General features: G+C 68.5%; 43 protein-coding genes and 2 pseudogenes. 24 read left to right on the forward strand and 21 right to left on the reverse strand.

Features of this window, described 5'->3' with window-relative positions; genetic code table 11:
- A pseudogene (locus A5745_RS24845) lies at window positions 1–338 on the forward strand (hypothetical protein); the annotation flags it as partial.
- An 83-nt stretch (window positions 339–421) separates the two neighbouring features.
- Here A5745_RS24845 and A5745_RS22620 read toward each other — a convergent pair.
- Both A5745_RS22620 and A5745_RS22625 read right to left on the reverse strand, forming a co-directional pair.
- Window positions 422–907, reverse strand: a complete 486-nt coding sequence (locus tag A5745_RS22620) for a hypothetical protein (protein ID WP_076119069.1) — start codon at window positions 905–907, stop codon at window positions 422–424.
- Complete coding sequence (locus A5745_RS22625; protein WP_076061962.1) at window positions 907–1,476, reverse strand: class I SAM-dependent methyltransferase; 570 nt, start codon at window positions 1,474–1,476, stop codon at window positions 907–909. Before A5745_RS22625 ends, A5745_RS22620 begins: the two co-directional genes overlap by 1 nt.
- Window positions 1,477–1,533: 57 nt before the next feature.
- On the opposite strand from A5745_RS22625, the gene A5745_RS22630 reads away from it, so the two are divergent.
- Entirely contained in the window at window positions 1,534–2,931 is a 1,398-nt protein-coding gene (locus A5745_RS22630; RefSeq protein WP_175879870.1) for a DNA polymerase IV, read from the forward strand.
- On the opposite strand, the gene A5745_RS22635 is transcribed toward A5745_RS22630, so the two are convergent.
- Window positions 2,896–3,840, reverse strand: a complete 945-nt coding sequence (locus tag A5745_RS22635) for an asparaginase (protein WP_139329753.1) — start codon at window positions 3,838–3,840, stop codon at window positions 2,896–2,898. The two genes, A5745_RS22630 and A5745_RS22635, sit on opposite strands and share 36 nt — an antisense overlap.
- Window positions 3,841–3,870: 30 nt before the next feature.
- Between A5745_RS22635 and lspA the strand changes: the two genes are divergently transcribed.
- Entirely contained in the window at window positions 3,871–4,464 is a 594-nt protein-coding gene (lspA, locus tag A5745_RS22640) for a signal peptidase II (protein ID WP_139329754.1), read from the forward strand.
- Entirely contained in the window at window positions 4,464–5,393 is a 930-nt protein-coding gene (locus tag A5745_RS22645; RefSeq protein WP_139329755.1) for an RluA family pseudouridine synthase, read from the forward strand. Before lspA ends, A5745_RS22645 begins: the two co-directional genes overlap by 1 nt.
- Before the next feature lie 113 nt (window positions 5,394–5,506).
- Here the strand turns inward: A5745_RS22645 and A5745_RS22650 are convergent, their stop codons facing one another.
- Window positions 5,507–6,265: a class I SAM-dependent methyltransferase gene (locus A5745_RS22650; RefSeq protein ID WP_076119073.1), complete on the reverse strand. Its 759-nt coding sequence runs from the start codon at window positions 6,263–6,265 to the stop codon at window positions 5,507–5,509.
- Window positions 6,266–6,352: 87 nt separating this feature from the next.
- Between A5745_RS22650 and A5745_RS24525 the strand changes: the two genes are divergently transcribed.
- Entirely contained in the window at window positions 6,353–6,994 is a 642-nt protein-coding gene (locus A5745_RS24525; RefSeq protein ID WP_139329756.1) for a hypothetical protein, read from the forward strand.
- A gap of 88 nt (window positions 6,995–7,082) precedes the next feature.
- Here the strand turns inward: A5745_RS24525 and A5745_RS22655 are convergent, their stop codons facing one another.
- The gene (locus A5745_RS22655; RefSeq protein WP_076061956.1) at window positions 7,083–7,493 is read right to left on the reverse strand and encodes a group 1 truncated hemoglobin; all 411 of its coding nucleotides are present in this window, start codon (window positions 7,491–7,493) and stop codon (window positions 7,083–7,085) included.
- 175 nt (window positions 7,494–7,668) lie between these two features.
- Here A5745_RS22655 and A5745_RS22660 point away from each other — a divergent pair, with 175 nt between their 5' ends.
- The 4 genes from A5745_RS22660 (at window position 7,669) to dnaE (ending at window position 13,756) form a co-directional block, all read left to right on the forward strand.
- On the forward strand, window positions 7,669–8,694 hold the full coding sequence (locus A5745_RS22660) for an SDR family NAD(P)-dependent oxidoreductase (RefSeq protein ID WP_076119075.1): 1,026 nt from the start codon (window positions 7,669–7,671) through the stop codon (window positions 8,692–8,694).
- Window positions 8,695–8,698: 4 nt separating this feature from the next.
- The gene (locus A5745_RS22665; RefSeq protein ID WP_076061953.1) at window positions 8,699–9,502 is read left to right on the forward strand and encodes an SDR family oxidoreductase; all 804 of its coding nucleotides are present in this window, start codon (window positions 8,699–8,701) and stop codon (window positions 9,500–9,502) included.
- A 131-nt stretch (window positions 9,503–9,633) separates the two neighbouring features.
- On the forward strand, window positions 9,634–10,065 hold the full coding sequence (locus tag A5745_RS22670) for an SRPBCC family protein (protein ID WP_076061952.1): 432 nt from the start codon (window positions 9,634–9,636) through the stop codon (window positions 10,063–10,065).
- A 145-nt stretch (window positions 10,066–10,210) separates the two neighbouring features.
- Window positions 10,211–13,756: a DNA polymerase III subunit alpha gene (gene dnaE / locus A5745_RS22675; RefSeq protein ID WP_076119077.1), complete on the forward strand. Its 3,546-nt coding sequence runs from the start codon at window positions 10,211–10,213 to the stop codon at window positions 13,754–13,756.
- Window positions 13,757–13,778: 22 nt separating this feature from the next.
- On the opposite strand, the gene A5745_RS22680 is transcribed toward dnaE, so the two are convergent.
- Together A5745_RS22680 and A5745_RS22685 are read right to left on the reverse strand one after the other, a co-directional pair.
- On the reverse strand, window positions 13,779–14,723 hold the full coding sequence (locus tag A5745_RS22680; RefSeq protein ID WP_076119079.1) for an MBL fold metallo-hydrolase: 945 nt from the start codon (window positions 14,721–14,723) through the stop codon (window positions 13,779–13,781).
- Window positions 14,720–15,163, reverse strand: coding sequence for a PPOX class F420-dependent oxidoreductase (locus A5745_RS22685; RefSeq protein ID WP_076119081.1), 444 nt, complete (start codon window positions 15,161–15,163; stop codon window positions 14,720–14,722). Before A5745_RS22685 ends, A5745_RS22680 begins: the two co-directional genes overlap by 4 nt.
- A 60-nt stretch (window positions 15,164–15,223) precedes the next feature.
- Here A5745_RS22685 and A5745_RS22690 point away from each other — a divergent pair, with 60 nt between their 5' ends.
- Window positions 15,224–15,622, forward strand: coding sequence for a MerR family transcriptional regulator (locus tag A5745_RS22690; RefSeq protein ID WP_076119082.1), 399 nt, complete (start codon window positions 15,224–15,226; stop codon window positions 15,620–15,622).
- Here the strand turns inward: A5745_RS22690 and A5745_RS22695 are convergent.
- Entirely contained in the window at window positions 15,610–16,473 is an 864-nt protein-coding gene (locus A5745_RS22695; protein WP_076119085.1) for a class I SAM-dependent methyltransferase, read from the reverse strand. The two genes, A5745_RS22690 and A5745_RS22695, sit on opposite strands and share 13 nt — an antisense overlap.
- 131 nt (window positions 16,474–16,604) lie before the next feature.
- Between A5745_RS22695 and fadD11 the strand changes: the two genes are divergently transcribed.
- From fadD11 to ilvA, 5 genes are read left to right on the forward strand one after another with little or no spacing between them, the layout of a single operon-like run.
- Window positions 16,605–18,440, forward strand: a complete 1,836-nt coding sequence (gene fadD11 / locus A5745_RS22700) for a fatty acid--CoA ligase FadD11 (protein WP_076119087.1) — start codon at window positions 16,605–16,607, stop codon at window positions 18,438–18,440.
- A gap of 11 nt (window positions 18,441–18,451) precedes the next feature.
- Entirely contained in the window at window positions 18,452–20,332 is a 1,881-nt protein-coding gene (locus tag A5745_RS22705) for a lysophospholipid acyltransferase (protein ID WP_139329759.1), read from the forward strand.
- Between the two features lie 41 nt (window positions 20,333–20,373).
- Complete coding sequence (locus tag A5745_RS22710; protein WP_076119091.1) at window positions 20,374–21,153, forward strand: DUF6065 family protein; 780 nt, start codon at window positions 20,374–20,376, stop codon at window positions 21,151–21,153.
- Window positions 21,154–21,176: 23 nt separating this feature from the next.
- The gene (locus tag A5745_RS22715) at window positions 21,177–21,614 is read left to right on the forward strand and encodes a nitroreductase family deazaflavin-dependent oxidoreductase (protein ID WP_076119093.1); all 438 of its coding nucleotides are present in this window, start codon (window positions 21,177–21,179) and stop codon (window positions 21,612–21,614) included.
- 43 nt (window positions 21,615–21,657) lie between these two features.
- Window positions 21,658–22,950, forward strand: a complete 1,293-nt coding sequence (gene ilvA, locus A5745_RS22720; RefSeq protein WP_076119095.1) for a threonine ammonia-lyase — start codon at window positions 21,658–21,660, stop codon at window positions 22,948–22,950.
- A gap of 8 nt (window positions 22,951–22,958) precedes the next feature.
- Here the strand turns inward: ilvA and A5745_RS22725 are convergent, their stop codons facing one another.
- The gene (locus tag A5745_RS22725; protein WP_076119097.1) at window positions 22,959–23,651 is read right to left on the reverse strand and encodes a pyridoxamine 5'-phosphate oxidase family protein; all 693 of its coding nucleotides are present in this window, start codon (window positions 23,649–23,651) and stop codon (window positions 22,959–22,961) included.
- A gap of 10 nt (window positions 23,652–23,661) precedes the next feature.
- Here A5745_RS22725 and A5745_RS22730 point away from each other — a divergent pair, with 10 nt between their 5' ends.
- Together A5745_RS22730 and A5745_RS22735 are read left to right on the forward strand one after the other, a co-directional pair.
- Window positions 23,662–24,978 carry an aminotransferase class I/II-fold pyridoxal phosphate-dependent enzyme gene (locus A5745_RS22730; RefSeq protein WP_076119099.1) on the forward strand — a complete coding sequence of 439 codons (1,317 nt, stop codon included), beginning with the start codon at window positions 23,662–23,664 and terminating at the stop codon, window positions 24,976–24,978.
- 74 nt (window positions 24,979–25,052) lie between these two features.
- Window positions 25,053–26,417 (forward strand): HNH endonuclease signature motif containing protein, encoded by a 1,365-nt coding sequence (locus A5745_RS22735; RefSeq protein ID WP_083663028.1) that lies wholly within the window; start codon window positions 25,053–25,055, stop codon window positions 26,415–26,417.
- A 3-nt stretch (window positions 26,418–26,420) separates the two neighbouring features.
- Here A5745_RS22735 and treZ read toward each other — a convergent pair whose 3' ends face one another.
- From treZ to A5745_RS22765, 6 genes and pseudogenes are all read right to left on the reverse strand, one after another.
- Window positions 26,421–28,175 carry a malto-oligosyltrehalose trehalohydrolase gene (gene treZ / locus A5745_RS22740; RefSeq protein ID WP_076119103.1) on the reverse strand — a complete coding sequence of 585 codons (1,755 nt, stop codon included), beginning with the start codon at window positions 28,173–28,175 and terminating at the stop codon, window positions 26,421–26,423.
- On the reverse strand, window positions 28,168–30,465 hold the full coding sequence (gene treY, locus A5745_RS22745) for a malto-oligosyltrehalose synthase (protein ID WP_076119105.1): 2,298 nt from the start codon (window positions 30,463–30,465) through the stop codon (window positions 28,168–28,170). The genes treZ and treY overlap by 8 nt, the downstream gene beginning before the upstream one ends.
- A gap of 3 nt (window positions 30,466–30,468) precedes the next feature.
- Window positions 30,469–32,673 (reverse strand): glycogen debranching protein GlgX, encoded by a 2,205-nt coding sequence (gene glgX, locus A5745_RS22750; protein WP_076119107.1) that lies wholly within the window; start codon window positions 32,671–32,673, stop codon window positions 30,469–30,471.
- 37 nt (window positions 32,674–32,710) lie between these two features.
- The gene (locus A5745_RS22755) at window positions 32,711–34,882 is read right to left on the reverse strand and encodes an acyltransferase family protein (protein WP_076119109.1); all 2,172 of its coding nucleotides are present in this window, start codon (window positions 34,880–34,882) and stop codon (window positions 32,711–32,713) included.
- Window positions 34,883–35,125: 243 nt separating this feature from the next.
- Window positions 35,126–35,785: pseudogene (ripD, locus tag A5745_RS22760) on the reverse strand (NlpC/P60 family peptidoglycan-binding protein RipD); the annotation flags it as partial.
- A 304-nt stretch (window positions 35,786–36,089) separates the two neighbouring features.
- Window positions 36,090–36,596, reverse strand: coding sequence for a hypothetical protein (locus tag A5745_RS22765; protein ID WP_254848643.1), 507 nt, complete (start codon window positions 36,594–36,596; stop codon window positions 36,090–36,092).
- Between the two features lie 62 nt (window positions 36,597–36,658).
- Between A5745_RS22765 and A5745_RS22770 the strand changes: the two genes are divergently transcribed.
- Window positions 36,659–37,963 (forward strand): adenosylmethionine--8-amino-7-oxononanoate transaminase, encoded by a 1,305-nt coding sequence (locus A5745_RS22770; protein WP_076061925.1) that lies wholly within the window; start codon window positions 36,659–36,661, stop codon window positions 37,961–37,963.
- Window positions 37,964–37,972: 9 nt separating this feature from the next.
- Here the strand turns inward: A5745_RS22770 and A5745_RS22775 are convergent, their stop codons facing one another.
- A complete protein-coding gene (locus A5745_RS22775; RefSeq protein WP_076119113.1) occupies window positions 37,973–38,404 on the reverse strand; it encodes a hypothetical protein in 432 nt (143 codons plus the stop codon).
- Window positions 38,405–38,567: 163 nt separating this feature from the next.
- On the opposite strand from A5745_RS22775, the gene A5745_RS22780 reads away from it, so the two are divergent.
- Genes A5745_RS22780 through A5745_RS22790 form a run of 3 tightly spaced genes read left to right on the forward strand, consistent with a single transcriptional unit; the run spans window position 38,568 to window position 40,914 of the window.
- Window positions 38,568–39,728, forward strand: coding sequence for an 8-amino-7-oxononanoate synthase (locus A5745_RS22780; protein ID WP_076119115.1), 1,161 nt, complete (start codon window positions 38,568–38,570; stop codon window positions 39,726–39,728).
- Window positions 39,725–40,405: a dethiobiotin synthase gene (bioD, locus tag A5745_RS22785; protein ID WP_076119117.1), complete on the forward strand. Its 681-nt coding sequence runs from the start codon at window positions 39,725–39,727 to the stop codon at window positions 40,403–40,405. Before A5745_RS22780 ends, bioD begins: the two co-directional genes overlap by 4 nt.
- A complete protein-coding gene (locus A5745_RS22790; RefSeq protein WP_076119119.1) occupies window positions 40,405–40,914 on the forward strand; it encodes a 2'-5' RNA ligase family protein in 510 nt (169 codons plus the stop codon). The genes bioD and A5745_RS22790 overlap by 1 nt, the downstream gene beginning before the upstream one ends.
- A gap of 5 nt (window positions 40,915–40,919) precedes the next feature.
- On the opposite strand, the gene A5745_RS22795 is transcribed toward A5745_RS22790, so the two are convergent.
- The 4 genes from A5745_RS22795 to A5745_RS22810 all read right to left on the reverse strand — a co-directional run bounded on the left by A5745_RS22795 (window position 40,920) and on the right by A5745_RS22810 (window position 44,788).
- Window positions 40,920–42,272 (reverse strand): hypothetical protein, encoded by a 1,353-nt coding sequence (locus tag A5745_RS22795; RefSeq protein WP_076119121.1) that lies wholly within the window; start codon window positions 42,270–42,272, stop codon window positions 40,920–40,922.
- Entirely contained in the window at window positions 42,269–42,646 is a 378-nt protein-coding gene (locus A5745_RS22800) for a hypothetical protein (protein WP_076119123.1), read from the reverse strand. The genes A5745_RS22795 and A5745_RS22800 overlap by 4 nt, the downstream gene beginning before the upstream one ends.
- Before the next feature lie 4 nt (window positions 42,647–42,650).
- On the reverse strand, window positions 42,651–44,489 hold the full coding sequence (locus A5745_RS22805) for a hypothetical protein (RefSeq protein ID WP_076119141.1): 1,839 nt from the start codon (window positions 44,487–44,489) through the stop codon (window positions 42,651–42,653).
- A gap of 113 nt (window positions 44,490–44,602) precedes the next feature.
- The gene (locus A5745_RS22810) at window positions 44,603–44,788 is read right to left on the reverse strand and encodes a hypothetical protein (RefSeq protein WP_076061913.1); all 186 of its coding nucleotides are present in this window, start codon (window positions 44,786–44,788) and stop codon (window positions 44,603–44,605) included.
- A 138-nt stretch (window positions 44,789–44,926) separates the two neighbouring features.
- Between A5745_RS22810 and bioB the strand changes: the two genes are divergently transcribed.
- Genes bioB through A5745_RS22825 form a run of 3 tightly spaced genes read left to right on the forward strand, consistent with a single transcriptional unit; the run spans window position 44,927 to window position 46,860 of the window.
- Window positions 44,927–45,964: a biotin synthase BioB gene (bioB, locus tag A5745_RS22815; protein WP_076119126.1), complete on the forward strand. Its 1,038-nt coding sequence runs from the start codon at window positions 44,927–44,929 to the stop codon at window positions 45,962–45,964.
- A 30-nt stretch (window positions 45,965–45,994) separates the two neighbouring features.
- Entirely contained in the window at window positions 45,995–46,222 is a 228-nt protein-coding gene (locus tag A5745_RS22820; protein WP_076119128.1) for a hypothetical protein, read from the forward strand.
- Entirely contained in the window at window positions 46,219–46,860 is a 642-nt protein-coding gene (locus tag A5745_RS22825; protein ID WP_076119130.1) for a DUF2567 domain-containing protein, read from the forward strand. Before A5745_RS22820 ends, A5745_RS22825 begins: the two co-directional genes overlap by 4 nt.
- Before the next feature lie 16 nt (window positions 46,861–46,876).
- On the opposite strand, the gene A5745_RS22830 is transcribed toward A5745_RS22825, so the two are convergent.
- On the reverse strand, window positions 46,877–47,112 hold a 236-nt coding region (locus tag A5745_RS22830; RefSeq protein ID WP_217695300.1), incomplete at its 5' end, for a lipase family protein.

The following is a 47,112-nucleotide window of genomic DNA, read 5'->3' on the forward strand; positions in this document are numbered from 1 at the left end:
CGCCCCCGGTGATCGTGCCCATTCCCATCCCGGTGCCGGTGTATCCGGATAACCCCAGCGGTGGCAACTCCGGCAGCGGGCAGTCCGGTAGTGGCCAGTCGGGCAGCGGTCAGTCGGGTAGCGGCTCGGGTGGCAAGCCCAGCGGTGGCAACTCGGGAAGTGGCCAGTCCGGCAGTGGCCAGTCAGGCAGCGGCCAGTCAGGCAGCGGCCAGTCGGGTAGTGGTAATTCCGGCGGCGGCAAGCCGACCGGCCCCAAGCCGGGTGCCGGCATTCCGGTGCAATCGGCGCCAACGCAGTGCCTGGCCTGCCACCAACTGCCCCCGCAGAACAAGAAGTAGTAGTAGCGGTGAAGGCCGGACGGTATGGTCCGGCCTTCACCGTGCTCTATCCGCCTTCGGGGTCGATCGGCCGCATCAACTGATCACGAGCGCGAGCGCAGCGCGCGATGGGCATGCGCCCAAAACGGCATGCCCGCTGCGACCGTCGCGCCGGTGGCGATGACGCCGATCGCGACATCGACGCTCTCACGCCCTTCGGTCGCCCAGTAGACGTCCTTGAGGTCCAGCAGCAGGGCCAGCTCGTCGACGATCAGTGCGTTGGCCGAGCCAAAAGCGACCGCAGCCGCCGGGTGGCGGCGTTGCTTTTCCGTTCCGCGCAGCCCGAGGGCCGCCACCGTCGCCAGTAGCGCGATGCCGATGTTGTAGTGATGAAAGTGCTTGCCGCCCACGCTGACACCGCCGCCTGCGGGACCGTGGCCCGCGCGGATCCAGTGGGTGAGCGCTCGCACCCCGACGAAGGTGAGGGTGAACGACAACCACGCGAGAATCGTCGCCTGCTCGCCGGGTTCCAGCCGCTCGTCCCACTGGTGCCGCAGCCGAGCCAGTCGCGATGATGGCGCATTTTCCATCAGGCGGCCTTGACCGCGCGCCAGCGCTGCCTGCCGGTGCCGACCTTGACGTCCACGTCGCGAAAACCGGCGGCGCGCAAGCGATCCGGCAGCGTTTCCGGCGGAATCGGATTGCAGGTGTCGCGGAAATGCAGGATCGAAAATACCAACGACGGCACGCCGTCGCTGCCCGCGAAGACGCCGCCGGGCCGAAGCACCCGGAACGCCTCGGCGAACAACCGGTCCTGCAATTCCGCGGTAGGGACGTGATGCAGCATCGTGAACGACACCACCGAGCTGAACTCGTTGTCCGGCAAGCCCGTATCGGTGCCGTCGCCGTTGATGATGTGGGCCCGATCGCCGTAGAGCCGCTGCAGCCGCTGCGCCATCGGGGCATCGATCTCCACCGCGGTGAGCTTCGGTGTCTTGTCGACCAGCACCCGCAGGAATGCGCCGTATCCGGGTCCGATCTCCAGCGTGCTGTCGCCCAGTTCCACGTCGGCGAGCACGGTCGGCAACACGTGGGTTTCCACTTCCTTCGCCCAGCGATTCGAGCCGCAGCACCACCGGTGGCAGAGGTTCATGGCCATGTCACCGACGGTAGACCAACAGCGCCAATAGCATCGAGGGTTGTGGAGTCGCGCTGGGTGCTGCACCTGGACATGGACGCGTTCTTCGCCTCCGTCGAGCAACTCACCCGACCGACCCTGCGCACGCGGCCGGTGTTGGTCGGCGGCTTGGGCGGGCGTGGCGTGGTGGCCGGCGCCAGCTATGAGGCGCGAGTGTTCGGCGCCAGGTCGGCCATGCCGATGCATCAGGCCCGCCGGCTGATCGGCGTGACCGCCGTGGTGTTGCCGCCGCGCGGCGTGGTGTACGGGGTGGCCAGCCGGCGGGTCTTCGACGCCGTGCGCAGCATGGTGCCCGTCGTCGAGCAGCTGTCCGTCGACGAGGCCTTCGGCGAGCCGCCGCAGCTCGCCGGGGCGTCCGCCGACGACGTCGAGGCGTTCTGTGAGGACTTGCGGCGGCGGATTCGCGACGAGACGGGCCTGATCGCCTCGGTTGGCGCCGGCTCGGGCAAGCAGATCGCCAAGATCGCGTCCGGCCTCGCCAAACCCGACGGCGTCCGGGTGGTGCGGCGCGCCGAAGAACAACCGCTGCTCGGCGGGTTGCCGGTGCGGAGGCTGTGGGGCATCGGCCCGGTCGCCGAGGAGAAGCTGAATCGGCTCGGCATCGAAACAATCGGGCAGCTCGCCGCGCTGACCGACGCCGAGGTGGCCAACATCCTGGGCGCGACGGTCGGCCCGGCCCTGCACCGGCTGGCCCGCGGGATCGACGACCGCCCGGTCGCGGAGCGCGCCGAAGCGAAGCAGATCAGCTCCGAGTCCACCTTCGCGGTCGACCTGACCAGCCTCGAGCAGTTGCGCGACGCCATCGACCCGATCGCCGAGCACGCGCATCAACGCCTGCTGCGCGACGGCCGCGGCGCCCGCACGGTCACAGTGAAGCTGAAGAAGTCGGACATGAGCACGCTGACCCGCTCGGCGACATTGCCCTATGCGACCACCGAGGCCGGCGCGCTGATCGCGGTGGCCCGGCGGCTACTGCTCGATCCGCGCGACATCGGGCCGATTCGCCTTGTCGGCGTGGGGTTTTCGGGACTGAGTGACGTGCGCCAGGAATCGTTGTTCCCGGACCTGGAGCTGTCGGCGGAGATGTCCGAGGAGCACGCCGCGGAAGTTCCAGAGACGGCGACCGAGGCCATGTTCGCGCCGCCCGTTGAGACCTCGCGCTGGCGCATCGGTGACGACGTCGCCCACCGCGAGCTCGGGCACGGCTGGGTGCAGGGCGCGGGCCACGGAGTGGTCACGGTGCGGTTCGAGACCCGTGGCTCCGGGCCGGGCCAGGCCCGCACGTTCCCCGCCGACACCGACGAGCTCACCGCCGCCAACCCGGTCGACTCGCTGGACTGGCCGGACTACGTCGGCGCGCTGCAGGCCGCCAATGAGGTGTCAGCCCCAGCGGTCGACGACGTCGGCGACGGGTAGCCCGGCTGCCAGCGCGGCCATCAGCAACACCCGGGCCTGGGCGGGGCGCAGCCGCGGCACCATCACCGCGCCGGCCGCCACCAGGTCGTGCCCCGGGCCGTACCCCGCGCCGACCCGCCCGCCGGCGACCCGCGTGGACACCGCGACGACGACGCCCTCGCGGCAATGGCGGCGCACCCCGTCGACCACGGCGGCACCGGCGTTGCCCGAACCCAGCGCCTCCAGCACGACGGCGCGCGCCCCGGCTTCGACAAACGCGTCCAGCGCCACCGAATCACTGCCCAGGTACGCCGCGGCGATGTCGACCCGCGGCGCGTTGGCGGCACTCAGATCGCCGAGATACGGGCGCACCTTGTCGCCCGTCAACCCGATGTCACCCGAGCTGGTGCCGAGCACCCGGCCGGCGAAGCCGCTGAGGTCGGGGGTCGCCACCTTGTGCAGGCCCAACGGCTGCAACACCCGGCCGGCGAACGACACCAGCACGCCCAGGCCACGGGCGGCCGGGCTGGCCGCCAGCGCCAGCGCGTCACGCAGATTGCCCGGGCCGTCCGGGTCGGGGGCGTCGGCGCTGCGCATTGCGCCGGTCATCACGACCGGAACGGTGCCGTCGTAAGTGAGGTCCAGCCACAGCGCGGTCTCCTCGAGCGTGTCGGTGCCGTGCGTGATGACCACGCCGTCGGCGCCGCCGTCGACCCCTGCCCGCACCGCGGCGCGAATCCGATCCCAATCGGGCAGTGTCAGCTCCGAGCTGTCGACCGCCATCAGGTCGACGACGTCGACGTCCAGGCCGGAGGTCAGCGCCGCCCCGCTGTGGCTGGGACGGCGCACGCCGTCGGCGCCGGTACTGGTCGATATCGTGCCCCCGGTGGCGACGACGGTGAGGCGGCCCATGGTGGGATCATCCCGCATGCGTTATCTGCCTTAGGGGATGATGGGGAAGTGTCCGACGAACCAACAGGCGACATTGACAACAGCGTGGAGCCCGCGGCTGGCGAGCAGCACAGCCCACCGCGCCGGCTGCGCCTGCTGCTGACGGTCGCGGCGGTGGTCTTGGCGCTGGACATCGTGACCAAGGTGCTTGCCGTCAAGCTGCTGCCGCCGGGGCAACCCGTGTCGATCATCGGCGACACGGTGACGTGGACGTTGGTGCGCAACTCGGGGGCAGCGTTCTCCATGGCAACCGGCTACACCTGGCTCCTCACGCTGATCGCGACCGGCGTCGTGGTCGGCATCTTTTGGATGGGCCGGCGGCTGGTGTCGCCCTGGTGGGCGGTGGGCCTGGGGATGATCCTCGGCGGCGCGATGGGCAACCTCGTCGACCGCTTCTTCCGAGCGCCCGGGCCGCTGCGCGGACACGTGGTGGACTTCCTGTCCGTCGGCTGGTGGCCGGTGTTCAACGTGGCCGACCCGTCGGTGGTCGGTGGCGCGATCCTGCTCGTCGCTCTGTCGATTTTCGGCTTCGACTTCGACACTGTGGGTCGCCGCAAGGCCGATGGGGAGACCGGTAGCCGGGCCAAGGCCGACCGGCGCTGATGGCATCCGAGCGGTCGATGCCCGTTCCAGAAGGGCTGGCGGGCATGCGCGTCGATGCCGGGTTGGCGCGGCTGCTGGGACTGTCCCGCACCGCCGCGGCGGCCCTCGCCGAGGACGGCGGTGTCGAATTGGACGGCGTGCCGGCCGGGAAGTCCGACCGTCTGGCACCCGGCGCCTGGCTGCACGTGCGCCTGCCGGAGGCGCCGGCGCCGCCGGAGAACACGCCGGTCGACATCGAAGGCATGACGATTCTGTATTCCGACGACGACATCGTCGCCGTCGACAAGCCGGCCGCGGTGGCCGCGCACGCGTCGGTGGGCTGGACCGGGCCCACGGTGCTCGGCGGCCTGGCCGCCGCGGGTTACCGCATCACGACGTCGGGCGTGCCCGAGCGGCAGGGCATCGTGCATCGACTCGACGTCGGCACCTCCGGGGTGATGGTGGTGGCCATCTCCGAGCGCGCCTACACCGTGCTCAAGCGTGCGTTCAAACAACGCACCGTCGACAAGCGCTATCACGCACTGGTGCAGGGCCATCCGGATCCGTCCAGCGGGACGATCGACGCGCCGATCGGCCGGCACCGCGGCGGCGAGTGGAAGTTCGCCGTGACCAAGGACGGCCGGCACAGCCTCACCCACTACGACACCGTCGAAGCGTTCGTCGCCGCCAGCCTGCTCGACGTGCACCTGGAAACCGGTCGCACCCATCAGATCCGGGTGCATTTCGCCGCGCTGCATCACCCGTGCTGCGGCGACCTCGTCTACGGCGCCGATCCAAAGCTCGCGAAAAGGCTTGGGCTGGAACGTCAATGGCTGCATGCGCGGTCGCTGGCCTTCGCCCACCCGGCCGACGGCCGGCGGATGGAGATCGTCAGCCCGTATCCGCCGGATTTGCAGCACGCCCTGGATGTGTTGCGCGACGAGGGCTGAGCACCGCTCAAACGCACAACGGAATTCGCCGAGCCTGTAATTTTGCAGGCCCTGTCTCGCACTTCTTCTGCAGAATTACAGGCTCGGCGGGAATCGGTTCGGATACCCGAGTATCACTGCGCCTTGCGGGCCTCGACCAGGACCCGGGTGGGGTGGGCGACGAAGGCGCCCTCGGTTTCGATGAGCTCGTGCAGTTCCCGTAGCCGCTCGCGATAGCGGTCCACGCTGAAATCCGGCACCGTCCAAATCACCTTGCGCAGGAAGTAGACAACGGCGCCGATGTCGAAGAACTCGGCGCGCAGCCGTTCCATGCGCACCTCGACGACCTCCAGGCCCCCGGCTTGGATCTGGGCGCTGACGGCATCCGGGTGAAACTCGGCCCATTTCTCCGGCTGCGGTCCGATGAAGTACTCGACCAGCTCGCCCATCGTGGCGGGTCCGATGTGCTGCGCGAAGTAGCTGCCGCCGGGCCGCAGCACCCGCGCGATCTCCGTCCACCACACCGAGACGGGATGACGGCTAGTCACCAGGTCGAACGCTTCGTCGGCGAACGGCAACGGCGGCTCGTCGCGCTTCGCCACGACCACCACGCCGAGCGGATGCAGCAGTTTGGTCGCCAGCGCGGCGTTCGGCGGCCACGTCTCGATGGCGGCCATCGTCGGCGGGAATGGCCTCGCGCCGGCCAGCACCTCCCCGCCGCCGGTGTGAATGTCCAGCGCGGCCGAGACGGTCGCCAAGCGGTGGCTCAGCAGACGTTGATAGCCCCAGGACGGTCGTTCCTCGGTCGCGCGGCCGTCGAGCCACGAGAAATCCCAACCGTCGACCGATACCGAATCGGCTTCGGCCACCAGGTCGTCGAATGTGCGAGACATGCAAGGAATTCTCGCCACAAACGGCCCGCCCCGTCGATAGTCGGTGAGATTGCCGCCAGGGTCGTGCCCCACGGCGCAATCACAGCCATGACGGCAATCTCGCTGTGCTCGAGCGTTGACCGCGATCGTTTTGCGGTGAAATTCGTGGTGCCATACTTCTTGCCGTACTCGAAGGACGCAGAAGGGCATGTGATGACGCAGCCGCCGGACCACTCCGAGACAAGCTCGGCACAGGAGATAACCCGGAAAGCTGGCAGAACAAGAAGCGAAGTTATACGGGGTGTTCCCACCCGCGTTCACATTTTCGGCATTCCCACTCGACGCCTGACAACTAAAGAACGGGTAGAGCAGCTGTTACTTTGCGAAGCCGAAAACGAGTACTTACAAACAGGGAACACAGCGTCCCTCGTGTCGCTCCGGGATACCCTAGGCGCAGGTCGGCCTATTACCAACCGGGGCTGGGGCCTATTCAGTACCTTCTCAGACATAGTGCCGGAAAATGCGACCGCCGACGATGTTGAACGCTTGTATGAAGTGCGACGGAAAGTTCAGGAGGCGCGCGGGCGCGGGTTCGTCATAGTGATCATTGTGGCGGCTCTGGTGGTCGCACCACTCGTCGGCATGCTGGTCCATCTGACGCCCGCCGATTTCTCCGCACTGATGGCACCGATTACCGGAATAGCGGGCACGGTCATCGGCTACTGGTTTGGCAACCGTGGTGGAGATTGATCGATAGCGGGGGCGTATCACGCCATTCCGCGCGTAACACGATGCGCCGAAGGGGACCAGGCGATCAACCCTGCCGTGGCGGCGGCCCCTAGACCTTGGCGGCGGTGCTCTCCCCGGACGCGATCTCGGGAGCCAACGGCGCGACGGCACCGAGTATCTCGGTCACCGTCGAAGAGGGCACTCCGGCGGCGGTCAGCGCGTCGGCCAGGTGGCCGGCCACCAGACCGAAGTGATACATGGTGATTCCACGGCCCCGGTGCACCTCTTTCATCGGTGCACCCGTGTAGGGCTCGGGCCCGCCGAGGGCGGCGGCGAAGAACTCGACCTGCTTGCCTTTGAGGCGGTTCATGTTCGATCCGGCGAAGAAGCCCGACAGTTGAGCATCGGCAAGCACCCGAACGTAGAAGTCCTCGACCACGACTTCGATCGCCTCGTGCCCGCCGATCCGGTCGTAGATGGTCGCCGGCTCGGGCTCGCGGAAGCGCGCCAGTAATCTCATGTCACTAGGGGATCATCGCGGCGTTGCCCGTCAGTTAGTGCGCGATCACACTCGGATTACTCGCTGTAACAAGCGGATTGCCCCTATCTCCGGTGCGCTTGCCCGCAATCTGCAGCCAATCGCCGAGCTATGTCCTAGGTTGGCTTTATGGCCTACGTCACAGGAGCGACGCCCGATGAATCTCGGTGACCTGACGAACCTGGTGGAAAAGCCGTTCGCGGCCGTCTCCAACATCATCAACACCCCCAACTCCGCCGGGCGATATCGGCCCTTCTATTTGCGCAATCTGCTCGACGCGGTGCAGGGCCGCACGCTCGAGGACGCCGTCGACGGCAAGACCATCCTCATCACCGGGGGATCGTCGGGCATCGGTGCGGCCGCCGCCAAGAAGATCGCGGAAGCGGGCGGGGTCGTCGCGCTGGTCGCCCGCACGATGGAAAACCTGGAGAAGGTGGCCGACGAGATCCGCGGCGACGGCGGAACCGCCCATGTGTACTCATGCGACCTGACCGACATGGACGCCATCGCCGGGATGGCCGACCGCGTGCTCGACGAGCTGGGCGGCGTCGACATCCTGATCAACAACGCGGGCCGCTCCATCCGGCGCTCGCTGGAACTGTCCTACGACCGCATCCACGACTACCAGCGGACCATGCAGCTCAACTACCTCGGCGCGGTCCAGCTCATCCTCAAGTTCATTCCCGGCATGCGCGAGCGCGGCTTCGGGCAGATCATCAACGTGTCCTCGGTCGGTGTGCAGACGCGGGCCCCGCGCTTCGGCGCCTACATCGCGAGCAAGGCGGCGCTGGACAGCCTGTGCGACGCGCTGCAGGCCGAGGTCGTCAACGACGACATCAAGTTCACGACCGTGCACATGGCGCTGGTGCGCACGCCGATGATCAGCCCCACCAAGATGTACGACAAGTTCCCCGCGCTAACACCGGATCAGGCCGCCGGCGTGATCACCGACGCCATCGTGCACCGGCCGCGGCGCGCCAGCTCACCCTTCGGGCAGTTCGCCGCCCTCGCCGACGCGGTGAACCCGGCCGTCATGGACCTGGTCCGCAACCGCGCCTTCGGCATGTTCGAAGACTCCGACGCCGCCAAGGGTAGCGAATCTGCAACCGACACAAAGGATTCGAAGCAACTCGACAAACGCAGCGAGACGTTCGTGCGGGCGACGCGCGGGATCCATTGGTGACACCATGAGCCTTCCGAAACCCGACACCGACACCACCGTCGTCATCACCGGCGCGTCCTCCGGCATCGGCGCCGAGCTGGCCCGCGGCCTGGCCCGCCGCGGCTTTCCGCTGTTGCTGGTCGCACGCCGCCGCGAGCGGCTCGACGAACTCGCCAACGAGGTGGGCGCGGAGTACTCGGTCGCCGTCGAGGTGCTGCCGCTGGACCTCAGCGATGCCAAAGCCCGCACCAAATTGGCGAACCGGCTGAGCAGCGAGCCGATCGCCGGCCTGTGCAACAGCGCCGGTTTCGGCACCAGCGGCGTCTTCTACACGTTGCCGCTCGAACGGGAGAGCGAGGAGGTCACGCTCAATTCGCTGGCGTTGATGGAGCTCACCCACGCCGTCCTGCCCGGCATGGTCGACCGCGGGGCCGGGGCGGTGCTGAACATCGCGTCGATCGCCGGGTTCCAGCCGATGCCCTACATGGCGGTGTATTCGGCCACCAAGGCGTTCGTGCAGACGTTCTCCGAAGCCATCCACGAGGAGCTGCACGGTTCGGGGGTGTCGGTCACGGTGCTGTGCCCCGGCCCCGTTCCCACCGAGTGGGCCGAGATCGCCAATGCCGAACGCTTCAGCCTTTCCATTGCGCAGGTCTCACCCCCCGACGTCGCCGAGGCCGCGATCGGCGGGATGCTCGCGGGCCGGCGCAGCGTAGTGCCCGGCGTGGTGCCCAAGGTGGTCAGCACCAGCGGCCGATTCGCGCCGCGCAGCCTGCTGCTGCCCGCGATCCGCATCGGCAACCGTTTTCGCGGGGGGCCCAGCCGCTGATGGCCGCTTCCTAGGCCACGAGTGTGCGTCCCGGGCGCCCGGTGCGCACACCGAAAGCCCTGAGCGCACACCGAAAGCCCTGAGCGCACACCGTCGCATCCGCGGGGCTCGGCTCGGGCTAGGTTTGCTTCATGGCCGCCGTTGACATGACCGCCGACATGCCGATGAGCCCGCAGGATATGTGGGATCACGTATCGGACCTCTCGGACTTGGGCGAGTGGCTCGTCATGCACGAGGGCTGGCGCAGCGAGCTGCCCGACGAGATCGCCGAGGGCACCCAGATCGTCGGCGTGGCGCGGGCCAAGGGCATGCGCAACCGGGTGACCTGGACGGTGACGAAATGGGACCCGCCCCACGAGGTCGCGATGTCCGGTGCGGGCAAGGGCGGGACGAAATACGGCGTCACCCTCACGGTGCGGCCCACCAAGGACGGTTCCACCCTGGGCTTGCGTCTTGAGCTGGGCGGACGTCCGCTCTTCGGTCCGGTGGGTTCGGCCGCGGCCCGCGCCGTCAAGGGCGACGTGCAGAAGTCGTTGCAGCTGTTCGTCGAGAAGTATGGGTGACGGCCGGCGCCGACACGCTAACCGCGCCGCTCCGGTACGAAATCACGCCGGCGAGGCATCCTGGACGGGTAGCCAGAAACCTCTTGAGACACACTTCCCCGACACGCCCGGATGCGTCGGTGCTCGGTCATAGACTGGCGTCCCTATGAGCGGTTCATCTTCGCGGTCCTTCGTGCACCTGCATAACCACACCGAGTACTCGATGCTGGACGGTGCCGCGAAGATCACGCCGATGCTGGCCGAGGCGGAACGGCTGGGAATGCCCGCGATCGGCATGACCGATCACGGAAACATGTTCGGCGCCAGCGAGTTCTACAACGCGGCGACGGCGGCCGGGATCAAGCCGATCATCGGCGTCGAGGCCTACATCGCGCCGGGTTCACGCTTCGACACCCGCCGGGTCACCTGGGGTGACCCCAGCCAAAAGTCCGACGACGTCTCCGGCAGCGGCTCGTATACGCACCTGACGATGGTGGCCGAGAACGCGACGGGCCTGCGCAACCTTTTCAAGCTGTCCTCGCTGGCCTCCTTCGAGGGCCAGCTGAGCAAGTGGTCGCGGATGGATGCCGAGCTGATCGCCGAGCACGCCGAGGGCATCATCATCACCACCGGCTGCCCGTCCGGGGAGGTGCAGACCCGGCTGCGGCTGGGGCAGGACCGCGAGGCGCTGGAGGCGGCCGCCCGGTGGCGCGAGATCGTCGGGCCCGACAACTACTTCCTCGAGCTGATGGACCACGGTCTGGAGATCGAGCGCCGGGTGCGCGACGGGTTGCTCGAAATCGGCCGCACACTGGGCATCCCGCCGCTGGCCACCAACGACTGCCACTACGTCACCCGCGACGCCGCGCACAACCACGAGGCGTTGCTGTGCGTGCAGACCGGCAAGACGCTGTCGGATCCCAACCGGTTCAAATTCGACGGCGACGGCTACTACCTGAAGTCGGCCGCCGAGATGCGCCAGATCTGGGACGACCAGGTGCCCGGCGCGTGTGACTCCACGCTGCTGATCGCCGAGCGGGTGCAGTCCTACGCCGACGTGTGGGCTCCGCGCGACCGGATGCCGGTCTTCCCGGTTCCCGAGGGACACGACCAAGCCTCCTGGCTGCGGCACGAGGTGGACGCCGGGCTGGCCCGTCGGTTTCCCTCGGGCGCTCCGGACGGTTACGAACAGCGGGCGGCCTACGAGATCGGCGTCATCTGCGACAAGGGTTTCCCGTCGTACTTCCTGATCGTCGCCGACCTGATCAACTACGCGCGGTCGGTGGGCATCCGCGTGGGCCCGGGCCGCGGCTCGGCCGCCGGATCGCTGGTCGCCTACGCCCTGGGCATCACCGACATCGACCCGATCCCGCACGGGCTGCTGTTCGAGCGGTTCCTCAACCCCGAACGCACGTCGATGCCCGACATCGACATCGACTTCGACGACCGTCGCCGCGGCGAGATGGTGCGCTACGCCGCCGACAAATGGGGCTCCGACCGCGTCGCCCAGGTCATCACGTTCGGCACCATCAAAACCAAAGCGGCGCTGAAGGATTCGGCGCGTATCCACTACGGCCAGCCCGGCTTCGCGATCGCCGACCGGATCACCAAGGCGCTGCCGCCGGCGATCATGGCCAAGGACATTCCGCTGTCGGGCATCACCGACCCCAACCACGAGCGGTACAAGGAGGCCGCCGAGGTCCGCGGGCTGATCGAAACCGACCCGGACGTGCGCACCATCTACCAGACCGCCCGCGGTCTGGAGGGCCTGATCCGCAACGCCGGCGTGCACGCCTGCGCGGTGATCATGAGCAGCGAGCCGCTGACCGATGCCATCCCGCTGTGGAAGCGGCCGCAGGACGGGGCCATCATCACCGGCTGGGACTACCCGTCGTGCGAGGCCATCGGGCTGCTGAAGATGGACTTCCTGGGCCTGCGCAACCTGACGATCATCGGCGACGCGATCGAGAACATCAAGGCCAACAAGGGAATTGACCTCGATCTGGAATCGGTGCCGCTGGATGACAAGGCCACCTACGAGCTGCTCGGCCGCGGCGAGACCCTGGGTGTGTTCCAGCTCGACGGCGGGCCGATGCGCGACCTGCTGCGCCGCATGCAACCGACCGGGTTCGAAGACGTCGTCGCCGTCATCGCGCTGTACCGGCCGGGGCCCATGGGCCAGAACGCGCACAACGACTACGCCGACCGCAAGAACGGCCGCCAGGCGATCCGGCCCATTCACCCGGAGCTGGCCGAACCGCTCGAAGAGATCCTGGCCGAGACCTACGGCCTGATCGTCTACCAAGAGCAGATCATGCGCATCGCGCAGAAGGTTGCCGGCTACTCGCTGGCCCGAGCCGACATTCTGCGCAAGGCAATGGGTAAGAAGAAGCGCGAGGTGCTCGACAAGGAGTACGAGGGCTTCGCGGCGGGGATGCAGTCAAACGGGTTCTCCGCGGGTGCCATTAAAGCGTTGTGGGACACCATCCTTCCGTTCGCCGACTACGCGTTCAACAAGTCCCACGCCGCGGGCTACGGCATGGTCTCGTATTGGACCGCCTACCTCAAGGCCAACTATCCCGCCGAATACATGGCCGGCCTGCTGACCTCGGTGGGCGACGACAAGGACAAGGCGGCCGTGTACCTGGCGGACTGCCGCAAGCTCGGGATCACGGTGTTGCCGCCCGACGTCAACGAGTCCGGCCTGAACTTCGCGTCGGTGGGCCAAGACATTCGCTACGGGTTGGGCGCGGTGCGCAACGTCGGCGCCAACGTCGTGACGTCGTTGATCAGCACCCGATCCGACAAGGGCAAGTTCACCGATTTCTCGGATTACCTGAACAAGATCGACATTTCGGCGTGCAACAAGAAGGTGACCGAGTCGCTGATCAAGGCCGGCGCGTTCGATTCGCTGGGCCACGCCCGCAAGGGCCTTTTCCTGGTCCACACCGACGCCGTCGACTCGGTGCTGGGCACCAAGAAGGCCGAGGCGATGGGGCAGTTCGACCTCTTCGGCGGGGGCGATGCCGGCACCACGGACGCGGTGTTCACCATCAAGGTGCCCGACGACGAGTGGGAGGACAAGCACAAGCTGGCCCTGGAACGCGAGATGCTGGGGCTGTACGTGTCCGGGCATCCGCTCAACCGGGTGGCGCACCTGCTGGCCACGCAGGTCGACACCGCCATCCCGGCGATCCTGGACGGCGACATCCCCAACGAAACCCAGGTGCGGGTGGGCGGCATCCTCGCCTCGGTGAACCGGCGGGTCAACAAGAACGGAATGCCCTGGGCGTCAGCGCAATTGGAGGACCTCACCGGTGGCATCGAGGTGATGTTCTTCCCGCACGCGTATTCGGCCTACGGCGGCGACATCGTCGACGACGCGGTGGTGCTGGTCAACGCCAAGGTCGCGATCCGCGACGACCGGATCGCGCTGATCGCCAACGACCTTGTGGTGCCCGACTTTTCGAATGCCCAGCCGGACCGGCCGCTGGCGGTCAGCCTGCCCACCCGGCAGTGCACGCTGGACAAGGTGAGCGCGCTCAAGCAGGTGCTGGCCCGGCATCCCGGGACCTCGCAGGTGCATCTGCGGCTCATCAGCGGGGATCGCATCACCACGCTCGAGCTCGACGCCTCGCTGCGCGTAACGCCCTCGCCGGCGCTGATGGGCGACCTCAAAGAGCTGCTCGGCCCGGGCTGCCTCGGCGGCTAGACGTTCAGGGCGCGCTCGACGACTAGCCGGACAGCTGCAGCGCCGCTTGGTGATCGTGGGTGGGGATGATCCGCACCGTGTGGCGTGCGAGATGAAGTCGCTGCAGCGTTCGGAAGGTCTGCTCACGGTCCTCATCCACCAAAACGCCCGGGTAGCTTGACTTTTGCCGGACCTTCTCGATCTGCAGGTGGTGCCACGCCGCGTCGCCGGCGATCAGGATCCATCCCCGCCCGGTGTGTACGAGCACCCCGACGCTGCCCGGCGTATGCCCGGCCAGGTCCACCAGGATGACCGAATGGTCCCCGAACAGGTCGCGGCTTCTGGTGAAGGTCAGCACCGGCGGACCGTCCAGCTCGTATTCGATGACGGGCCGATCGCGCAGCGAGTCGCGGACGCCGCCGACGGGGGCGACGGGCCCGGAACCGATCCACTCCTTCTCGACGCGGTGCAGGTGGACCGGCAGGTCGGGCATGTCCAGCAGACCCGACACGTGGTCCCAGTGGCCGTGCGTGGGCAACGCGAAATCCAGTCGAGGCGTTTCGGGCAGCCCGCGCAAGGCCGTGATCGTGGGGATGGTGTCCGCGGGCGGGCGGACCACGGCGCGCAGCACCGCGGGAAGCTGGGCGATCGCCCGGTGCTCGACGTCGAGGCACACCGCGGGATCGACGATGAACGTCGCCTCCGGATGCGCGACGACGAACGATGTCAGCGAGTTCTCGATGCGGGCGGGCTTGAACGTGCCCTCGACGATCGCGGCGGTTGGCACCGAACGCGGCACTTGCGGCAGCGCCCGCACGCTCACGGTGCCCCGGGGATCCGGCAGGCCCGCGTCGACGACGCCGCGGACGAAGCGCTGATCGAGTCGCCGCGGCCGCAGCAGGCCACGGACGAGTCCGGCTGCGGCGGTGCAGCATTGGAGAACGCTGGGGGAGCGGACGGGGTCGGGCACCAGTGTCGTGGGTGTCATGCCGGATCCACCCGAACGATGGCGCTGTCCGCCCACACCCCGCGGTCACGCGCGCGGCGCAGTTTCTCGCGCAGGCACAGGTCCTGGTGGACGTTCGTGACTCCGGGCACCTTGATCAGCGGCACGATGTTCCACTGCCAGCCATACCGCTGGTGCAGCGCCCGGTTGGCCCGCTCGGCGTCGGCGCCCGACAGGATGGTGGCCCGGCCCGCGACCGTCGTCGCGCCGCGGCGCACCCGGCCCCGGTAGTCGCACGCGGCGAGTTCGACCTCGCGGCGCGCGGCCAGCCGCTTGGTCTTCGGGCCGACCTTGGTCCGGAATACCAGCGCATCGCCGTCGAACCCGAACCAGATCGGGGTGTCCACGGGGGTGCCGTCGCGGCGAAACGATCGGAGCAGGGCGTAGCGGGTGGCGCCCAGTTCTGCGAGTGGGTGAGTCATGGACCGAGTCAACAACTTAGAGTTGACTCTAAGTCAAGCATGGAATTCTCGGGAGGGCCGATGGGCGGACGCCTGACGATCGGCGAGGTCGCGCGCCAGGCCGGGGTCGCCGCGACCACGCTGCGTTACTACGAGCGGATCGGGCTGGTGCCGGCGCCGACGCGGCTGGGCGGTCAGCGCCGCTACGACGACACGGTGTTGGCCCGGCTCGAGGTGATCGGGCTCTGCAAGTCCGCCGGGTTTGCTCTCGAGGAGATCCAGGTGCTGTTCGCCGATGACGCCCCGGGACGCCCCGCCAGCCGCGCGCTGGCCGAGGCCAAGCTCGCCGAAATCGATGCGCAGATGGCGTCGCTGGCCCGGGCGCGCGCCGTCATCGAATGGGGAATGCGCTGTACGTGCCCGTCGATCGACGCCTGCACGTGCGGCATTCACAGCCCGCTGGAGACTCAGAACTTGTAGCGCAGGATGCGGGCCTTGCGGGCGAACGCCGCGAACTTGCCGGATACCTTGGTAGCCAACCGAATCCAGCCCGGAAAGACGTCGACCTCGGGCGCGTGTGCCAGGCTGGCCTCTTCGACCAGTGTCAGCCGTGGATTCCATATTTGTGGCACCCGGGCGTCCTTGAACCCCGGATAACCCCACTGGGCGCCGACGCTGCTGAACATCTGCTGCGGGGCCAGCTTGACCGCCAGCCGGCTGAACCAGCCGATGCGCCCGTAGTCGTTGAAGGCCAGTTCCCCGGACGCGAAGTGCTCGGTGACGCGGCGAAAGACACCGGCGATCACCGGCTCGGACAGGAACGCGAACAGTCCGTCGGCGATCACCATGGTGGGCCGCCCGCCCGGGATGGCGTTGGGCCAGCTGTCGTCGGCCACCGATGCGGTGACCGAGTGGGCCCGCTGGTGGGTCGGCATCAGCCGGTCACGCAGCGCGATGACGCCCGCCAGGTCGACGCTGTACCAGTCCACCGCGGCCGGCGGGTCCACCCGGAACAGGCCCGTGTCCAAACCCGCGCCGAGGTCCACCACGACGGCGTTGGGGTGCGCGGCGGTGAAGGCTCGCACCCGGTCGTCGAGCATCTTCGCGCGCAGGGACGCCTGGCATACCACGCTCATGGGCACGCCGAGCCCCTCGAAGTCGTAGTCGATCCTTCTGACGATGTCGTCGGCGAGCTCGTCGTGCAGGATCGATCGCGGCCTCCGGCCGTGCCGCGGCCATCGGTTGTCGAGCGCCCGCGCGTACTGGGTCAGCAATGCGGTCTGCTCCAGCGGGGAGAGGTCGCTGACGTCAACGCCTCGATCGGGCCGCATGAACGACAACGTACTAGGTGCCCCTGACCGGCGACGTTGGCGCGCCGGAGAAATCAAGCAACCTATTCCGCGCCCGGCGATCGCGGACGTACGCTCACGAAGGGCAGCGCCGACGCAAAAGGAGAACGCACATGACGACACCCGAGCGTCCGGCCACCCTGTGCGAGGCGTTCCAGCGCACCGCGTCGATCGATCCCGACGCCGTCGCGCTGCGCACGCCGGGCGACACCCAGACGTTGACGTGGCGCGAGCTGGCGAAGCAGGTGCGCAAGGTCGCCGCGGGCCTGGCGGGTCTGGGAGTTCGGCGCGGCGACACGGTCTCGCTGATGATGGCCAACCGGATCGAGTTCTATCCGCTCGAAATCGGCGCCCAACACGTCGGTGCCACTTCGTTTTCCGTGTACAACACGCTGCCCGCCGAGCAGCTCACATATCTGTTCGGCAACGCCGGCACCAAAGTCGCGATCTGCGAGGAGCAGTACGTGGACCGCATTCGCGCCAGCGGCGCGGACATCGAGCATATCGTCTGCATCGACGGTTCGCCGCCCGGCACCATCTCGGTGGACGAGCTGTATGCCGCCGCGCCAGCCGATTTCGACTTCGAGTCCACCTGGCGGGCGGTGCGGCCCGACGACGTCGCCACGCTGATCTACACCTCGGGGACCACCGGAAATCCCAAGGGCGTGGAGATGACCCACATCAATCTGCTGTTCGAGCTGTTCGCCCTTTACACCGTCCTGCCGGTCGGGTTCGGCGAGCGGGTCACGTCGTTCCTGCCGTCGGCGCACATCGCCGACAGGGTGATGGCGCTCTACGGGCTGGAGGCGTTCGGCGCCCGGGTGACGGTGATCTCCGACGTGCGGGCCATCGCCGCCGCGCTGCCCGACGCGCGGCCCACGGTGTGGGGCGCCGTGCCGCGGGTGTGGGAAAAGCTCAAGGCCGCAATCGAGTTCACCGTCGACCACGAGACCGACGAAGTCAAGCGGCAGGCGTTGCAGTGGGCGATGTCGGTGGCGGCCAAGCGCGCCGACGCCGAACTGGCCGGTCAACCCATGCCCGACGACGTCGCCGCCGAGTGGGCCAAGGCCGACGAGCTGGTGCTGTCGAAGCTGCGCGAACGGCTCGGCTTCGGCGAGCTGCGCTGGGCGGTGTCCGGCGCCGCCCCGATACCCAAGGAGACGCTGGCGTTCTTCCTCGGCATCGGCATTCCGATCGCCGAGCTGTGGGGGATGTCGGAGCTGAGTTGTGTTGCCAGCGTGAGCCATCCGAGCGTCGCCCGGCTGGGCACCGTCGGCAAGCTGCTGCCGGGGCTGGAGGGCAAGATCGCCGAGGACGGCGAGTACTTGATCCGCGGCCCGCTGGTGATGAAGGGCTACCGCAGGGAACCCGCGAAGACCGCCGAGGCGATCGACGCCGAGGGCTGGCTGCACACCGGCGACATCCTCGAGGTCGACGACGACGGCTACCTGCGCATCGTGGACCGCAAGAAGGAGTTGATCATCAACGCGGCCGGAAAGAACATGTCCCCGGCCAACATTGAGAACGCCATCCTGGCCGCCTGCCCGATGGTCGGCGCGATGATCACGATCGGCGACGGGCGGCCGTACAACGCCGCGCTGATGGTCTTCGACGCCGAATCGGTCGGCCCGTACGCCGCTCAGCATGGGCTTTCCGACGCCTCGCCCGAAGCCCTGGCGGCCCACCCGGAGGTCATCGCCCGGATCGCCGCCGGGGTGGCCGCGGGCAACGCCAAACTTTCGCGGGTCGAACAGATCAAGCGCTTCCGGGTGCTGCCGACGTTGTGGGAGCCCGGCGGTGACGAGATCACGCTGACGATGAAGCTGAAGCGCAAGCCGATCATGGCCAAGTACGCCGCCGAGATCGAGGAACTGTACGCACCCGACCCACCTCCGGAGGTCCACGAGCCCCGCGATCCCTCCGTGGCCGCAACGGTGCAACCGGCGTGAGCGGGGGACGGATGGCGACGGCTCGCGAGCTCGGCCGCGTCGGAGCGCGAAAGGTGTTGCAACGCACTGGAATACTCGAAGAATCGGCGACGCCGTTGTCGACGGATGTGGCCGAGGTCGTTCAGCTGTTGGCCGCGCCGTGGTATGTCGAGCGGCTCGACAAGCTGGCCGACGAACTCGGCCGCGACCCGGCCGGTGTGCGCGCCGAGGCCGCGGGCTACCTGCGCGAGATGTCGGCCTCGCTGGACGAGCGGGCGGTGAGTGCCTGGCGCGGATTCGGTCGGTGGCTGATGCGGGCCTACGACGTTCTCGTCGACGAGGATCAGATCGCGGCGCTGCGCAAGCTGGATCGCAAAGCGACTCTGGCGTTTGCGTTTTCGCATCGCTCCTATCTCGACGGAACGCTGCTGCCGGAGATGATCCAGGCCAACCGGCTCTCGCCCGCGCTGACCTTCGGCGGCGCGAACCTCAACTTCTTTCCGATGGGCGCCTGGGCCAAACGCACCGGGACGATCTTCATCCGGCGCCAGACCAAAGACATTCCCGTCTACCGGTTCGTGCTGCGCGCCTACACCGCGCAGCTTGTGCAGAACCACGCCAACCTGACCTGGTCGATCGAAGGCGGCCGGACCCGGACCGGCAAGCTGCGGCCCCCGGTGTTCGGAATCCTGCGCTACATCAGCGACGCGGTCGACGAAATCGACGGCCCCGAGGTGTATTTGGTGCCGACCTCCATCGTGTATGACCAGCTGCACGAGGTGGAGGCCATGACCACCGAGGCCTATGGCGCGACGAAGCGGCCTGAGGACTTCCGCTTCCTGATCCGGCTGGCCCGGCAGCAAGGGGAGCGGCTGGGCCGCGCCTACCTGGATTTCGGCGAACCGCTGCCGCTGCGCAAGCGCCTGGAGGAATTGCGCGCCGAGGAATCCGGCGCCGGGACGGAGATCGAACGGATCGCGCTGGACGTCGAGCACCGGATCAACCGCGCCACGCCGGTCACGCCCACCGCGGTGGTGAGCCTCGCCCTGCTGGGTGCGGACCGCTCGCTGTCCATCAGCGAGGTGCTGGCCACCGTGCGGCCCCTGGCGAGCTACATCGCGGCGCGGAACTGGGCGGTGGCCGGCGCCGCGGACCTGACGAACCGCTCCACGATCCGGTGGACCCTGCACCAACTGGTGGCCTCCGGCGTCGTCAGCGTCTATGACGCGGGCACCGAACCGGTCTGGGGCATCGGCGAGGACCAGCACCTGGTCGCGGCGTTCTACCGCAACACCGCCATCCACATCCTCGTCGACCGCGCCATCGCCGAGACCGCGCTGCTGGCCGCTTGTGAAACTTCGGGGGAAATGTCGGAAGACGGCTTGGTCGCACCGGCCTCCGTGCGCGACGAGGCGCTGAGCCTTCGCGAGCTGCTCAAGTTCGAGTTCTTGTTCTCGGCCCGCGCGCAGTTCGAGAAGGACCTCGCCGACGAGGTACGGCTGATCGGGCCGGTGGAAGACACCACCAAGCCCGCGAGCGCGGCCCAGGTGCGGCGGCTGCTGGAGCGGGCGGACCTGCTGCTCGCACATCTGGTGCTGCGCCCCTTCCTGGACGCGTACCACATCGTCGCCGACCGGCTGGCCTCCCACGAGGACGAGTCGTTCGACGAGCAGGCGTTCCTCACCGAGTGCCTCGAGGTGGGCAAGCAGTGGGAGCTGCAGCGCCGCATCGCCAGCGCCGAGTCGAGGTCGATGGAGTTGTTCAAGACCGCGTTGCGCCTGGCGCGGCATCGCGAGTTGGTGGACGGCTTCGAATACCCGGACATCGCCGAGCGGCGGCGGCAGTTCGCCGACGAGATCGCGACGGCCATCCGGCGGGTCAATGCCATCGCCGAGCTGGCCAGGACCCGCTAAGGAGCCCTCCGCGCTAAACTGCGCGTGCTTGTAGGGGAGGGATTCCAACGTCTGACAAGTCCGACGCGCAGGGCCGCCCGCTGATCGGGTTCATCACCCGGGACAACACACCCCCGATCGGCCCGGCGCCGATCACCCGGACGTGGATGTCGGAGATGTCGGAGCAGCGGATCGGTTGGCCCAGCCGGTGTCTGCCCATGCTCATCGCCAACCAGAGCGGTTGGGAGCTGCGCAATCCGTGCGCGTTCACCGCCACCTGGATGGATCAGGGCGGCGTGGACGTGCTGGTCGCACCCGATAGTCGCGAGCCCGGCCAGTTCCTGCCGTCCAGTCATTTCGGTAACGGCATCCTGACCTGGCATCTGCCCATGCTGTTTCGCACTCCGCCCGGCTATAACCTGTTGGTCCGCGGGCCGGCGAACTATCCGAAGGACGCCGTGTCCCCGTTGGAGGGCGTCGTCGAAACCGACTGGGCGAGTGCGAGTTTCAGCATGAGCTGGAAATTCACCCGCAAGCTGATGCCGGTCCGGTTCGAGGTCGACGAGCCGATCGGCATGATCGTTCCGCAGCGCCGCGCCGAGCTGGAGGAATTCGCCCCGGAGCTTCGGCACATCGAGTCCGACGAGGAGCTGCGGCGCAAGCACGAGCTCTTCCTTCGCTCCCGCGACGACGCGGGGCGAATCCAGGCGGAGGCGGACGTCGCCGCGGGCGAGCGACTGAATTGGGAAGGCGACTACACGAAGGGCCGGCACCGCGACGGCGAGGCCGGCGCACCGGATCACCAGACCCGGCGTCATTTGCGTCCCTTCGTTCAGCCGTAATGTTCAGCCGTAAGGTGAGGGACATGCCGCTTTCAGGTGAATACGCACCCAGCCCATGGGATTGGTCCCGCGAACAAGCCGACAAGTACGCCGAATCCGGCGGACAGGACGCGGCGGACATGAAGGGCAAGCCCATCATTCTGCTGACCACCGTCGGAGCCAAGACCGGCAAACTCCGCAAGACCCCGTTGATGCGGGTCGAGCACAACGGCGAGTACGCCGTCGTCGCGTCGCTCGGCGGGGCCCCGAAGAACCCGGTCTGGTACCACAACATCGTCAAGAACCCGCGCGTCGAGCTGCAGGACGGCGCCGTCACCCGCGACTACGACGCCCGCGAGGTGTTCGGCGAGGAAAAAGCCACCTGGTGGAAGCGTGCCGTCGAGGCCTGGCCCGACTACGCCGAGTACCAGAAAAAGACCGACCGCCAGATTCCGGTGTTCGTGCTGACGCCGGTGAATTGAGCCGCTTTCGCAGGTTGAGGGCGCGACATGGCACGATTGACCGGTGTCCGCTGAACTGAGTCAGAGCCCGAGCGAGTCGCCGCTGTCCGCGGCCGACATCGACGCCGCGGCCAAGCGGATCGCGCCGGTGGTCACGCCCACCCCGTTGCAGCGCAGTGATCGGCTCTCGGCGATCACTGGCGCGCAGGTCTACCTGAAGCGCGAAGACCTGCAAACCGTGCGCTCCTACAAGCTGCGCGGCGCCTACAACCTGCTGGTGCAGCTGTCCGCCGAGGAGACGGCGGCCGGCGTGGTGTGCTCGTCGGCGGGTAACCACGCGCAGGGCTTCGCATACGCGTGCCGGGCGCTAGGTGTGCGCGGCCGCGTCTACGTCCCGGCGAAGACGCCCCGGCAAAAGCTGGACCGGATCCGCTACCACGGCGGGGAGTTCATCGAGCTGATCATCGGGGGCCGGACCTACGACCTGGCCGCCGAGGCGGCACTGGCCGACGTGGAGAGCACCGGCGCCACGCTGGTGCCGCCGTACGACGATCTGCGCACTATCGCCGGCCAGGGCACCATCGCCGTCGAGCTGCTTTCGCAACTCGACACATTTGGTGTTGGGGAGCCCGACCTGGTGGTGGTCCCGGTCGGCGGCGGCGGTTGCATCGCGGGCATCACCACATACCTGGCCGAGCGGACGGCGAACACCGCGGTGTTGGGCATCGAGCCCGCCGGCGCCGCCGCGATGATGGCCGCGCTGGCCGCCGGCGAGCCGGTGACGCTGGACCACGTCGACCAGTTCGTCGACGGCGCCGCGGTCAAGCGGGCGGGAACGCTCACCTACGCCGCGCTGGCCGCCGCCGGCGACATGGTGTCGATCACGACGGTCGACGAGGGTGCGGTGTGCACCGCGATGCTCGACCTCTATCAGAACGAGGGCATCATCGCCGAGCCGGCCGGCGCCCTGTCGGTGGCGGGCCTGCTGGAAGCCGACGTCGAGCCGGGCTCCACGGTGGTGTGCCTGATCTCGGGCGGCAACAACGACGTCTCGCGCTACGGCGAGGTGCTCGAGCGCTCGCTGGTGCACCTCGGCCTCAAGCACTACTTCCTGGTCGACTTCCCGCAGGAGCCCGGGGCGCTGCGCCGGTTCCTCGACGAGGTGCTCGGGCCCAACGACGACATCACCTTGTTCGAGTACGTCAAGCGCAACAACCGCGAGACCGGTGAGGCGCTGGTCGGCATCCAGCTGGGCTCGTCTGCGGACCTCGACGGCCTGCTGGCCCGGATTCGGGCGACCGACATCCACGTCGAAACCCTCCAGCCCGATTCGCCCGCATACCGATACCTGCTGTAGACCGGCGGCTAGCGCGAGTAGGCCGCCAGGTACGGCGGCACCGGGGTAGCGGGATCAAGGTCGTCGTCCGGAACCGGCTTTCCGGCCGACAGGCTCAGCGGCAGCACTCCGGCCCAGTGCGGCAGCGTCAAATCCTCCGGCTCGTCGGCGGGCCCGCCGCTGCGCACTTTGGCGGACACCTCGACGAGGTCGAGCGCGAGCACCGAGGTCGCGGCGAGCTCGCGCGCGTTCGGGGGCCTGCAGTCCGCGGCGCGCCCCGGCGCGATGTGATCGAGTAGCGATGCCAGCGCCCGCCGCTTCTCCTCCGGATCGTCGACCACCCGCGCATCGCCCATCACGACGACCGAGCGATACATGAGTGAGTGGTGTAGCGCCGAGCGGGCCAGCACCAGCCCGTCGACGAGCGTGGCGGTGACGCAGACGGGCAGCCCCGACGATCCATTGACCGCTATGGCGGCCAGCATGGGGCCGCTGCCGGTGGAACCGTGCAGGTAGAGGGTTTCGCCGTGGCGGGCATGCGTCGTGGGCAAGACCACCGGCCGCCCGGCGCTGAGGTAGCCGAGGTGACAGATCAGGGACTCGTCCAGGATCCGGTGCACGGTGTCGCGGTCGTAGCGGGCGCGTTCCCGGTAGCGGGTGGGCGTGGTGCGCGGGGTGGGGCTGTAGTCCAATGGATTGCCTCTGCAATTGTAATAGTACATAATATCAACTGTGCCAGTGCAATACAGCATAGCGGGGTCGGGCGCGGAATCCATAGCCGCCGACGTGGAAGAGGCGATCTCGACGGGCAGGTTGACGCCCGGCGACGCCCTGCCGCCGATCCGGGACCTGGCCGCCCGGCTCGGTGTGAACCCGAATACCGCCGCCGCGGCCTACCGACTGCTGCGCGATCGTGGTGCCGTCGAGACCGCGGGCCGGCGTGGCACGCGGGTGCGCCACCGCCCCGCAACCACCCCGCGCTCCCTGCTCGGGCTCGACGTTCCCGCCGGGGTCCGCGATCTGTCGACCGGCAACCCGGACCCCGACCTGCTGCCCATCGCGGCGGCCCCCGCTCCCGTCGTCCGGCCGGTGCTCTACGGCGAGCCGGCGATGTCGCCCGATCTGGTCGACCACGCCCGCGCGGCGTTGGGCGCCGACGGCGTTCCGGCCGAACATCTCGCCGTGACCAGCGGTGCGCTGGACGGCATCGAGCGCGCGCTGACCGCGCACCTGCGCCCGGGCGACCGGGTGGCCGTCGAGGATCCCGGCTGGGCCAACCTGTTGGATCTGCTTGCGGCGCTGGGGCTTTCAGCCGAGCCGATGCGGGTCGACGACGACGGGCCGCTGGTCGCCGACGTCGCCCGGGCGCTGGATCGTGGATTGCGCGCGCTGGTGCTCACCAATCGTGCGCAGAACCCGACGGGCGCGGCGCTATCGGCGGATCGCGCGGACGCGCTGCGCGGCGTGCTGGCCGACCGATCCGACACCCTGCTGGTCGAGGACGATCATTGCGCCGGCATCTCCGGCGCCCCGCTGCACACCCTGGCCGGGTCGACCACTCGGTGGGCCTTCGTGCGCTCGGCCTCCAAGGCGTACGGCCCTGACCTACGGGTAGCCGTCCTGGCCGGCGACCACCGCACCGTCGAGCGGGTACACGGCCGGCTGCGGCTCGGGCCCGGCTGGGTAAGCCACATTCTGCAGGGGATGGCGGTCGGCCTGTGGTCGGACGAGGCCGCGACCCGGCTCATTGGCGAGGCCGAACGGCGATACGCGTCCACGCGCACGCGCTTGCGCACCGCCCTGGCCGAGCGGGGGGTCACCGCTTTCGGCCGGTCCGGGCTGAACGTGTGGATCCCGGTCCCGGACGAGACCGTCGCGATCACCGGGCTGCTGGGCGCGGGCTGGGCGGCGGCGCCGGGCACGCGGTTTCGCATTCGCACCGGGCCGGGCATGCGCATCACGATCGCGGACCTGGGTGCCGACGAGATCGAACCGCTTGCCGACGCCGTCGCCGCGGCGGTGCGTGGAACCGGACGGTCCAGTGTGTAATCCCTTGTGCCACTTTCGCTTCAGTGGTCACAAAGCGGGGAATCTTGTCGGTGGGGCTTCGTAGTGTTTGGGGCATGGGTTCGAGTAGTCGCGAGGAGATCGTCGAGGTCTTCGACGCGCTCAAGACCGACCTGGAGCGTCTGGGCAAGTTGTCTTTTGACGTGTTGACCACCCCGGAACGATTGCGGGCCCTGGAAAGCCTCGAATCGGCGGCCCGCCGGCTGCGTGCCCCGCAGCACACCTTGATCAATCAGCTTGGCGCCCAAGCCGGTCCGGAAGAATTGGGTGGCCCGCTGCGCTCGGCGCTGGCCGACCGGCTGCGCATCACGAAGGCCGAGGCGGCGCGGCGCATCGCCGAAGCCCAAGATCTCGGGCCGCGGCGGGCGCTGACCGGGGAGCCGTTGGCGCCGCGATTGAGCGCGACCGCGACCGCTCAGCGCCAGGGGCGCATCGGTGACGGGCATGTGAAGGTGATCCGCGACTTCTTCGCCCATCTGCCCGCCGAGGTGGATCTGTGCACCCGCGAGGCCGCCGAGGCCGATTTGGCCGAGCAGGCCAGCCACTATCGCCCCGATGAGTTAGCGAAATACGCGCAGCGGATCATGGATTGGCTGCACCCCGACGGGGAGTTCAGCGACGCCGAACGCGCCCGCAAGCGCGGCATCACCTTGGGCAGGCAGGAATTCGACGGCATGTCACGCCTGAGCGGCCTGGTGACACCGGAGTTGCGGGCGGCGATCGAGGCCATGTTGGCCAAGCTGGCCGCCCCGGGCGCCTGCAACCCTGACGACGACACCCCGGTGGTCGACGATGCACCCGATGAGGATGCGGTACGCCGCGATACCCGATCCCAAGCACAGCGCAACCACGACGCATTCCTGGCCGGACTGCGCGCCCTGTTCGCCTCGGGCGAGTTGGGTCAGCACAACGGGCTGCCGGTGTCGATCGTGGTGACGACCACGCTGCAGGATCTGGAGGCCGCCGCCGGCAAGGCGCTCACCGGTGGGGGAACGTTGGTGCCGATGTCGGACGTGATCCGCATGGCCGGCCACGCCCATCACTATCTGGCGATTTTCGACCGGGCCAAGCCGCTGGCGCTGCATCACACCAAACGGTTGGCCTCCCCCGCGCAGCGAATCATGCTCTACGCCAGGGATCGTGGGTGCACGAGGCCGGGCTGCGACGCACCGGCCTACCACAGCCAGGTGCATCATGTCCGCGGCTGGGCCAGAACGCGCCGCACCGACATCGATGACCTCACCTTGGCCTGCGGCCCCGATAACCGGCTCGTCGAAAAGGGCTGGACCACCCGCACCAACGCACGAGGCCACACCGAGTGGATACCGCCGCCGCACTTAGATCGCGGCCAGCCCAGAACCAACGCGTTTCATCACCCCGAACGATTCCTGCGTGGCCAAGACGACGACGAACCCGTTTGACGGCTACCCGGCGACCCGCAGAATGGCAAACGAATGCGCCGGCAGCTCTGTGGTTTCCCCACCGACCGTCGGCTCACCCCACGCCAGCACGACGTCACCGGTTAGCGGTACCGTCACCGGCTCGGCACCCAGGTTGCATGCGATGCGTAACCGGCCGCGGCGCAACACAATCCAGGCCTGCTCCTCGTCGTAGTCGACGGCGAGGTGATCCAGCCAGGGATCGGCCAGGTCGGGCTCGGTGCGGCGCAGGGCGATCAGGTCGCGATAGAGGCGCAGCAAGCGGGCATGCTCGCCGGAGCCGGCCTCGTCCCAATTCACCTTCGAGCGCAGAAACGTCTGCGGGTCCTGGGGGTCGGGTATCTCCCCTTTCGTCGAGGCGTCCCAGCCGTGTTCCGCGAACTCGGCTTTACGGCCCTCCGCGGTGGCCCGGGCCAGCTCCGGTTCGGGGTGTGAACTGAAAAACTGGAACGGCGTCGACGCGCCCCATTCCTCGCCCATGAAAAGCATTGCGGTGTAGGGAGACCCGAGCACCAGGGCCGCCTTGATGGCCAGCTGGCCGCCGGTGAGTCGCTGTGACGGGCGATCGCCGAGCGCGCGGTTGCCCACCTGATCGTGGGTGCAGGTATAGGCGAGCAGCCTGGTCGCGGGGATGCCGGACGCCTCAGAGGTGTCCAGCGGCCGCCCGTGGCGGCGCCGGCGGAACGACGAGTAGGTGCCGGCGTGGAAGTACCCGTGGCGCAGGGTTTCTGCCAGCGTGGCCAGCGAGCCGAAGTCGGCGTAGTAGCCCTGCCGCTCGCCGGATACCGCGGTGTGGATCGCATGGTGGATATCGTCATTCCATTGCGCGGTGATGCCGTATCCGTTGCGGTCGCGGGGCGTGATCAGGCGCGGGTCGTTGAGATCGCTTTCGGCGACGAGCGACAGGGGGCGGCCCAGCTGCCTTGCCAGCCAGTCGGTTTCGGTGGCGAGTTCCTCGAGGATATGGACGGCCGTGGTGTCCACCAGCGCGTGCACCGCGTCGAGCCGCAGGCCGTCGGCATGGAAGTCGCGCATCCAGCGCAGCGCGCATCCGATGATGTAGCGGCGCACCTCGTCGGAGTCGGCGTCGGCGATGTTGATGCCTTCTCCCCACGGGTTGCTCGCGGACGAGAGATAGGGGCCGAAGCGGGGCAGGTAGTTGCCCGACGGGCCGAAGTGGTTGAACACCGCGTCGATCAACACCCCCAGACCGCGGGCATGGCAGGCGTCGACGAAGCGCACCAGGCCGTCGGGCCCGCCGTAGGGTTCGTGCACGCTGTACCACAACACGCCGTCGTAGCCCCAGCCGTGCGTGCCGGCAAAGGAATTGACGGGCATCAGCTCGACGAAGTCGACACCGAGATCGGCGAGGTAGTCCAGCCTTTCGGCGGCGGAGTCGAAGGTGCCGTCGCGGGTGAAGGTGCCGAGGTGCAGCTCGTAGATCACCGCGCCTTCAACGGAACGGCCGGGCCAGGCGTCGTCGGTCCAGGCCGCGGCCGAAGCGTCCCACAGCTGAGAGCGTGCGTGCACCCCGTCCGGTTGGCGAGGGGATCGCGGGTCGGGCAGGACGGTTGGGTCGTCGTCGAGCACGAATCCGTACCTGGCGTCCGGCGCGGTATCGACCGACGTGTGCCACCAGCCGTCACCCGAGCGCGTCATCGCATGCGCCTCGCCGTCTGGGCCGTTTAGGTCGAGGCGCACCTCCTTCGGTGTGGGCGCCCAGACGCGGAATTCAGTCATGATGGCGCTCCAGCAGGACGACGGGCAGGTCCGCGAACAATTCGGCGGCCGACGTCGGGCCGTCTGCAACGGCGCCGGTAAGCCTGTCGGTCCATGTCCCATCGGGCAGCGGCAGCACGGTGTTGCCCCAACCTTTTTCGGCCAGCCGCACGGTCCAGCGGGTCACTGCGACCAGAATGTCCTCGCCCCGGCGGAAGGCCAGCACGTGCTCGTTGGCATCCCCGTCGGCCAGGACTGGAATGTATCGGCCGCCGACAAAGCTGTCGGGACGGGAACGCCGCAGCCGAAGCGCCGTGGTGACTACGCGCATCTTCGGGTGCCGCAACTCTCTCAGCGCGTCCCTGCGGGCTGCGTAGTCGACCGCGCGGCGGTTGTCCGGATCCACCAGGCTGTCGTCCCACAGCTCGGTGCCCTGGTAGATGTCGGGGACGCCGGACGCCGTCAGGGCGAGCAGCTTCTGACCCAGTGCGTCACTCGCGGCGTGCGGATTGAGTTGGGCGACAAGCTCGGTCAGCGCGGGCGCCACGGGCCCGTCGAGCACGGTGTCCAGCCAGCGGTGCACCGCCTCCTCGAAGGCGGGGTCCGGCTCGTTCCACGAGGTGTGCAGGCCGGCCTCCCGGATCGCCTTCTCGGCGTACCCGTGCAGCCGACCGCGCAGGTCGTTGGTGACCTCGCCGCTCACCGGCCAGACGCCGAAGATGTTCTGCCACAGGAATCGTCCGGTCGTGGGTTCCGGGGAGGGGGCCTCGATTTCCCAGCGGGCAAGGAACTCGGTCCACAGCGACGGCACCTGCGAGAGCACGCCGATGCGGGCCCGCACGTCCTCGCCGCGCTTGGTGTCGTGAGTGGTCAGCGTGGTCATCGCGCGTGGCCACATCCTGGCGCGGGTGGCGGCGCGGTGGTGGAATTCGGCGGCGCTCACGCCGAACCGGCGCGGCTCGCCGCCCACCTCGTTCAGCGACACCAGCCGGGCGTCGCGGTAGAACAGGCAGTCCTCGCTGGCCTTGGCGGTCACCGCTCCGCACAGCTGCTGCAGGCGGGTGGCGGGTTCGCCGCCAGCGGCCAGCGCGGCGGCGATCACCTGCAGCGCTGGCCCCAATTGCGGTGCCGCCGCCTGGGTTTCGGCCAGCGCGGTGGGCAGGACCGCGGCCAGGCCGGGGTAATCGCAGCGGTACACCCCGATGTGGCTGAGCAGGCTAGCCACCGCCTCGGGCAGCAGCGGATGATCGGTTCCGGCCGCGGCCGCGATGGACCGCCGCAGCCTATCCAGTTCGCTGGCCAGGGTGTCGGTGGCCGCATGGATCTTGAGGTCGCGCAACAGTTCCGGCATCGCGCGATAGTCGGTGCCGGCCGATTCGACCAGCGCGGTCAGAGCAGGCGCTCCGGCCGGGTCGATGAAGACCCCGCCCACCTCACGCAGGGCGTCGTAGCCGGTGGTGCCGGCCACCGGCAGCGTGGGCTCCAGCGCCTCGTCGACGGCGAGAATCTTTTCGATCACGATCCAGGCGTCCGGGCCGACGAGGTCGCGCAGCCACGCCAAATATCCACACGGATCGGACAATCCGTCGGGATGGTCGATGCGCACGCCGTCGATCAGACCCTCGTCGAACCAGCGGGCGACTTCGGCGTGGCTGGCCTCGAACACCGCGCGGTCTTCCTGCCGCAGCCCGGCCAGCGACGTGATCGAAAAGAAGCGGCGATACCCGCAGACCCCGTTTCGCCAGCCGACCAACCGGTAGTTCTGGCGATCGTGCACCTCCGGTCCGGTGCCCTCCCCGGTGCCGGGAGCGATGGGCAAGGCCAGCTCGCCCAGCCGCAGCAGCTCCCTGTCGACGGTCAGGTCGCCGGTATCGTCGTCGGAACCCAACAGCGGCAAGACGATTCGCCCGTCGTCTACGTCCCAGTCGATGTCGAAGAATGCCGCGTACGGTGAGGACCGGCCGTGCCGCAGCACGTCCCACCACCACGCGTTCTGCTCGGGTCTGTCGATGCCGACGTGGTTGGGCACGATGTCGACGACCAGGCCCATGCCGCGCGCGCGGGCCGCCGCCGACAGCCGCGCCAGGCCCTCGGGGCCGCCCAGCTCCGGCGACACGGTCGTCGGGTCGGTGACGTCGTATCCATGGCTGGACCCCCGGGTCGCGGTCAGGATGGGCGACAGGTACAGATGCGAGACACCGAGGTCGTCGAGGTAATCCAGCAGGTTCTCGGCGTCGGCGAAGGTGAACCCGAATCCGCTGGACTCACCACGCAGCTGTAACCGGTAGGTCGCCCGGACCGGAAAAGCCATGCGTCAGGCGGTCTTACGCAGGATCAGCAACGAGCGGGCCGGCACTTCGAACTTCTCTTCGGCCGCCACAACCGAATCGGCGTCGCCGGCGGGGTGGTTGGTGTCCAGTTCGACGGTCCACTCGCGCGCATAGTCGTCGTGCGGGGCGACGAACTCCACGTAGTCGTCGTGGGCGTTGAAGCACAACAGAAACGAGTCATCGACCACGTGCTCGCCGCGGGCATCGGGCGCGGCGATGGCGTCGCCGTTGAGAAACACCGCCACACAGCGATGGTGGAAGCTCTTGTCCCAATCCTCGTGGGTCATCTCCCGCCCGCCCGGTGTCAGCCAGGCGATATCGCGAACCTCGTCGCCGGTTCGGATCAGCTCGCCCTCGAAGAACCGGCGCCGGCGGAACACCGGATGGTCCTTGCGCAGGCTGGTCGCCTTGCGCGCGAACGCCAGCAGGTCGGCGTTCTTGTCGACCAAAGACCAATCCATCCAAGACAATTCGGAGTCCTGGCAGTAGACGTTGTTGTTGCCGTTCTGCGACCGCCCGATCTCATCGCCATGGGCGATCATCGGTGTGCCCTGGCTGACCATCAGGGTGGCCCAGAAATTGCGCATCTGGCGGCAACGCAGCTCGACGATCTCCGGGTCGTCGGTGGGGCCCTCGACGCCACAGTTCCACGACCGGTTGTGGCTTTCCCCGTCGCGATTGTCTTCGCCGTTGGCCTCGTTGTGCTTCTCGTTGTAGGACACCAGGTCGTTGAGCGTGAAGCCGTCGTGCGCGGTGACGAAATTGATGCTCGCGCTGGGGCGCCGGCCGGTAACCTCGTAGAGGTCCGACGACCCGGTCAGCCGGGAGGCGAACTCGCCGAGGGTCGCGGGCTCACCCCGCCAGTAGTCACGCACAGTATCCCGGTACTTCCCGTTCCACTCGGTCCACAAACCCGGGAAGTTGCCGACCTGATAGCCGCCCTCGCCGACGTCCCACGGCTCGGCGATCAGCTTGACCTGGCTGACGATCGGATCCTGTTGCACCAGATCGAAAAACGCGCTCAGCCGGTCCACGTCGTGCAGCTCGCGGGCCAGCGTGGAAGCCAGGTCGAACCGGAACCCGTCGACGTGCATCTCGGTCACCCAGTAGCGCAGCGAGTCCATGATCAGCTGAAGCACATGCGGATGACGGGCGTTGAGGCTGTTGCCGGTGCCGGTGAAGTCCTTGTACAACCGCAGGTCCTCGTCGACCAGCCGGTAGTAGGCCGCGTTGTCGATGCCGCGGAAGTTGATGGTCGGCCCCAGGTGGTTGCCTTCGGCGGTGTGGTTGTAGACCACGTCGAGAATGACCTCGATGCCGGCTTCGTGCAGGCTGCGCACCATCGTTTTGAACTCGGCGACGCTGGCGTCGCGGTTTGACGCGTACTGGTTGTGCGGGGCGAAGAACCCGAACGTGTTGTAGCCCCAGTAGTTTCGCAGCCCCAGGTCCAGCAGCCGCGAGTCGTGCATGAATTGGTGAACCGGCATCAGTTCCAGCGCCGTCGCATTCAGCGATTTGACGTGGTCGATGACCACCGGGTGGGCCAGCCCGGCATAGGTGCCCCGAAGCCCCTCGGGGACACCGGGATGGGTCTGCGTCATGCCCTTGACATGGGCCTCGTAGATGACTGTTTCGTGATACGGGGTGAGCGGCGCCCGGTCGGAACCCCAGTCGAAGAAGGGATTGCTCACCACGCTGGTCATGGTGTGGCCGAGCGAGTCGACCATGGGCGGCGTGCCGGTGTCGACCCCGTTGGTCTCCGGGTCGACCGCGCTCATGTCATACGAGTACAGCGCCTGGCCGAACCTGAAATCACCGTGGAAAGCCTTCCCGTACGGGTCGAGCAGCAACTTGCTCGGGTCACACCGGTGGCCGGCGGCCGGATCGAATGGTCCGTACACGCGAAAGCCGTAGCGCTGGCCCGGGGTGATGTTCGGCAGATACGCGTGCCAGACGTATCCGTCGACCTCGTCGAGGGCGATGCGCGACTCGCCGCCGTTGGCGTCGATCAGGCACAGCTCGACCTTGTCTGCGATCTCGGAAAACAGCGAAAAGTTAGTTCCCGCGCCGTCATAGGCGGCCCCGAGCGGGTAGGCATTGCCCGGCCACACGGTGGGCAGGGTGGGTGCGGACTCTTCCGTATCGGGTTCCGCGACGCCCGAAGTCGCGGGTGGTTTGTTCGACGGCATCCCTCGACCTTATCCGCGCCGGCTGGGTGCGGCTGCCTCACCACCAACCGGTGTTCGCCGCGATCTGCCGGCCCAGTTCGTGGGCCATCGTCCGCATGTAGGTGGGGGTGATGTGGTGAGCGCCGTGGTAAATCAGCACGTTTCCTTCCACCGGGCGGCAGACATCGGCGCGGCATATCGCGTCCGACATGTCGAGCACCTTGAGCAGCGGGAACTGCTCGACGAAATCGAGGGTCTGGTTGTGCTCGGCCAGCGCATCGGAACGTTTGACCGCGCATGACTGCCCGTTGCCGCCCTTTTTGGCCAGGCAATCCGCCGGATCGAACGGTTGGCCGTTCTTGACGAGCCAGGGGGTGTCACGGATACCGAGGATCGGAATGTTGTTGTCGGACAACGTTTGCCAGATTCCGATGTAGGTGGCGGGCATCACATCGCCGGTTTTGATGTTCCACGGCCGCGTCGTCGTGGTGAACACGTAGTCGGGACGGTCGGTGATCAGCTTGCTCATCGTGCGTTGGACCCATTCGCGGCACTGCGGGTAGGGCGCGTTGTTGCCCATGATCAAGGGGACTTCTTCGGTGGACAACGGGCAACCCATCTTCAGATAGGTCACGACCTTGAAGTGGTGCGCGTGGCCGAGCACATCCAGCGCCGGCAGCCAATGTTCGGCATGGGACCCGCCGGCCAGGGCGATGGTTCGGGTGGCCGCGACGTCGCCGTAAGTGCAGTTGACAACCGCGGGGTTGACGAAGTCACTGATGCACCCGTCCCTGGTGGAGACCGGGAGGTCTTGCTTGACCTCCAAGACCGTAGGCCGCATCGGCAGCGCCGCCACCCGCACGTGTTCGGTGAGGGCGCGGGCGCCGGGGTAGTCCTGCGGGTTGAGCACGCTCAGTTCCTTGCCCGCGGCGCGCAGCACGGTGACGTGCTGACGCCACGTGAACGACGTCGCCGTGAGCGTGACGGCCAACAGCACCACCGCGGACCCCAGCGCGATCGTCGGCCGGCCGAACCGCGCCGGCCAGGGGAGCGCCGGGGCCGTGCTGGCTTGCCTGCCGTTCGTCGTCCGATACCGCAGCGGATCCTCCACGAGCCGCGTGGTCAGGTGTGCCAGCACCCCGGACACCAGCAATATGGCCGCGCCTTCCACGAAGCCCGCGTGCTTGTGGCCGGTATAGGACAGCCAGAAGATGAGCAGCGGCCAGTGCCACAGGTACAGCGAGTACGCCATCGCACCCAGGGCAACCAGCGGCCCCGCCGCCAGCAGCCGATTCGGCAGCGGCATCCGGCCCTCGGGCCGGCCGTGCAGGTTGGCCCCGGCGAGGATCATCAGCATGGTGGCCCCGACCGGGACCAGCGCCCACGGGCCGGGAAATTCTCTGACGCCGTCGATCAGGGCCCCGCACGACACGACGGCCGCCAGCGCGACGGCGGCAACGGCGGTGCGCAGCCACATCGCCCAGCGGACGTAGGGCACCAGCGCCCCGAGGAGCGCGCCCAGCAGCAGCTCCCACGCCCGCGCGAAGCTGTCGTAGTAGGCGATCGATTGGTTGTCCAGATGCGCGACGATCGCGTACCCGAACGAGGCCACCGTCAGCACGGTCAGCAGCACGATGAACAAGGTCCGTAAGTGCGCGCCCAGCCGGCGCCTGAACAGGTAGGCGCACCCGGCCACCAGCAACAGGAAGGCGATGTAGAACTGGCCCTGTACCGACATCGACCAGATGTGCTGCAACGGGCTGACGGCTTCACCGGCTCGCAGGTAATCCGACGCGGTGTTGGCCAGCTCCCAGTTCTGGTAATAGCCGAGGCTGGCCAGGCTCTGGTCGGCGAAGGTCTCCCAGCGGGTTTGCGGTTGCACCAGGATGGTCAGCAGCGCGCACCCGGCCAGGACGACGACCAACGCGGGAACCAGCCGGCGGACCAGCCGGGTCGCTTCCGCTATCGGTGACAGCGAAACGGCCGGATCGAGGGCGGCGCGGAGAATCTTGCCGCCGAAGAAGAAACCGGACAGGGCCAGGAACACGTCCACGCCGCCGGAGACCCGCCCGAACCAGATGTGAAACATCGCGACGAGCGCGATCGCAATGCCGCGCAGCCCGTCGAGGTCGTAGCGATAAAAGCCCGACCCTGCCACCGCCCCGGGCGCCCTGGCAGCGACCGGATTCGCGGTGGCGATCGGCGGCGGAGGCGGTGGCAGGGTCGGCATGGTCGATCGCTAATTTACCGAAAACGCCACCCGCTCCTCAGTGCGAGGAAGCGGGTGGCGGCTGGTCGGGCGGCTGAGGGGTTATCGCACGGTACCGACCTGGGGTTGCCATGGTGCCTGCTGCACCGGCGCTTGCTGAACGGGCACCTGCTGCGTCGGAACCTGCTGCAACGGGGCCTGCTGCGTCGGAACCTGCTGCAACGGGGCCTGGCCGGGCAGCTGCTGCGTCGGCGACTGCTGCAACGGGGCCTGCCCGGGCGCCTGCTGTGTCGGAACCTGCTGTGCGGGCAGCTGCTGCGTCGGAACCTGCTGGCCCGGGGTTTGCTGCGCCGGAACCTGCTGGGGCGTCTGCTGGACCGGCGCTTGCTGCAGCGGCGCCTGTGGGCCCGCCTGGGTTCCGAGGACACGCACCAGGTACGGGGTCATGCCGTTGCTGCGCACGGGCGAAACCTGGACGACGTCACCCACCTCGAGCATCTGGTTGTTCCCCAGGTACATCGCGACGCTCTGCGTGCCCTCCGGGCCGTAGAAGATCATGTCGCCCTTGCGTGCCTGCGACGGCAGGACCTTCTGGCCGACGCGGTAGATCGCGCCGGAGGAACGCGGCAGCTTGATCCCGGCACCCGCGTAGGCGTACTGCATCAGGCCCGAGGCGTCGAATCCGACGGTGTTGATGCCGGTACCGGTGCCGCGGCTCGGGCCGTTGACGCCGCCGCCCGCCCACGAGTACGGCACGCCGCGCTGCGACAGACCACGCTGGACCACGATGTCGGTGACCTGCTGGTAGTCCATCTGCCGGGCGCCGGGGTCGGCGGCTGCCAGGCCGGCGGTGGCCAGCTCGGCGGTGGCCATCGGGGCCAGCAGCACGGCCAGGCCGATGGCGAAGGAGTAGATGCGTTTCATCGGAGTGCAACCTCTCTGGGCTCGCTCGGGTCGATGGCGACGACCACCACGCCGGGGTCGACCGCCGCCTGATGACTCGGAACGTGAATCAGTCGGTCGCCCGTTGAATCACACCAGTCACTACAGACACTTTTACAACAGAAGTTGCATGCGGAAAATAGCTGGTGAGCCCCACGCGGGATTATTTGTCGGACCGTGACCGGACGGTGACTGGCGCGTCGAATCCCGCGAGCGCCGTTGTGATTTCGGTCTCATATAGGTGCGCGGCCGCCAAGGTTCGCCAAACGCAACCGCCGCCTCGCGCTCAGTGCCAATAACGCTGGCTGAAGATCGTGATCATCGAGGCGGCCGTCGAGCTGACTATGAGAATGCCGAGGGCCAAAACCGGCCAGAAGGACATGTACCAGCCCTTCAAGAGGGAAACGACGGGGCCGATCACGGCCGCGGCCACCGCCGCGCCGATCCCGCCCCACACCAGCGGATAGATGTACATGTCGATGCCATAGGGAACCAGCCCACACGTCTCATCAGTGCACACCTCTGCCAGGAACCCGTAGAGCTTCGATGGCCAAGTTGTCGCCGCGGCCATGACGACGAGCAGTGTCACTAGCACCACCGTGCAGATCAGGTCCCAGACGGCTACCCGCAGCCGAATGACCCGCGGCTTCTCCTCGGGCGCGAGGTCCGAGACGTAGGGCACCGGCCGGAAGTCGTCTGAATCGGCCGCAACCGGCGGGGAGTCGTCGGCGCCGGAGCGCATCGACGAGGAATCGCCGCGGTGCGGGTCGTTGAACGGGTAGGGCAGCGCCATGCCGATAGATGCTTCCCCATGGTCGGGGTTTGCGCGAACCGACTGCTTTACGCTCGGTCTCTATGCCTGCGGCGAGGGCCGGGTTGACGCCCGAGCAAATCAGTGCGATCGACGCCGCGCACCTGTGGCACCCCTACAGCACCATCGGCAGCGAGGCGGTCGCGCCCGTGGTGGCCGTCGGCGCCCGCGGCGCCTGGCTGAAGCTGGTCAGGGCCGGCACCCCGATCGACGTGCTGGACGCGATGAGCTCGTGGTGGACGGCGATTCACGGGCACGGCCATCCGGTGCTGGATGCGGCGCTGGCCGCGCAGCTGGGGACCATGAACCACGTCATGTTCGGCGGGCTGACCCACGAGCCCGCGGCCCGGCTGGCGCAGCTGCTGGTGCAGATCACCCCAGCGGGACTGGAGACGGTTTTCTTCAGTGACTCGGGGTCGGTGTCGGTGGAGGTCGCGGTCAAGATGGCGCTGCAGTACTGGCGCAGCCGCGGCCGGCCAGGAAAGCACCGGCTGATGACCTGGCGCGGCGGGTACCACGGCGACACGTTCACGCCGATGAGCGTCTGCGACCCGGACGGTGGCATGCACTCGCTGTGGACCGACGTCCTGGCCCGGCAGGTGTTCGCCCCGCAGGTGCCACGCGAGCACGACCCCGCCTACAGCGCGGCGTTCGAGGAACAGCTGGCCTCCCACGCCGCCGAACTCGCGGCCGTCATCGTCGAACCCGTCGTGCAGGGTGCCGGTGGGATGCGCTTCCACGACCCCCGCTACCTGCGCGACCTGCGCGACATCTGCGACCGCCACGACGTCCTGCTCATTTTCGACGAGATCGCGACCGGCTTCGGGCGCACCGGCGAGCTCTTCGCCGCCGACCATGCCGGGGTGAGCCCGGACATCATGTGCGTCGGCAAGGCGCTCACGGGCGGCTACGTCAGCCTGGCCGCCACCCTGTGCACCACCGACATCGCCCATACCATCAGCTCAGGCGAGGCCGGCGCGCTGATGCATGGGCCCACCTTCATGGCCAACCCGCTGGCCTGCGCGGTGTCGGTGGCCAGCGTCGAGGTGCTGCTCGGCCAGGACTGGCGGCCGCGGATCGCCGAAATCGCCGGCGGGCTGGCCGACGGCCTCGAACCCGCCCGCGCGCTGCCCGGCGTGACCGACGTCCGGGTGTGCGGCGCCATCGGGGTCATCGAGTGCCAGCGAACCGTCGACCTGTCCGTCGCCACCCCCGCGGCGCTCGACCACGGCGTCTGGTTGCGCCCGTTCCGCAACCTGGTTTATGCCATGCCGCCCTACATCTGTTCAGCCGACGAGATCGCGCGAATCACCTCGGCGATGGTCGAGGTCGCGCGCCTGGTGGGCTGAAACCCCGCGTCAGGCCTGCCGCAGTTGGATGTTGTCGGTGACCTGAAACCCCGCCGGATCGCCGCATTCCGGCGCGTCGGCGGTCGTCTGGACGGTGCCGGCCAGGGTGCTCGGGTTCCACGTGTAGTGCGCTGAGAGAGCGTTGGGGACCTGGCTGCCGTCCGGGCACATTGCGGTCTCGCCTGCGACGTCAAGCGTCCATTGGCCGCCGACCAACTTCGCCTGCCCAAAGGCCTTGGCGCCTTTGCGAGCCACCGAGGCGCAACCGTCACCGCAGGAAGAGAAGTACCAGTTGTCGGTCGTGCTTCGGTCGTTCGCGGCGGTTTCGGTTTCGATGTAGTGGCCGCTCAGTTCGGGAGCGGCGAACGCCGGAGCCGCTGCCCCGACAGCGACGGCGGCGACGCCCGCGGCTACGGCCAAACTGCGTGTGACAGTCATCATCTCTGACCCCTCCTTAGCAACATCCCGGAGCAACATCCCGGAGCAACATCCCGGCACCCTAAGCTCCCCAGCCCCCAAAAAAGTTAACAAAACATGACTAAAGGGATCACCTCGGCGACGGCCGTGGTCGCTCGCCTCGTCGGCTCTCGTAGGCTCTAGGTCTATGAACGCCGCCCAGCAGGCACCGATCGAGGTTTCCCCGCTGGCCTGGCTGGAGACGGTGGAGACCCAGCGCCGCGAGGCCGGGCTGCGCCGTTCGCTGCGGCCGCGGCCGGCCGTCGCGACCGAGCTGGACCTCGCATCGAACGACTACCTGGGGCTCTCGCAGCATCCCGACGTCATCGAGGGCGGCGTGCAGGCGCTGCGCATTTGGGGCGCCGGCGCCACGGGCTCGCGCCTGGTCACCGGCGACACCGAACTGCACCAGCAATTCGAGGCCGAGCTCGCCGAGTATGTCGGCGCCGCAACGGGTTTGCTGTTCTCATCGGGATACACCGCCAATCTCGGGGCCGTCGTCGGGCTGTCCGGCCCCGGTTCGCTGCTGGTTTCCGACGCGTACTCGCACGCGTCCCTGGTCGATGCGTGCCGGCTATCGCGTGCCCGGGTGGTGGTCACCCCGCACCGCGACCTCGGCGCGGTGGACGCGGCGCTGGGTTCGCGCGGCGAGGAACGCGCCGTCGTCATCACCGACTCGGTGTTCAGCGCCGACGGTGCGCTCGCGCCCCTGCGGGAGCTGCACGACGTGTGCCGGCGACACCGCGCGTTGCTCATCGTCGACGAAGCGCACGGCCTGGGTGTGCGTGGCGGCGGGCGCGGGCTGCTGCACGAGCTCGGGCTCGCGGGCGCGCCCGACGTCGTGATGACCACCACGCTGTCCAAGGCGCTCGGCAGCCAGGGCGGGGCAGTCCTGGGCCCGGCGCAGGTGCGGGCCCACCTGATCGATGCCGCCCGACCATTCATCTTCGACACCGGCCTGGCCCCCGCGGCGGTGGGTGCCGCGCGGGCGGCGCTGCAAATCCTGCGGTCCGAGCCGTGGCGGCCGCAGGCGGTGCTGCGGCACGCCGGCACGTTGGCCGGGATCTGCGCGGTACCCGACGTGCCGCAGTCGGCGGTGGTGTCGGTGATCCTGGGCGATCCGCAGGTGGCGCTGGCCGCCGCGACGGCCTGCCTGGATGCCGGCGTGAAGGTGGGCTGCTTCCGGCCCCCGACGGTGCCCGCCGGGACGTCGCGGCTGCGGCTGACCGCGCGCGCGTCGCTTGATGACGCCGAACTCGAGATCGCGCGCCGGGTGCTGACGGACGTGCTTGCCGTGGCGCGCAGTTGACCGTTCTGGTCGTCACCGGCACCGGCACGGGGGTCGGTAAGACGGTCGTCACCGCGGCGCTGGCGTCTCATGCGCGTCAGGCCGGCATCGACGTGGCCGTGTGTAAGCCCGTCCAGACCGGCACCGAGTGCGGCGACGACGACCTCGCGGACGTGGCCCGGCTGTCCGGGGTGAGTGAACTCGCCGGCCTGGCGCGCTACCCGCGGCCCCTGGCGCCGGCCGCCGCGGCCGAGCAGGCGGGGATGGCCCTACCCACCCGCCAGGAGGTGCTGCGGCTCATCGGCGATCTGGATCGCCCGGGGCGGCTGACCCTGGTCGAGGGTGCGGGCGGGCTGCTGGTCGAACTCGCCGACGGCGGCGTCACCCTGCGCGATCTCGCCGTCGACCTGGGCGCCGCGGCGCTGGCCGCGGTGACCGCGGAGCTGGGCACCCTCAACCACACCGCGCTCACCGTGGAAGCGCTTGCCGCGCATGGTGTTTCGTGCTCCGGTTTGGTGATCGGCAGCTGGCCGGCGCGGCCCGGGCCCGCGGAGAGGTCGAACCGGCCGGCGCTGACCAGGCTCGCCCCGGTGCGGGCGGTGCTGCCCGCGGGCGCTGGCTCGATGCACGCCGCGGAATTCGCGGCGCTCAGCAAGGCGGCGTTCGACCGCGACTGGGTAGCCACACTGGTCGGCTGATGGTCCACTCGATCGAGCTGGTCTTCGACGACGACACCGAGGCGGTGATCCGTCGCATCTGGGCCGACCTGGCGGGCGCCGGCATCCCCAGCCAGGCGCCGGCCAGTCGCCCGCATGTGACGCTGGCCGTCGCCGAGCGCGTTGCCGTGGACGTCGACGAGCTGCTGCGGCCGCTGACCGAGCGGCTCCCGCTGGTCGCGGCGATCGGCGCGCCGGTGCTGTTCGGCCGGGCGAACGTCGTGTTCGCGCGCCTGGTGGTGCCGACGACCGAGCTGTTGACGCTGCACGCCGAGGTGCATCGGCTCTGCGGTCCGCATCTGGTGCCCGCGCCGATGCCCAACAGCCTGCCCGGCCAGTGGACCGCGCACGTCACGCTGGCCCGCCGGGTCGGCGGGGGCCAGCTCGGGCGGGCGCTGCGCATCGCGGGCCGGCCGTCGCAGATCGACGGGCGATTCGCGGGCCTACGGCGTTGGGACGGGACCAAGCGCGCCGAGCACCTGATCGGCTGACGCGGCTATCCGCCGAACAGCAGGTACAGGCCGGTGAAGGTGTAGCTGACCATGACCAGCATCATGGTCAGCTGCCCGGTGAGCTGATGGCCGGCGGGCAGCAGCCGAAGCGCCTTGTCGTGCGCGGCGATCACCGCCACGATGTGGCCCGTCACCACGCACGCCACCTTGACGCCGGCCAGCACCGACGGATGCGTCGACAACACATAGGCGACGTGAGAGTGCGCCAGCCCCAACGGATTCCATCCGCGACCGAACGGATCGGCGAGGGCGATGACGGCTTGCTGTCCTCTCTCCACGAGGTAGGACAGATAGTGCGCGAAGATGTAGCCCACCACGATCGGGATCAGCGAATGCGCCATCCGGCCGGGCAGCGCGCGGCGCTGCTCGCGGTCGACCCCACCGGTGGCCCGGGCCGCGAGCGAAAAGGTAAGTGCGACAACCGAAACGAACACCAGCAGGCCGATCGTCCGCAAGATCGACGACGACAGGGTCGGCGGCACGCCGTGGGCGAGGCCGGCAACCCGGTCAGCGAAGCCGCGCCACGTCGGCGACGACGAGTAACTGTCGAACGCCGTCGACCCCAGCAGCACCGCCAGGATTGCGACGACACCTGGGCGCACGGGCAGGGACGGCAGATGGTCGAACGGGTTGCCGACGACGATCTTTCCGGTCGCCGGCGAGCGGCGAAACGGTGAAAGCCGCGACACCGCCATGCTGTACACGCCGAACGGGTCGACGCGGGCCAGAAAGCGCTGGCCGCACAGCCACGCCCCGCCCAGCAACACCACGACATAGACCAGCAGCCACGCCTTCACCCACGGCAGCGAGGCCGAGTTCGGGCTCGCCAATTCCAGCCAGACGAAGGCGAACAGGCCGGCCGCCGCCGGGCGGTAGCCCCAGCTTTCGGGATAGGTCAGCCGCGGCCGACCCAGTCGCTGCGGCGCGCCGCGTCGTAGCAGCAGGTACACCGTGCGCACCGGCGAGATCACCCGCCACACCGGGCCGAACGCCAGGGACAGCGCGACCGCTCCCACCCACAGCAGCACGTAAAACGCCCCCAGCAGGCCGTTGGCCTGCGTCTGCGGACCGCACACACCCGCCAGCACCGCCCAGACCGCGAAGGCCAGCGCCACGGCCGCAGCCGTCCAGCGCGTCGCGCGGGCGTCGACCAACGTGGTCAGCGCGGCCGGCAGGGCGCGGCCGGGCGCGTCGGGGTCAAACCTCGGTTTCCGCCACGCGAACGCGACCACGGCGAAGGTGAACGTCAAGGCCCATGCCGCACCGACCATCGCGTAGGCGTAGGGGACCGGGAGATCGCTCGACCCACCCAGGCCGTGTGCCAGCAGCACCGTCACGGTTGAACTTGAATGGTCGCGATCGTGCGGTCCAGGTGGTGTAGCTCGACTTCGACTTTGCCAGGGACGTCGACGCTGAATTGAAATGTCTGATTCGGTGCGGCCGCGACCTGGAACTTGTGGTCGGGCTCCGAGTGCACATGCAGCTCGTCGGCGACATCGCTGGTGACGTGAAAGGTGATCTGCTGCTTGACCTTTGCCTGCAGCGTGGCGTTGGTCGGAGTGACTTGGCCGTTCGCGATCGTGACGTTGATGTCCAAGCCGGCGGCCGGCGGCGGGCTCGGCGACTTACCGCCGCAGGCAACCAGGCCGCATAGCAACGCCGACACTCCCGCCACCGCCCACGTCGAAATGAGGGCGTTACGAAACGTCATAGCGTCACGCCGCTCGCGGAGCGCCGGGCACGGACTGCTTCTCCTCGACCGGCTCCGGCTCACCCGTCGCGTAGCCGAGGCGACCGGCGCCCCACGTCAGGGCGGTGATCACCATCAGCGTGAAGAAGAGCACCACGATCCCGCCGGCGGTGAACAGCCACGTCGGGGCGCCCTGGTCGCGTTCGCGCTGCAGGATGGTGACCTCCAGGACGAACGGCCGCGTGCTCGACGCCAGGGCGGGGACCTCGGGCGCCGGGATGGCATCGTCGGCCGGCTCGTAGATCGGCACCGCCGTCAGCGTGTAGCCGTCCTGCACGCGCAGCAGCGTCTTCCAGGATCCCCACGCCGGAACCGGCTGGGTGGACCGGTAGTGGCCGGGTCCGACCTTGGCGAGCCGGTCGATCATCAGGCCGCGGTTATTCTCCATCCGCCCCTGCCAGGACAGGATCGACAGCCAGTCCGGGTTGTCGCTGACGAACGGGGGCGTGAGCTGCACGTCGGCAGTCACCATGCGCTGCCCCGGGGGGCTGGGCTGGTCCGTCAGCGCGACGGTGGCGGTGTTTTGGCGCGGCACATTGATGTGCAGCCCGTTGGCCACCGCACCGCCGATCACCAACACCGTCAACGCGACGACGGTGATGCCGATCCGCCGGCTTGGGAGGCGCTGGCCGGTGAGCACCATTCCGAACAGCGCCCCGCAGATTCCGGTCAGCACCGCCACGGGCACCGACATCGCCAGCGCCTCGCCCCACATCTTCGTCGGCCAGGGGTAGGGGTAGACCGCTCCGATCCACAGGGACTCCAGCCACAGCCCGACGGTCGCCACGGCCAGGCCGGAGACGGCACCAAAAGCGATGGGGCGCTTGAACAGTGGCGTCAGCGCGAGGAGCTCGACCACCACCGCGGGGCCGAGATAGAGCGGGAACCAGTTGATCGGCGCGCCCAGGATGGGCCCAACCAGCAGGGCCACCCCGCCCCGCAGTGCGATCGCGAACAATGCCGCCACGACCGCGGCTCCCCGTCCCATCGTGACGCGCGCGGCAACCGCCGCAAGCGCGGCGGCCGCGGCGATCAGCATCGGCTGAAACACCAGGCGGAACTGCGGGACCCCGAAGTCGAACTCGATCTGGTAGACCGACAGGCCGATGAACAATCCGCCGAAGGACAGGTAGCGCAGCAACGTGATGAAGGGGCCGTGGTAGACCTCCCCGGCCTCTTGGGCCTCGCCTTCGCGCTCCAGCATCAGCACCGCGAAGAGCGAAAAGCAGGCGCCGCCGATCATCATTAAATGAGTTGGGCCCCAAAGGGTTACATCCTGACCAAAGATCCGGTGCCAGATATCGTCGAGCGGGAATCCGATCATCGCGTACAACCCGCAGCCGGCCATCAGCACGCCGCCCACCGGCGCGTACCAGTTCTCCGTGATGCGCACCGCCGCCGGGCCGGGCTTACTGAACGGCAGCACCACCGCAAGCATGCCGCCCACGAAGATTCCGAACAGGCCGATGATGATGAAGTAGTGCGCCGGGTTGGCCAGCGGGCCGGGGTCGCGGCCATTGCCGATGTGCCAGCTGACGTCCCAGATGAACCCGAACAGGGCGCAGATGATCGATGTGGTGAACACCAGGACCGGCAGGGCCACCCAGTTGGGCCGGTGGAACTTCTCGCCCATCCGGTCGGCCGCCCGGGTCAGCCATTCGATGCGATGGGTGCGATGCGCATGCCCTATCCACAGCATGGCCACCGCTATCACCACCGCGGCGATCGACAGCCCGATCACCTGGTTCAGCCCCGCACCGCGCGCCGGTGCCTCGGCAACAATCGTCAATTCCGTCGCGTTCATCGTCATGCCCTCCCAACCACGCCGGGCCGTCCCGGGAGAAATTGATCCGACGACCGCTTCTTACTTGAAGGTAAGTTCGCGATCGTGTTGGTAATGCCCAGATTGAGGGGCCGTCAATCACGCTTTTTGTCGGCGGGGTCAGATCGCGGAGCGGAATCGCCAGGAGTGCGACGTCCGGCGCGGCGATCGCGCAGCGCGACGTAGAGGACCACCCCCACGACGATCACCGCCGGCAGAAACGCCGGGACGGCGAGCAAAAGCATGTGGTGCGCCATGTAGACGACGTGCGTGGCAGTCATGGTGGTCGTATACCCCGGGGGTTCGCATGTACGGCGGCCGTTACCCTACTTTGAACACCTTTTCATTTGGGCTGCCGCCGCGAGGACTGGCAGACGTGTCCTGACGTGCGGACACGGGAAAGAGGCAGGAGAGTACGGGTGACTCAAGCGGCAACTCGGCTGAGCGCCGAAGCCGGCGACGACAAGGACATCTTGGCGGTGGCCCGGGATCAGGTCCTGGAGCGCGGCGAGGGGCTGAGCTCCGACCAGGTACTGCGGGTGCTGCGGCTCCCCGACGACCGGCTCGACGAGCTGCTGGCGCTGGCCCACGAGGTGCGAATGCGCTGGTGTGGCCCGGAGGTCGAGGTCGAGGGCATCATCAGCCTGAAGACCGGCGGGTGCCCCGAGGATTGCCACTTCTGCTCCCAGTCGGGCCTCTTCACCTCGCCGGTGCGCAGTGCCCGGCTGGACATCCCGACCCTGGTGGAGGCCGCGAAGCAGACCGCCAAATCGGGCGCCACCGAGTTCTGCATCGTCGCCGCCGTGCGCGGACCCGACGAGCGGCTGATGGCCCAGGTCGCGGCCGGCATCGAGGCGATCCGCGACGAGGTCGAGATCAACATCGCCTGCTCGCTGGGCATGCTGACTGCCGAGCAGGTGGAGCAGCTCTCGGCGATGGGCGTGCACCGCTACAACCACAACCTCGAGACCGCGCGCTCGTACTTCACCAACGTCGTCACCACCCACACGTGGGAGGAGCGCTGGCAGACCCTGTCGATGGTGCGCGACGCCGGCATGGAGGTCTGCTGCGGCGGCATCCTCGGCATGGGAGAGACCCTGGAACAACGCGCGGAATTCGCCGGTGAGCTCGCCGAGCTCGGTCCCGACGAGGTGCCGTTGAACTTCCTCAACCCGCGGCCGGGCACGCCGTTCGGCGACCTGGACGTGCTGCCGGTCAGCGAGGCGCTGAAGTCGGTGGCCGCGTTCCGGCTGGCGCTGCCGCGCACCATGTTGCGCTTCGCCGGCGGCCGCGAGATCACCCTGGGCGACCTCGGGGCCAAGAAGGGCATCCTGGGCGGCATCAACGCCGTCATCGTCGGCAACTACCTGACCACACTGGGCCGCCCGGCCGAGGCGGATCTGGAACTGCTCGACGATCTGCAGATGCCCATCAAGGCGCTCAATGCCAGCTTGTAAGCCAGCTTGTAGCGGCTAGGTTTGACACTTGTGGTGCGGCATCTAGGCGCGCCGGTCGGCGCCGGTGTCTACAACGTCTACACCGGGGAATTGGGGGGCACGGTGTCACCGACGGCGGCCCAGCTGGGCCTCGAGCCTCCGCGGTTCTGCGCCGAATGCGGACGCCGAATGGTCGTACAGGTTCGCCCCGACGGCTGGCGGGCGCGGTGCTCGCGGCACGGTGCGGTGGACTCGGCAGACTTGGAGGCGCAGCGGTGACCGAAACTTCCCGGCCGGAGCCGACCAGCGTCGCGCGCACCTTCCGGGCGCGCCCGATTGCCGTTGCGGCACTGGGATTTTCGTTGATAGGCGCGTTGATCGGCGGCCTGTGGGCGTGGATTGCGCCGCCGATTCATGTGGCGGTGGCGATCACCCGCGCGGGCGAGCGTGTGCACGAGTACCTGGGCACCGAATCCGGGCACTTCTTCAACGCGCCTTGCCTGATGTTGGGCCTGCTCACCGTGGTGTCGGTGATAGCGCCGGTGCTGGCGTGGCAGCGGCGCGAGCGTCGAGGCCCGGCCATGGTCGTGGGCCTATCGGTCGGCATGATGGTGGTCGCGGCGGCCGCCAGCGCTGTGGGTGCGCTGTCGGTTCTGCTGCGCTACGGCGCGGTGAACTTCGACGCCGTGCCGCTGGTCGGAAAGCCGGCGGTCGCGTACGTCGTGCAGGCCCCGCCGGTGTTCTTCGGCCCGGGTCCGCTGCACGCGGTCCTCACCCTGTTGTGGCCGGCAGGCGTCGCTGCGCTGGTGTACGCGGTACTCGCCGCCGGGAACGCCCGCGACGATTTGGGGAACGTCCCCGCCGCCGATCAGCCGTCGGGCGCGCTGCCGATGGAGCCGGAGGCCTCGGTCTCCTAGCGGGCCCCCAACGGGCTCACAGCGGTCGGTGGCGAATCTTTCGGCCGGTGACGACCTTGGCTCCGATCATGAGCAGTCGCACCATTCCCGCGTAGGTCATCGGGTTGAACGCCGTCGGCCACACGGTTCGGATGAGGTGGTCGCTCAGCGGTCGGCGGGCGAACCGGTCGGTGAGCCAGCGCAGCGTCATCGGGGCGGACAACGGGTGCAGCAGCATGTGCTCGTTGAACGCGTCGCGGTGGTAGCTGACGT

The sequence above is a fragment of the Mycobacterium sp. IS-2888 genome (genome assembly GCF_001954215.1).
In the GTDB taxonomy this organism is placed as follows: domain Bacteria; phylum Actinomycetota; class Actinomycetes; order Mycobacteriales; family Mycobacteriaceae; genus Mycobacterium.

Bases quoted from the DNA above. Each gene is read 5' to 3' on its own strand.
- A5745_RS22620 (WP_076119069.1), bottom strand. From the start codon at position 907: ATGGAAAATGCGCCATCATCGCGACTGGCTCGGCTGCGGCACCAGTGG.
- A5745_RS22625 (WP_076061962.1), bottom strand. From the start codon at position 1,476: ATGGCCATGAACCTCTGCCACCGGTGGTGCTGCGGCTCGAATCGCTGG.
- A5745_RS22635 (WP_139329753.1), bottom strand. From the start codon at position 3,840: ATGCGGGATGATCCCACCATGGGCCGCCTCACCGTCGTCGCCACCGGG.
- A5745_RS22645 (WP_139329755.1), top strand. From the start codon at position 4,464: ATGGCATCCGAGCGGTCGATGCCCGTTCCAGAAGGGCTGGCGGGCATG.
- A5745_RS22650 (WP_076119073.1), bottom strand. From the start codon at position 6,265: ATGTCTCGCACATTCGACGACCTGGTGGCCGAAGCCGATTCGGTATCG.
- A5745_RS24525 (WP_139329756.1), top strand. From the start codon at position 6,353: ATGACGGCAATCTCGCTGTGCTCGAGCGTTGACCGCGATCGTTTTGCG.
- A5745_RS22655 (WP_076061956.1), bottom strand. From the start codon at position 7,493: ATGAGATTACTGGCGCGCTTCCGCGAGCCCGAGCCGGCGACCATCTAC.
- A5745_RS22660 (WP_076119075.1), top strand. From the start codon at position 7,669: ATGAATCTCGGTGACCTGACGAACCTGGTGGAAAAGCCGTTCGCGGCC.
- A5745_RS22665 (WP_076061953.1), top strand. From the start codon at position 8,699: ATGAGCCTTCCGAAACCCGACACCGACACCACCGTCGTCATCACCGGC.
- A5745_RS22670 (WP_076061952.1), top strand. From the start codon at position 9,634: ATGGCCGCCGTTGACATGACCGCCGACATGCCGATGAGCCCGCAGGAT.
- dnaE (WP_076119077.1), top strand. From the start codon at position 10,211: ATGAGCGGTTCATCTTCGCGGTCCTTCGTGCACCTGCATAACCACACC.
- A5745_RS22680 (WP_076119079.1), bottom strand. From the start codon at position 14,723: ATGACACCCACGACACTGGTGCCCGACCCCGTCCGCTCCCCCAGCGTT.
- A5745_RS22685 (WP_076119081.1), bottom strand. From the start codon at position 15,163: ATGACTCACCCACTCGCAGAACTGGGCGCCACCCGCTACGCCCTGCTC.
- A5745_RS22690 (WP_076119082.1), top strand. From the start codon at position 15,224: ATGGGCGGACGCCTGACGATCGGCGAGGTCGCGCGCCAGGCCGGGGTC.
- A5745_RS22695 (WP_076119085.1), bottom strand. From the start codon at position 16,473: ATGCGGCCCGATCGAGGCGTTGACGTCAGCGACCTCTCCCCGCTGGAG.
- fadD11 (WP_076119087.1), top strand. From the start codon at position 16,605: ATGACGACACCCGAGCGTCCGGCCACCCTGTGCGAGGCGTTCCAGCGC.
- A5745_RS22705 (WP_139329759.1), top strand. From the start codon at position 18,452: ATGGCGACGGCTCGCGAGCTCGGCCGCGTCGGAGCGCGAAAGGTGTTG.
- A5745_RS22715 (WP_076119093.1), top strand. From the start codon at position 21,177: ATGCCGCTTTCAGGTGAATACGCACCCAGCCCATGGGATTGGTCCCGC.
- A5745_RS22725 (WP_076119097.1), bottom strand. From the start codon at position 23,651: ATGTACTATTACAATTGCAGAGGCAATCCATTGGACTACAGCCCCACC.
- A5745_RS22735 (WP_083663028.1), top strand. From the start codon at position 25,053: ATGGGTTCGAGTAGTCGCGAGGAGATCGTCGAGGTCTTCGACGCGCTC.
- treZ (WP_076119103.1), bottom strand. From the start codon at position 28,175: ATGACTGAATTCCGCGTCTGGGCGCCCACACCGAAGGAGGTGCGCCTC.
- treY (WP_076119105.1), bottom strand. From the start codon at position 30,465: ATGGCTTTTCCGGTCCGGGCGACCTACCGGTTACAGCTGCGTGGTGAG.
- glgX (WP_076119107.1), bottom strand. From the start codon at position 32,673: ATGCCGTCGAACAAACCACCCGCGACTTCGGGCGTCGCGGAACCCGAT.
- A5745_RS22755 (WP_076119109.1), bottom strand. From the start codon at position 34,882: ATGCCGACCCTGCCACCGCCTCCGCCGCCGATCGCCACCGCGAATCCG.
- A5745_RS22765 (WP_254848643.1), bottom strand. From the start codon at position 36,596: ATGGCGCTGCCCTACCCGTTCAACGACCCGCACCGCGGCGATTCCTCG.
- A5745_RS22770 (WP_076061925.1), top strand. From the start codon at position 36,659: ATGCCTGCGGCGAGGGCCGGGTTGACGCCCGAGCAAATCAGTGCGATC.
- A5745_RS22775 (WP_076119113.1), bottom strand. From the start codon at position 38,404: ATGATGACTGTCACACGCAGTTTGGCCGTAGCCGCGGGCGTCGCCGCC.
- A5745_RS22780 (WP_076119115.1), top strand. From the start codon at position 38,568: ATGAACGCCGCCCAGCAGGCACCGATCGAGGTTTCCCCGCTGGCCTGG.
- A5745_RS22790 (WP_076119119.1), top strand. From the start codon at position 40,405: ATGGTCCACTCGATCGAGCTGGTCTTCGACGACGACACCGAGGCGGTG.
- A5745_RS22800 (WP_076119123.1), bottom strand. From the start codon at position 42,646: ATGACGTTTCGTAACGCCCTCATTTCGACGTGGGCGGTGGCGGGAGTG.
- A5745_RS22805 (WP_076119141.1), bottom strand. From the start codon at position 44,489: ATGAACGCGACGGAATTGACGATTGTTGCCGAGGCACCGGCGCGCGGT.
- A5745_RS22810 (WP_076061913.1), bottom strand. From the start codon at position 44,788: ATGACTGCCACGCACGTCGTCTACATGGCGCACCACATGCTTTTGCTC.